General features: G+C 67.9%; 55 protein-coding genes, 1 tRNA gene and 1 CRISPR repeat array (1 of these 57 running past the window's edge). Of the genes, 30 read left to right on the forward strand and 26 right to left on the reverse strand.

The annotated features are described in order from the left end of the window. Positions 1 to 77: 77 nt before the first annotated feature. Positions 78 to 881, reverse strand: a complete 804-nt coding sequence (locus DS843_RS25395; RefSeq protein WP_149471619.1) for a site-specific integrase — start codon at positions 879 to 881, stop codon at positions 78 to 80. Between the two features lie 205 nt (positions 882 to 1,086). Next, the gene (locus DS843_RS25400; RefSeq protein WP_149471620.1) at positions 1,087 to 1,581 is read right to left on the reverse strand and encodes a single-stranded DNA-binding protein; all 495 of its coding nucleotides are present in this window, start codon (positions 1,579 to 1,581) and stop codon (positions 1,087 to 1,089) included. A 465-nt stretch (positions 1,582 to 2,046) separates the two neighbouring features. Between DS843_RS25400 and uvrA the strand changes: the two genes are divergently transcribed. From uvrA to DS843_RS25420, 4 genes are all read left to right on the forward strand, one after another. Beyond that, positions 2,047 to 4,899, forward strand: coding sequence for an excinuclease ABC subunit UvrA (uvrA, locus tag DS843_RS25405; RefSeq protein WP_149471621.1), 2,853 nt, complete (start codon positions 2,047 to 2,049; stop codon positions 4,897 to 4,899). A gap of 115 nt (positions 4,900 to 5,014) precedes the next feature. Next, positions 5,015 to 5,212: a hypothetical protein gene (locus DS843_RS25410; RefSeq protein WP_149471622.1), complete on the forward strand. Its 198-nt coding sequence runs from the start codon at positions 5,015 to 5,017 to the stop codon at positions 5,210 to 5,212. A gap of 216 nt (positions 5,213 to 5,428) precedes the next feature. Then, entirely contained in the window at positions 5,429 to 6,805 is a 1,377-nt protein-coding gene (gene trmFO / locus DS843_RS25415; RefSeq protein ID WP_149471623.1) for a methylenetetrahydrofolate--tRNA-(uracil(54)-C(5))-methyltransferase (FADH(2)-oxidizing) TrmFO, read from the forward strand. Positions 6,806 to 6,942: 137 nt separating this feature from the next. Continuing rightward, on the forward strand, positions 6,943 to 9,003 hold the full coding sequence (locus tag DS843_RS25420) for a methyl-accepting chemotaxis protein (RefSeq protein WP_286192307.1): 2,061 nt from the start codon (positions 6,943 to 6,945) through the stop codon (positions 9,001 to 9,003). Positions 9,004 to 9,007: 4 nt separating this feature from the next. Here the strand turns inward: DS843_RS25420 and DS843_RS25425 are convergent, their stop codons facing one another. Continuing rightward, entirely contained in the window at positions 9,008 to 9,862 is an 855-nt protein-coding gene (locus tag DS843_RS25425) for a phytoene/squalene synthase family protein (protein ID WP_149471624.1), read from the reverse strand. A gap of 120 nt (positions 9,863 to 9,982) precedes the next feature. On the opposite strand from DS843_RS25425, the gene hpnC reads away from it, so the two are divergent. From hpnC to DS843_RS25445, 4 genes are all read left to right on the forward strand, one after another. Beyond that, complete coding sequence (gene hpnC / locus DS843_RS25430) at positions 9,983 to 10,855, forward strand: squalene synthase HpnC (RefSeq protein WP_149471625.1); 873 nt, start codon at positions 9,983 to 9,985, stop codon at positions 10,853 to 10,855. 46 nt (positions 10,856 to 10,901) lie between these two features. Next, a complete protein-coding gene (gene hpnD / locus DS843_RS25435) occupies positions 10,902 to 11,834 on the forward strand; it encodes a presqualene diphosphate synthase HpnD (RefSeq protein ID WP_149471626.1) in 933 nt (310 codons plus the stop codon). Between the two features lie 9 nt (positions 11,835 to 11,843). After that, positions 11,844 to 13,196, forward strand: coding sequence for a hydroxysqualene dehydroxylase HpnE (gene hpnE, locus DS843_RS25440; RefSeq protein ID WP_149471627.1), 1,353 nt, complete (start codon positions 11,844 to 11,846; stop codon positions 13,194 to 13,196). Positions 13,197 to 13,264: 68 nt separating this feature from the next. Next, entirely contained in the window at positions 13,265 to 13,870 is a 606-nt protein-coding gene (locus DS843_RS25445) for a superoxide dismutase (RefSeq protein ID WP_149471628.1), read from the forward strand. 85 nt (positions 13,871 to 13,955) lie between these two features. Here DS843_RS25445 and DS843_RS25450 read toward each other — a convergent pair whose 3' ends face one another. The 5 genes from DS843_RS25450 to DS843_RS25470 form a co-directional block, all read right to left on the reverse strand. Then, positions 13,956 to 14,333 (reverse strand): Mth938-like domain-containing protein, encoded by a 378-nt coding sequence (locus tag DS843_RS25450; protein ID WP_149471629.1) that lies wholly within the window; start codon positions 14,331 to 14,333, stop codon positions 13,956 to 13,958. A 29-nt stretch (positions 14,334 to 14,362) separates the two neighbouring features. Continuing rightward, positions 14,363 to 15,316, reverse strand: coding sequence for a protein translocase subunit SecF (secF, locus tag DS843_RS25455; RefSeq protein ID WP_149471630.1), 954 nt, complete (start codon positions 15,314 to 15,316; stop codon positions 14,363 to 14,365). A gap of 11 nt (positions 15,317 to 15,327) precedes the next feature. After that, positions 15,328 to 16,926, reverse strand: a complete 1,599-nt coding sequence (secD, locus tag DS843_RS25460; protein WP_149471631.1) for a protein translocase subunit SecD — start codon at positions 16,924 to 16,926, stop codon at positions 15,328 to 15,330. A gap of 36 nt (positions 16,927 to 16,962) precedes the next feature. Then, positions 16,963 to 17,337: a preprotein translocase subunit YajC gene (gene yajC / locus DS843_RS25465; protein WP_149471632.1), complete on the reverse strand. Its 375-nt coding sequence runs from the start codon at positions 17,335 to 17,337 to the stop codon at positions 16,963 to 16,965. A gap of 112 nt (positions 17,338 to 17,449) precedes the next feature. Then, positions 17,450 to 18,217 carry a hypothetical protein gene (locus DS843_RS25470; RefSeq protein WP_286192308.1) on the reverse strand — a complete coding sequence of 256 codons (768 nt, stop codon included), beginning with the start codon at positions 18,215 to 18,217 and terminating at the stop codon, positions 17,450 to 17,452. A gap of 327 nt (positions 18,218 to 18,544) precedes the next feature. Continuing rightward, a CRISPR array of direct repeats spans positions 18,545 to 19,099; the repeat unit is 37 nt; unit sequence GTTTTCCCGGGTAGTAATGCCCGGGCCTCATTGAAGC. A 199-nt stretch (positions 19,100 to 19,298) separates the two neighbouring features. Here DS843_RS25470 and DS843_RS25475 point away from each other — a divergent pair. After that, positions 19,299 to 20,156: an ATP-binding protein gene (locus DS843_RS25475; RefSeq protein WP_149471691.1), complete on the forward strand. Its 858-nt coding sequence runs from the start codon at positions 19,299 to 19,301 to the stop codon at positions 20,154 to 20,156. Here the strand turns inward: DS843_RS25475 and DS843_RS25480 are convergent. The 4 genes from DS843_RS25480 to serS are packed head-to-tail and all read right to left on the reverse strand — an operon-like array spanning position 20,113 to position 24,151. Continuing rightward, positions 20,113 to 21,480, reverse strand: a complete 1,368-nt coding sequence (locus DS843_RS25480; RefSeq protein ID WP_286192309.1) for a LysM peptidoglycan-binding domain-containing M23 family metallopeptidase — start codon at positions 21,478 to 21,480, stop codon at positions 20,113 to 20,115. The two genes, DS843_RS25475 and DS843_RS25480, sit on opposite strands and share 44 nt — an antisense overlap. Continuing rightward, positions 21,420 to 22,073: a protein-L-isoaspartate(D-aspartate) O-methyltransferase gene (locus DS843_RS25485; protein ID WP_149471633.1), complete on the reverse strand. Its 654-nt coding sequence runs from the start codon at positions 22,071 to 22,073 to the stop codon at positions 21,420 to 21,422. Before DS843_RS25485 ends, DS843_RS25480 begins: the two co-directional genes overlap by 61 nt. Positions 22,074 to 22,100: 27 nt before the next feature. Next, positions 22,101 to 22,883 (reverse strand): 5'/3'-nucleotidase SurE, encoded by a 783-nt coding sequence (surE, locus tag DS843_RS25490; protein WP_149471634.1) that lies wholly within the window; start codon positions 22,881 to 22,883, stop codon positions 22,101 to 22,103. Beyond that, positions 22,883 to 24,151, reverse strand: a complete 1,269-nt coding sequence (gene serS, locus DS843_RS25495) for a serine--tRNA ligase (protein ID WP_149471635.1) — start codon at positions 24,149 to 24,151, stop codon at positions 22,883 to 22,885. Before serS ends, surE begins: the two co-directional genes overlap by 1 nt. Positions 24,152 to 24,337: 186 nt before the next feature. Between serS and DS843_RS25500 the strand changes: the two genes are divergently transcribed. Then, positions 24,338 to 25,498 (forward strand): GGDEF domain-containing protein, encoded by a 1,161-nt coding sequence (locus DS843_RS25500; protein WP_167525464.1) that lies wholly within the window; start codon positions 24,338 to 24,340, stop codon positions 25,496 to 25,498. 22 nt (positions 25,499 to 25,520) lie between these two features. Here DS843_RS25500 and tatC read toward each other — a convergent pair whose 3' ends face one another. From tatC to DS843_RS25555, 11 genes are all read right to left on the reverse strand, one after another. Continuing rightward, on the reverse strand, positions 25,521 to 26,324 hold the full coding sequence (tatC, locus tag DS843_RS25505) for a twin-arginine translocase subunit TatC (protein WP_149471637.1): 804 nt from the start codon (positions 26,322 to 26,324) through the stop codon (positions 25,521 to 25,523). Positions 26,325 to 26,347: 23 nt separating this feature from the next. Then, positions 26,348 to 26,917: a Sec-independent protein translocase protein TatB gene (gene tatB / locus DS843_RS25510; RefSeq protein ID WP_149471638.1), complete on the reverse strand. Its 570-nt coding sequence runs from the start codon at positions 26,915 to 26,917 to the stop codon at positions 26,348 to 26,350. A gap of 48 nt (positions 26,918 to 26,965) precedes the next feature. Next, complete coding sequence (locus DS843_RS25515) at positions 26,966 to 27,244, reverse strand: twin-arginine translocase TatA/TatE family subunit (RefSeq protein ID WP_149471639.1); 279 nt, start codon at positions 27,242 to 27,244, stop codon at positions 26,966 to 26,968. Positions 27,245 to 27,344: 100 nt separating this feature from the next. Beyond that, positions 27,345 to 28,655 carry an ABC transporter ATP-binding protein gene (locus tag DS843_RS25520; RefSeq protein ID WP_149471640.1) on the reverse strand — a complete coding sequence of 437 codons (1,311 nt, stop codon included), beginning with the start codon at positions 28,653 to 28,655 and terminating at the stop codon, positions 27,345 to 27,347. Between the two features lie 122 nt (positions 28,656 to 28,777). Further along, positions 28,778 to 29,446, reverse strand: coding sequence for an SMC-Scp complex subunit ScpB (gene scpB / locus DS843_RS25525; protein WP_149471641.1), 669 nt, complete (start codon positions 29,444 to 29,446; stop codon positions 28,778 to 28,780). Further along, a complete protein-coding gene (locus tag DS843_RS25530) occupies positions 29,443 to 30,246 on the reverse strand; it encodes a segregation and condensation protein A (protein ID WP_149471642.1) in 804 nt (267 codons plus the stop codon). The genes scpB and DS843_RS25530 overlap by 4 nt, the downstream gene beginning before the upstream one ends. A gap of 4 nt (positions 30,247 to 30,250) precedes the next feature. Next, complete coding sequence (locus DS843_RS25535) at positions 30,251 to 30,937, reverse strand: site-2 protease family protein (protein ID WP_149471643.1); 687 nt, start codon at positions 30,935 to 30,937, stop codon at positions 30,251 to 30,253. Positions 30,938 to 31,007: 70 nt separating this feature from the next. Beyond that, on the reverse strand, positions 31,008 to 32,099 hold the full coding sequence (gene nagZ, locus DS843_RS25540) for a beta-N-acetylhexosaminidase (protein ID WP_286192310.1): 1,092 nt from the start codon (positions 32,097 to 32,099) through the stop codon (positions 31,008 to 31,010). Then, a complete protein-coding gene (locus DS843_RS25545; protein ID WP_149471645.1) occupies positions 32,086 to 33,051 on the reverse strand; it encodes an SPOR domain-containing protein in 966 nt (321 codons plus the stop codon). The genes nagZ and DS843_RS25545 overlap by 14 nt, the downstream gene beginning before the upstream one ends. Next, positions 33,048 to 34,808, reverse strand: a complete 1,761-nt coding sequence (gene argS / locus DS843_RS25550; protein WP_149471646.1) for an arginine--tRNA ligase — start codon at positions 34,806 to 34,808, stop codon at positions 33,048 to 33,050. Before argS ends, DS843_RS25545 begins: the two co-directional genes overlap by 4 nt. A 56-nt stretch (positions 34,809 to 34,864) precedes the next feature. Continuing rightward, positions 34,865 to 36,076 carry a deoxyguanosinetriphosphate triphosphohydrolase gene (locus DS843_RS25555; protein ID WP_149471647.1) on the reverse strand — a complete coding sequence of 404 codons (1,212 nt, stop codon included), beginning with the start codon at positions 36,074 to 36,076 and terminating at the stop codon, positions 34,865 to 34,867. Positions 36,077 to 36,268: 192 nt separating this feature from the next. Here DS843_RS25555 and erpA point away from each other — a divergent pair, with 192 nt between their 5' ends. The 16 genes from erpA to DS843_RS25635 all read left to right on the forward strand — a co-directional run bounded on the left by erpA (position 36,269) and on the right by DS843_RS25635 (position 48,901). Beyond that, a complete protein-coding gene (gene erpA / locus DS843_RS25560) occupies positions 36,269 to 36,637 on the forward strand; it encodes an iron-sulfur cluster insertion protein ErpA (protein ID WP_149471648.1) in 369 nt (122 codons plus the stop codon). Between the two features lie 54 nt (positions 36,638 to 36,691). Further along, positions 36,692 to 37,477, forward strand: a complete 786-nt coding sequence (locus DS843_RS25565; protein WP_149471649.1) for an exodeoxyribonuclease III — start codon at positions 36,692 to 36,694, stop codon at positions 37,475 to 37,477. Between the two features lie 76 nt (positions 37,478 to 37,553). Then, on the forward strand, positions 37,554 to 38,126 hold the full coding sequence (locus tag DS843_RS25570) for a hypothetical protein (protein WP_149471650.1): 573 nt from the start codon (positions 37,554 to 37,556) through the stop codon (positions 38,124 to 38,126). Positions 38,127 to 38,185: 59 nt separating this feature from the next. Next, positions 38,186 to 38,275: transfer RNA gene (locus tag DS843_RS25575), tRNA-Ser, on the forward strand. Positions 38,276 to 38,435: 160 nt separating this feature from the next. Continuing rightward, positions 38,436 to 38,969: a transposase gene (locus tag DS843_RS32135; protein ID WP_149471651.1), complete on the forward strand. Its 534-nt coding sequence runs from the start codon at positions 38,436 to 38,438 to the stop codon at positions 38,967 to 38,969. 368 nt (positions 38,970 to 39,337) lie between these two features. After that, positions 39,338 to 39,643 (forward strand): ArsR/SmtB family transcription factor, encoded by a 306-nt coding sequence (locus DS843_RS25585; RefSeq protein ID WP_149471652.1) that lies wholly within the window; start codon positions 39,338 to 39,340, stop codon positions 39,641 to 39,643. A gap of 302 nt (positions 39,644 to 39,945) precedes the next feature. Beyond that, entirely contained in the window at positions 39,946 to 40,338 is a 393-nt protein-coding gene (locus tag DS843_RS25590; protein ID WP_149471653.1) for an ArsR/SmtB family transcription factor, read from the forward strand. A gap of 50 nt (positions 40,339 to 40,388) precedes the next feature. Next, positions 40,389 to 40,616 (forward strand): low molecular weight phosphatase family protein, encoded by a 228-nt coding sequence (locus DS843_RS25595; RefSeq protein WP_286192312.1) that lies wholly within the window; start codon positions 40,389 to 40,391, stop codon positions 40,614 to 40,616. Next, on the forward strand, positions 40,613 to 41,098 hold the full coding sequence (gene arsN2 / locus DS843_RS25600; RefSeq protein ID WP_149471654.1) for an arsenic resistance N-acetyltransferase ArsN2: 486 nt from the start codon (positions 40,613 to 40,615) through the stop codon (positions 41,096 to 41,098). The genes DS843_RS25595 and arsN2 overlap by 4 nt, the downstream gene beginning before the upstream one ends. Beyond that, positions 41,095 to 41,520 (forward strand): arsenate reductase (glutaredoxin), encoded by a 426-nt coding sequence (gene arsC, locus DS843_RS25605; RefSeq protein ID WP_149471655.1) that lies wholly within the window; start codon positions 41,095 to 41,097, stop codon positions 41,518 to 41,520. The genes arsN2 and arsC overlap by 4 nt, the downstream gene beginning before the upstream one ends. 12 nt (positions 41,521 to 41,532) lie before the next feature. Next, positions 41,533 to 42,597, forward strand: a complete 1,065-nt coding sequence (gene arsB / locus DS843_RS25610) for an ACR3 family arsenite efflux transporter (RefSeq protein ID WP_149471656.1) — start codon at positions 41,533 to 41,535, stop codon at positions 42,595 to 42,597. 157 nt (positions 42,598 to 42,754) lie between these two features. Further along, a complete protein-coding gene (locus tag DS843_RS25615) occupies positions 42,755 to 44,215 on the forward strand; it encodes a permease (protein WP_149471657.1) in 1,461 nt (486 codons plus the stop codon). Between the two features lie 52 nt (positions 44,216 to 44,267). Then, the gene (locus tag DS843_RS25620) at positions 44,268 to 44,510 is read left to right on the forward strand and encodes a thioredoxin family protein (protein WP_149471658.1); all 243 of its coding nucleotides are present in this window, start codon (positions 44,268 to 44,270) and stop codon (positions 44,508 to 44,510) included. Between the two features lie 355 nt (positions 44,511 to 44,865). Then, the gene (gene arsH / locus DS843_RS25625) at positions 44,866 to 45,639 is read left to right on the forward strand and encodes an arsenical resistance protein ArsH (RefSeq protein WP_149471659.1); all 774 of its coding nucleotides are present in this window, start codon (positions 44,866 to 44,868) and stop codon (positions 45,637 to 45,639) included. A 306-nt stretch (positions 45,640 to 45,945) separates the two neighbouring features. After that, the gene (locus DS843_RS25630) at positions 45,946 to 47,394 is read left to right on the forward strand and encodes an NAD(P)-binding domain-containing protein (RefSeq protein ID WP_149471660.1); all 1,449 of its coding nucleotides are present in this window, start codon (positions 45,946 to 45,948) and stop codon (positions 47,392 to 47,394) included. A gap of 610 nt (positions 47,395 to 48,004) precedes the next feature. After that, a complete protein-coding gene (locus DS843_RS25635) occupies positions 48,005 to 48,901 on the forward strand; it encodes a diguanylate cyclase (protein ID WP_149471661.1) in 897 nt (298 codons plus the stop codon). Between the two features lie 99 nt (positions 48,902 to 49,000). On the opposite strand, the gene DS843_RS25640 is transcribed toward DS843_RS25635, so the two are convergent. After that, a complete protein-coding gene (locus DS843_RS25640; protein ID WP_286192314.1) occupies positions 49,001 to 49,219 on the reverse strand; it encodes a hypothetical protein in 219 nt (72 codons plus the stop codon). Positions 49,220 to 49,717: 498 nt separating this feature from the next. Between DS843_RS25640 and folP the strand changes: the two genes are divergently transcribed. Continuing rightward, positions 49,718 to 50,683: a dihydropteroate synthase gene (gene folP / locus DS843_RS25645; RefSeq protein ID WP_149471662.1), complete on the forward strand. Its 966-nt coding sequence runs from the start codon at positions 49,718 to 49,720 to the stop codon at positions 50,681 to 50,683. Between the two features lie 61 nt (positions 50,684 to 50,744). Here folP and DS843_RS31940 read toward each other — a convergent pair whose 3' ends face one another. After that, positions 50,745 to 51,089 carry a hypothetical protein gene (locus DS843_RS31940; protein WP_286192315.1) on the reverse strand — a complete coding sequence of 115 codons (345 nt, stop codon included), beginning with the start codon at positions 51,087 to 51,089 and terminating at the stop codon, positions 50,745 to 50,747. A gap of 353 nt (positions 51,090 to 51,442) precedes the next feature. On the opposite strand from DS843_RS31940, the gene DS843_RS25655 reads away from it, so the two are divergent. From DS843_RS25655 to DS843_RS25665, 3 genes are all read left to right on the forward strand, one after another. Next, positions 51,443 to 53,326 (forward strand): methanol/ethanol family PQQ-dependent dehydrogenase, encoded by a 1,884-nt coding sequence (locus DS843_RS25655; RefSeq protein ID WP_149471663.1) that lies wholly within the window; start codon positions 51,443 to 51,445, stop codon positions 53,324 to 53,326. Between the two features lie 123 nt (positions 53,327 to 53,449). After that, complete coding sequence (locus tag DS843_RS25660; RefSeq protein ID WP_149471664.1) at positions 53,450 to 53,887, forward strand: c-type cytochrome; 438 nt, start codon at positions 53,450 to 53,452, stop codon at positions 53,885 to 53,887. A 23-nt stretch (positions 53,888 to 53,910) separates the two neighbouring features. Next, complete coding sequence (locus DS843_RS25665; protein ID WP_286192316.1) at positions 53,911 to 55,230, forward strand: quinoprotein dehydrogenase-associated putative ABC transporter substrate-binding protein; 1,320 nt, start codon at positions 53,911 to 53,913, stop codon at positions 55,228 to 55,230. Positions 55,231 to 55,259: 29 nt separating this feature from the next. Here the strand turns inward: DS843_RS25665 and DS843_RS25670 are convergent, their stop codons facing one another. Beyond that, positions 55,260 to 55,775, reverse strand: partial view of a hypothetical protein gene (locus DS843_RS25670; RefSeq protein ID WP_149471665.1) — the 3' portion only. It continues 105 nt past the right edge of the window; 516 of the gene's 621 nt are visible here — the last part of the coding sequence; its start codon lies off the right edge, out of view; its stop codon occupies positions 55,260 to 55,262.

Below are 55,775 nucleotides of genomic sequence, written 5' to 3' on the forward strand. Positions count from 1 at the left end.
CTGCCGCCGCTTGGTGCGCCATTACGAACTATACCTCCGCACCTCCGTCGCCTTCATCCGCCTCGCCATGATCCGTCTCATGCTCCGCCGCCTCGCTCGGAAATAATCTTTCTGGACAGACTCTTAGCAACTGGCTGACGCTTTCGGGGATCTGTTGGATCGTCCGCGTTGCGGGCGATGAGGATCCTGTTCTGGTGCCACTGGACATGATCGGTGATCTTGATGCCGAGGGCTTCCCCGCGACGGATGCCGAGGCCATAGAGGAGGTGGACCACGAGGCGGTTGCGGAGCCGCAGCCCGAGGTCGGTCCAAGGGTTATCGGGAGAGTCTGGTTCCAGCACCGCCAGCAGGCGGTCCATGACCTCGACCGGCGGCGCCTCCCGCTGCCCCACGACGTTCCGCCCTTTGGTCCGCGGCGCCTTCTCGTTCAGCGTGGCGGCCATCGCATCAAGCTGCACCTTGCGCTTGGATGCCGTCTCCAGGTCGAGGTCATTGCTGCCTTCCTGGCCCAGCCACGTGAGGTATTGCACAACGGTCCGCAGCCGATTCGCGGCGGTGTGCTTCAAAACCGTTCTGGGGACTTCGGGCGCCCCCATCCGGACCTGTTCGAGCGACACCACTTTGCGGGCCTTCAGAGGCTTGGAACGGACGTCGTCGCCCACGCCGTCCAAATGCCGCGAAGCCGCCCCGGCTAAGCTGGTGATCTCGTGACTCTTGAGGAACTGGCCGGAGAGCATCCGGCCTTCTATGTCGTTGCCGGACTCGGCCGCCCAAACGTACAGGAACTTGAGGGCGTAGCAGTTCGCCTGGAGGGTGTTGCTGGCCCGATGGGACGGGCGCCTCATCGTCAGCAACCAGGCGTTCGGCCAGAAGAGAGGCACGCCGTCACCGTCGATCAGAAGGGGGAGGCGCTCCCCCCTCCATCACGATCATGCGGACCTGAAACCGTGCCATTCTTTACACGCCTTCTCGGTAGCATTGTCACCGGCAAGATGGTGCCTAGGCCGACAAGAGCATGCAACCTTGAAAACGAGCTATCATGGTCACTTCAGGACTAAAACCTTACACGACGATCCACGGTGCGTTCTAGAACGGGATTTCGTCATCCAGGTCGTCGTGCTTGGGCGGAGCACCGCCGCCGCTGCGGCCACCACCACCGCCGCCATAGCCACCACCGCCGCCACCGCCGCCACGCGACTCGTAACCGCCGCCGCCGCCGCCGCCGTAGCCACCGCCGCCATAACCACCGCCGCCGCCGCCGCCTTCGCCCTCACGACCGCCGCCGGTGAAGTCGATCTCGTTGACGCGCACCGACAAGCCGGCGCCGCGGGTGCCGTCACGCTTCTCATACTCGCGGATCGTCACCTCGCCGGAGACCACGACGGCCTTGCCCTTGGTCAGGTGCGGGGCCAGCGCTTCCGCACGGCGGCCCCAGATGGAGCAGTCCACCCACTGGGTGGTCTTGCGGTCGCCGAATCCAACGTCGTTGGCGACGCGGAAGCCCAGAACCTTTTCGCCGCTCTGCGTGGTGCGAAGCTCGCCATCCGCGCCGAGGCGCCCCGTAAACGTCCATACATTCATCGCACGTGTCTCCTAGCGCGGGTTCCCGGTACCCCATCCGACCCGTTCGGGCGCCCGGCGGAAGGGCGTCCGGATACCGGGGGTGTCTGTTCGCAGGGCCGGTTTGGTCCGTGGTCCGGTCCATGCCCCGCCCCGCCTTGCGCTTCACAAAGCACGCGGGAAGGGCATGGGTCAACCGCCGCCGCCGGAGCGCTTCGCCCCTTCCGCCCGGATCAACCCGCCCAGCCCGCGCGAAAGAGAACACTCCATGAACAAACATAGCAGAGAGCGTCCGTGTTGCAAACGGTTTCCTTTGCGGTTCCCCGGCGTTCCCGCATTCCGCCCCTGCGCCCAGCGGGACGGGAAACAGGCGCGCGCTGGTGGCAATACGCCTGCGCGTGGCACATATCTGTCCGGGCTTCAATGGCCTCTCCCGGCCTTCTCTGGCGGCTTCCCTTCTCCACCCGTTTCGGCTAAGAACACTCCATGAACAAGCACATCAGTGTCCGCGGCGCGCGGGAACACAACCTCAAGAGCGTCGATGTCGATCTGCCTCGGGACGAGCTGATCGTCATCACCGGCCTGTCGGGATCGGGCAAGTCGTCGCTGGCGTTCGACACGATCTACGCGGAAGGCCAGCGGCGCTATGTCGAGAGCCTGTCGGCCTACGCGCGCCAGTTCCTGGAGCTGATGCAGAAGCCGGACGTCGATTCGATCGAGGGGCTGTCGCCGGCCATCTCCATCGAGCAGAAGACGACTTCCAAGAATCCGCGCTCCACCGTCGGCACGGTGACGGAGATCTACGACTACATGCGCCTTCTCTGGGCGCGGGTCGGCATCCCCTACTCGCCGGCAACCGGGCTGCCCATCGAAAGCCAGACGGTCAGCCAGATGGTCGACCGCATCCTGGCGATGCCGGAGGGCACGCGCCTGCTGCTGCTGGCGCCGATCATCCGGGGCCGCAAGGGCGAGTACAAGAAGGAGATCCAGGACCTCCGCAAGCGCGGTTTCCAGCGCGTGCGCGTCGACGGCACGATGCACGAGATCGACGAGGTTCCGGCGCTCAACAAGAAGCTGAAGCACGACATCGACGTCGTGGTGGACCGCATCGTCGTGCGCGAGGGGCTGGGCAACCGTCTGGCCGATTCGCTGGAGACGGCGCTCGGCCTCGCGGACGGGATCATCTTCGTCGAGAACGCCGAGTCGCACGAGCAGACCGTCTTCTCGCAGAAATTCGCCTGCCCGGTGTCCGGCTTCACGATTCCGGAGATCGAGCCGCGGCTGTTCTCCTTCAACAACCCCTTCGGCGCCTGCCCGGCCTGCGACGGTCTGGGCAGCAAGATCTACTTCGACCCCATGCTGGTCGTTCCGGACGAGCGGCTGTCGCTGAAGAAGGGCGCCATCGCCCCCTGGGCCGGCTCCTCTTCCCAGTACTACGTGCAGACGCTGGAGAGCATCGCCCAGCATTTCGGCGTCGCCATGGACACGCCGTGGGAGACGCTGCCGGAGAAGGTCCGCCAGACGATTCTCTACGGCTCCGACGGCGCACCGATCACGATGACCTACGACGACGGCCTGCGCAGCTACCAGACGCACAAAGCCTTCGAAGGCATCGTCAACAATCTGGAACGCCGCTATCGCGAGACGGAAAGCGCCTACATGCGGGAGGAGTTGTCCAAGTACCAGTCCTCCCAGCCCTGCGAGACCTGCAAGGGCGCCCGCCTGAAGCCGGAGGCGCTGGCCGTCAAGGTGCACGGCCTGCACATCTCCCAGGCGTCGGAAATGTCCATCGCCGACGCGGCGCAGTGGTTCAGCACGCTGAACGATCATCTGCGCCCGAAGGACAAGGAGATCGCCTATCGCATCCTGAAGGAGATCAACGAGCGGCTCGGCTTCCTCAACGCGGTGGGGCTGGAGTATCTGACACTCAGCCGCGGCTCCGGGTCGCTGTCCGGCGGCGAGAGCCAGCGAATCCGGCTGGCCTCGCAGATCGGGTCCGGCCTGACCGGCGTGCTCTATGTGCTGGACGAGCCGTCCATCGGCCTGCACCAGCGCGACAACGACCGGCTGCTGGCGACGCTGAAGCGCCTGCGCGACCTCGGCAACACCGTGATCGTGGTGGAGCATGACGAGGACGCCATCCGCACCGCCGACTATCTGGTGGACATGGGTCCCGGCGCCGGCCAGCACGGCGGCACCGTGGTCGCCCAGGGCACCCCGGCGGAGGTGCAGGCCAACCCCGACAGCGTCACCGCCCAGTTCCTGAACGGCACCCGCTTCGTCCCGGTGCCGGACCAGCGGCGCCCCGGCCACAAGGGCCAGTTCCTGGAGGTGAAGGGCGCGCGCGCCAACAACCTTCAGAACGTGTCGGCGCGCATCCCGCTGGGCACCTTCACCTGCGTGACCGGCGTGTCGGGCGGCGGCAAGTCCACCCTCATCATCGAGACGCTCTACAAGGCCGTGGCGCGCAAGTTGATGGGCGCCCGCGAGCATCCGGCGGAGCATGACGAGCTGACCGGGCTGGAGCATCTGGACAAGGTCATCGACATCGACCAGTCGCCGATCGGGCGCACCCCGCGCTCCAACCCCGCCACCTACACCGGCGCCTTCACCCCGATCCGCGACTGGTTCGCCGGTCTGCCGGAGGCGAAGGCCCGCGGTTACGGCCCCGGACGCTTCTCCTTCAACGTGAAGGGCGGACGCTGCGAGGCGTGCCAGGGCGACGGCGTCATCAAGATCGAGATGCACTTCCTGCCCGACGTCTACGTCACCTGCGACGTCTGCCACGGCAAGCGCTACAACCGCGAGACGCTGGAAGTCACCTACCGCGACAAGACCATCGCGGACGTGCTCGACATGACGGTCGAGGAGGGCAAGGAGTTCTTCAAGGCCGTGCCCGGCATCCGCGACAAGCTGGAGACGCTGGAGCGGGTGGGCCTCGGCTACATCCACATCGGCCAGCCCGCAACGACACTCTCCGGCGGCGAGGCGCAGCGTGTGAAGCTGTCCAAGGAGCTGAGCCGCCGCGCCACGGGCCGCACGCTCTACATCCTCGACGAGCCGACCACCGGCCTGCATTTCGCCGACGTGGAGAAGCTGATGGAGGTGCTCCACGCGCTGGTCGACCAAGGCAACACGGTTCTGGTGATCGAACACAATCTGGAGGTCATCAAGACCGCCGACTGGATCATCGACCTTGGCCCCGAGGGCGGCACCGGCGGCGGCGAGATCGTCGCAGAGGGCACCCCGGAAGACGTGGCGAAGGTCGCGCGGAGTTACACCGGACAGTATCTGGCCCCCTATCTGAAAGCGAAGCCGAAAAGCCGGAAGAGGGCGTGAAGACGGGCCGGTGTCGTCGCCGGCCTTTCTTTATGGTCCAATTTTTGCCTCGGAAACAAAGCGCGCGGACGCGCGTTCCTTCACCATCTTTTGCCAATCAGGATGGAGACGGAGCATGTCCAAGACCATGATGTCCGGTGTGGCGCTGGCCTTCGGCGCGGCCTTGCTGGTCAGCGCCTGCGGAACCGACGAATCCAGCAGCACCACGACCACCACGACCACCACCTCGCCGAACTACGGCTCGACCCTGACCACCCCGCCGGTCAGCGGCTCCACCACCACCGAGCGCACGACGACGACCAAGAGCGAGTAAGGCAACGCTTCGCCTTTCCGAAGGGCCGGCCCCGCCATCCGCGCGGCCGGCCCTTTCGATTCATGGACGGACGCGCCGCGCGGACAGCGTCATCCCACCGAAACCTTGCGGTTGGCCGCTCCAAGGGTTACGTCAATCTTCCTTGGCAGTATCCCTCGGGTTTCACGGCGGTTCCTCCCGATTCGGGATGGAACACCCATCGCAAGCAAAGAGTCCATGACCGACACCTCCCGTACCTCCACCACCGCCCCGGTTCACGTCATCGGCGGCGGCCTCGCCGGTTCCGAGGCCGCATGGCAGCTCGCCGCGCGCGGGGTGCCCGTGGTGCTGCACGAGATGCGGCCCGTCCGCCCGACCGAGGCGCACAGCACCGACCAGCTCGCCGAACTCGTCTGCTCCAACTCCTTCCGGTCGGACGATGCGGAATACAACGCGGTCGGGCTGTTGCACGAGGAGATGCGGCGCTGCGGCTCGCTGATCCTGCGCTGCGCCGACGCGCACAAGGTGCCGGCGGGCGGCGCGCTCGCCATGGACCGCGATGGCTTCGCGGGCGCCGTGACCGAGGCGATCACCGGCCATCCCCTCATCACCGTGGAGCGCGGCGAGGTGACCGGTCTGCCGCCGGAGGAGTGGGACAGCGTCGTCATCGCCACCGGCCCCCTGACCTCCCCGCCCCTGGCCGAGGCGATCCGCTCCTTCACGGGCGAGGAGTCGCTGGCTTTCTTCGACGCCATCGCTCCCATCGTCTATCTGGAGAGCGTGGACCTGTCCAAGGCGTGGTTCCAGTCGCGCTACGACAAGCCCGGCCCCGGCGGCACCGGCAAGGACTACATCAACTGCGCCTTCGAGAAGGACGAGTACCGCGCCTTCATCGACGCCCTGCTGACCGCCGAGAAGGTGGACTTCAAGGAGTGGGAGAAGAGCACGCCCTATTTCGAAGGCTGCCTGCCCATCGAGGTGATGGCGGAGCGCGGGGTGGACACGCTGCGCTACGGCCCGATGAAGCCGGTCGGCCTGACCAACCCGCACAAGCCGGAACGCCGGCCCTACGCCGTGGTGCAGCTCCGCCAGGACAACGCGCTGGGCACGCTCTACAACCTCGTCGGCTTCCAGACCAAGCTGCGCCACGCCGAGCAGGCACGGGTCTTCCGCATGATCCCCGGCCTGGAGAAGGCGGAGTTCGCGCGGCTGGGCGGCCTGCACCGCAACACCTTCCTGAACAGCCCCCGCCTGCTCGACCGCGCGCTGCGGCTGAAAGCGCAGCCGCGCATCCGCTTCGCCGGGCAGGTGACGGGCTGCGAGGGCTATGTGGAAAGCGCCGCCGTCGGCTTGCTGGCCGGGCGCTTCGCCGCCGCCGAACGGATGGGCGGCGAACCCTCCGCCCCGCCGGCCACCACCGCGCTCGGTGCGATCCTGAGCCACATCACCGGCGGGGCGAACGCGGACACCTACCAGCCGATGAACGTCAATTTCGGTCTGTTTCCCCCGGTGGACGAGCGCATCCGCGGGCGCGACCGCAAGCTGGCCTACACCCGCCGCGCGCTGGAGGATCTGGAGGAGTGGCTAAAGGCCGCACCCGGCGTCCCCGCCTGACGGCGGGGGATTCCGGGAGGACATCATAAAACTATAATAAAGGTCATAGGTGACAGTTAACCAACGCCGTGAAACACTTTCCTCCCAAAAATGAGAAAGTGATAGGGCGGACCTGGTTTATGATTCGAACGAAATCATTGGTCGTCAAACAAGTGATCGTCATCGTGACGGTCACGGTCTTTTCCCTGGCGGTGGGAATTACGGCGCTCACCACCAAGAGCGGGGCGGACATCGAAGCCCTGGCGTTCAAGAGCGGCGAGCAGCTCGGCCACCGCTACGGTGAGATGGTGCAGACCCGGTTGAACGGCGCAATGGAGGTCGGCCGCTTCGTCGCCACCTCCATCGTCAGCCTCAAGGCGGCGGGCCGCGCCGACCGGGAGCAGCTTTCCGCGTGGCTGAAGGGCGTGATCGAGGCCAATCCGGACTTTCTCGGCGTGTGGGTGGGGATCGAACCCAACGCCCTGGACGGGCGCGACGCGGCGTTCGCCGGCACGCCGGGCTCCGACGCCTCCGGGCGCTTCCTCCCGTACTGGAACCGCGCGTCGGGCACGGTCGCGCTGGAGGCCCTCGTCGGCTACGACGATCCGGGTCCGGACGGCACCTATTACCAAGTTCCCAAACGCACCGGGCGGGCCATGGTGGTGGAGCCCTACAGCTACATGGTCGCGGGCCGGAAGGTTCTGATGGTGTCCATGGCGGTTCCGATCGTCGAGAACGGCCGGGTCATCGGCGTCGCCGGGGTGGACCTGTCCACCGACGGCATCTGGTCCATGCTGAAGACGGTGAAGCCCTTCGACAGCGGCTCGGTCCACCTGATCTCCAACGATGGCGTCTGGGCCGGCTATCCCGACGCCGAGCAGATGGGGCAACCGATCGGGAAGACCGATTCGGCACTGGACGCCGCAAAGGCCGCCGTCCGCGCCGGCCGGGGTTTCGAACAGGTCGCGGTCGCCGATGGGCAGCCCGTGAAGCAACTGTTCATCCCGGTGACGGTCGCGGGAACGGACACGCCCTGGTCCCTGCTGGTCAACCTGCCGCTCGACAAGATCGGCGCACCGGTCCGGGAGCTGCGCAACGCCACCATCGCCGGCGGTCTGGTCCTGCTGGCCGCCCTGGTGGCCGCGCTGCTGATCGCCAGCCGCAGCATCGTCGGGGTGCCGCTGCGCCGGACCATCGCCACGCTGGACGCCGTGGTCGCCGGTGACCGCGGCGTGGTCATCGCCGACACCGACCGCGCGGATGAGATCGGCGCCATCAACAAGGCGTTGAAGCTTTTCCAGGAAAACTCGAACCGCATGGCCGGCCTGGAGGAGGAGCGCCGCCGCGAGGAGCAGCGCGCCGAGGAGCGCCGCAAGCGCGATCTGGCGGAGGTCGCCAGCCGGTTCGAGACGTCCGTGGGCAGCGTCGTGCACAACGTGTCGGAACAGGCGGACGAAATGCGCTCCACCGCGCAGAACCTGTCCGCCATCGCCGCGCAGACCGACCGTCAGGCCGCCGCCGTGTCCACCGCCGCGGAGGAGGCGAGCCAGAACGTGCAGACGGTGGCCGCCGCCGCGGAGGAGCTGAGCTGCTCCATCCGCGAAATCAACGAGCGCATCGCCCGCTCCTCCCAGATGGCTTCGGACGCCGTCGCCGAGGTGGAGCGCACCAACAGCACGCTGGAAGGGCTGGCCTCCGCCGCGCAGAAGATCGGCGACGTGGTGAACCTGATCCAGGGCATCGCCGGGCAGACCAACCTGCTGGCGCTGAACGCCACCATCGAGGCGGCGCGCGCAGGCGAGGCCGGAAAGGGCTTCGCCGTGGTGGCAAGCGAGGTGAAGAACCTCGCCAACCAGACCGCCAAGGCGACGGAGGACATTTCCCGGCAGATCGCCGACATGCAGACCGTCAGCAGCACGGTGGTCAGCGTGATCCAGGCGGTGGGGCGGAGCATCATCGGCATCAACGAGACGATCACCGCCATCGCCGCCGCCGCGGAACAGCAGGGCGCCGCCACCCAGGAGATCAGCCGCAACGTCCAGCAGGCGTCGATGGGCACCGCCGCGGTGTCCACCAACATCGGCGGGGTCACGCGGGCGGCGGGATCGACCGGCTCGATGGCCGATCAGGCGCTCAACGCCGCGGGCGACCTGTCGCGGGAGGCCGACCAGCTCCGGCAGGAGGTGGAGCGCTTCGTGGCGATGATCCGCGCCGCCTGACGGGTCAGTACCGCCCGCGCAGCGCCGCCCAGGCCAGTTTGGCGTGGCGCAGCGGGTGGGCCATCAGGACGCGCGCGGCGAAGGGATCGTTGCCCTCCCGCGCCAGCGCATCCAGATGCAGCCCGGCCAGGACCGCCGGCAGCAGGGCCGGCAGCGCGGCGCGCGGCACGGCGCGGCGGAGCGCGCGGGCCTTCGCCAGATGGTCGCGCGCGGCCTCCGCCACCTCCCTCACCACGGGACGCAGTTCGGGGGTGGAGCGCAGCTCGAACAGGTCGCCCTGTTTGGCGCCGTGCGCCTCCATCCGGTCGGCGGGGAGGAGTTGGCGGTGCTGGCGCGCGTGGAAGGGCACCGCGCGGACGATGCCGGCCAGGGCGTAGCCGATTCCGGCCTGGCGCCCGGCCTCCGCCGCGTCGGCGTCCTTCACGCCCAGGATCTCCAGCGCCAGTTGAACGAGCGGCGCGCCCGTGACCTCCGCATAATTGACGAGGCACGTCATATTGGCCGACGGCGTGTCGTCCAGGTCGGCCTCCCGCGCGTCGATCAGCCTTTCGAACAGGCCGCGGCTCAGCCCGCCCGCACGCACGGCGGCAGCCAGCGGCTCCATCACCGCGTGTTTCGGCACGGCGCCGCCCTCATAGACCTTGTCCATCCCGTCGCGCCAGAATTGCAGGCGCATCTGGCCCAGCACCGGTTCGGTCACCACCTCGCGGGTCTTGGCGATCTCCAGGTTGAAGGCGTAGAGGGCGAACAGCGATTCGCGGCGCTCTTCCGGAGCAAAAAGGCAGGTCAGGAAACGGTCGTTGTCATATTTCCGCACCTCCCGTCCGCAATAGGACAGGTCGGGGGTCGCCTTCGCCATGTGATGCCTGTTCTGGAAAAATGGAGGTGGCACGGTTTGGAAGCGGGGCAAAGCCCGCTCGCGCCTTATATTAGGCAGACAGGCTCCCCACACCAGCCCCGACGCGCAGCAGGCGGAACAATGGCCGATTTCAACATCGCCCCCACCAAGCCCCGCAAACCCAGCCCGGTCGCCCGCAAGGACGCGGACTCGGAGAATTTTCCGGTCGCTTCGCGCCTGCTCCCCAAACATCTCAGGCCGCATGTCATGGCCTTCTACCGGTTCGTCCGGCTCGGCGACGACATCGCCGACGATCCCGATCTCGAACCGGAGACCAAGCTCGCCTATCTTGAGGCGCTGGAACGCTCCCTGACCACCGGGCAGGCCAAGCACGCCTACCTGAAGCCGGCGCTGGATCTCCGCGCCAGCCTTCAGGCCACCGGGGTCAGCGACCGCCACGCCCGGCAGGTGCTGCGGGCCTTCCGGCGCGACGCCGTGGGCGCGCGCTGCCACAGTTGGAGCGACCTGCTGCTCTATTGCCGCTTCTCCGCCAACCCGGTCGGGCGCTACCTGCTGGACCTGCATGGCGAGGGCGTGGCCGCCGGGCCGGCGTCGGACGCGCTGTGCACCGCCCTGCAGGTGCTGAACCACCTTCAGGATTGCCGGGACGACTGGGCCCAGCTCGGGCGCTGCTACATCCCGCTGGTCTGGTTCGACGATTCGGCCATCAGCGTGGAGCGGCTGGTGGAGACGGAGAGCGACGCCAAGCTGCGCGCCATCTTCGACCGCACGCTGGAGCACACCGAACGGCTGCTGGAGCGCGCCGCCCCCCTGCCCGGCCTGATCCAGCACCGCGGCCTGCGGCTGGAGGCGTCGGTGATCCTCAGCCTCGCCGAATCGCTGGCGCAGCGGCTGCGCAGCCGCGATCCGCTGAAGAAGCGTGTGGTGCTGGGCACGCATCACAAACTGTTCGCCACCGCGCGCGGGCTGGCGCGCGCCATCGGGAGCAAATAGTCTCCGTCCCACGAACCTCAGGACCGCCCCCACACAGGACCGACGCATGCCGCAGCCTTCGCTGGACTCGACGCAGAGCGACACCGCCGGCAGTCCGGCTGCCGCCGCGGCGGCGGTGACCGGGCGGTCGGGCAGCACCTTCTACTGGCCGATGCTGCTGCTGCCGCGGTCCAAGCGGGCGGCGATGTTCGCCATCTACGCATTCTGCCGGCGAATCGACGACATCGCGGACGAGCCCGGCGAGCCGGCGGAGAAGCGGGCAGCGCTCGACGCCTGGAGAACGGAGATCCGCGGCCTCTATGCCGGCGGTGCGCCGTCCAGTTCCCTGGGCGCCGCGCTGAAGGGCGCCATCGAGCGCTACGGCCTGCCGCGCGGCGAGTTGGAAGCGTTGATTGATGGCATGGCGATGGACATTCCCGCCGATGGGCACGGCAGCGGGACCAGCGGCGGTCTGACCGGCCCGGCACTGCCGACCCTGCGGCTCTACTGCCGCCGCGTCGCCGGAGCGGTGGGCATGCTGGCCATCCGCGTGTTCGACCGGGCCGACGCCTCCACCGAAGCCTTCGCGCTGGCGCTGGGCGAGGCGCTGCAACTGACCAACATCCTGCGCGACCTGACGGAGGATGCCGGGATCGGGCGCCTCTACCTGCCGCGCGAGCTGCTGGACGAGGCCGGCATCGGCAGTTCCGACCCGGCCACGGTGCTGGCCCACCCCAACCTGCCCCAGGTGTGTGAGGCGCTGGCCGAACTGGCCGAGCAGCGCTTCGCCGAGGCGCGGCGGGCGCTGGCTGAAGGGCAGGCCGCCGGACGGCGCGGCTCGCTGTGGGCGGCGGTCGCCATGATGGTGCTGTACCACCGGCTGCTGGTGCGGCTGCGCGCGCGGGGCTGGCGCGACCTCGACCGGCGGGTGCGGGTCGGCAAGCGCGAATGCGCCCTGGTGGCCGCGCGCTGCGCGCTCGGCTATCCGCCCGCCGCCTGACGGGCCGTCTTGGGCACCGCCCACATCGTCGGCGCCGGCCTGTCCGGCCTGTCCGCCGCCGTCCGCCTGACCGAGGCCGGGCGGCGCGTCGTTCTGCATGAGAGCGCTCCGCAGGCTGGGGGGCGGTGCCGCTCCTTCCATGACGCCACGCTGGACCGGCTGGTGGACAACGGCAACCATCTGGCGCTCAGCGGCAACCGGTCGCTTCTCGGCTATCTGGAGCGGGTCGGCGCCCGCGGTGCCCTGACCGAGTTGCGCCCCGCCGCCTTCCCCTTCCTCGACCTGCGCAGCGGCGAGCGCTGGTGCCTGCGGCCCGGCGGGCTGTGGCTGTTCGACGAGGCGCGGCGCGTGCCGGGCAGCCGCCCCGCCGATTACCTTGCCGCCCTGCGGACGCTGACCGCCGGTCCCACAGCGGCGGTGGCCGATGCCCTGCCCCCCGGCGGGCCGTTGTACGAGCGGCTGTGGCGCCCGCTGGCCGTGTCGGTGATGAACGGGGCGCCGGAGCGGGTGTCCGCCCGGCTGTTCGGCGCCGTGCTGCGGGAAACGCTGCTGCGCGGCGAGGGCGCCTGCCGTCCGCTGTTTGCGGAGAAGGGCCTGTCAGCCGCTCTGGTGGACCCCGCCGTGGCGTGGCTTGAGCGGAGGGGGGCCGAACTCCGCCTGGGCGCCCGGCTGGACGGGTTGGAGCGCGATGGCGACCGCGTCGCCGCCCTGTCGGTGGACGGCACCCGCATTCCGCTGGCGGACGGCGACGCGGTGATTCTGGCGGTCCCGGCCTGGATCGCCGGGCGCCTGCTGCCCGACCTGCTGCCCGATTTGCCGGTGCCCGCCGCCGGGCGCGCCATCGTCAACGCCCATTTCCGCATCCCCGATCCGGTGGGGGCCAATCCGGTGGGGGCCGATCCGGCGCCGGAGCTTCCCGGCAGCCTGCCCTTCCTGGGGCTGGTGGGCGGAACGGCGGACTGGCTGTTCCGGCGGGGCGATGTGGTGTCCGTAACGGTCAGCGACGCCGACGCGCTGGCCGCGCAGCCCGCCGAGTCGGTTGCCGCCGCGCTGTGGAGCGACGTGGCGGAGGCGCTGGGCATCCCCGGCACCGCCCTGCCCCCACACCGAATCATCAAGGAGCGCCGGGCGACCCCGGACCAGTCCCCTGTCCATGCGGCGAATCGTCCCGATGCCCGAACAGCCCTCAAGAACCTCGTTTTGGCCGGCGATTGGACGAACATGGGGCTTCCCGCCACACTCGAAGCGGCGGTCCGCTCCGGCGAGATCGCCGCGCAGGCGGTGCTGAACGCTGGGATTACCACCTTTTCGCGCCTCGGCCTTTTTCCAGCCTTCACTTTGCCGCGCCGGGGGCCTATTTGAGCGGACGGAGGCGCCGCGTCGCAAGGCTCGGGCCGAGATGGGACAATTCAAGAAGAGAGGGTAACTCAATGGCGTTCGAACTGCCGCCGCTCCCGTACGCGTACGACGCTCTGGAGCCGTTCATGTCGTCGCAGACTCTCCACCTGCACCATGACAAGCACCACCAGACCTACGTCACCAACCTGAACAACCTGACGAAGGACAGCCCGCTGGCCGACGCCAGCCTGGAAGACGTCATCAAGCAGAGCTATGGCGACGCCTCCAAGCAGGGCCTGTTCAACAACGCCGGTCAGGTGTGGAACCACACCTTCTACTGGCAGAGCATGAAGAAGAACGGTGGCGGCGCCATCCCGGGCGAGCTTGAGAAGCGCCTGATCGCCGACTTCGGCAGCGTCGACAAGTTCAAGGAGGAGTTCTCCAACGCCGCCATCACCCAGTTCGGCTCGGGCTGGGCGTGGCTCTACATCGACGGCGGCAAGCTGAAGATCTCCAAGACCTCCAACGCCGACACCCCGCTGGCCCAGGGTCACTTCCCGCTGCTCACCGCCGACGTGTGGGAGCACGCCTACTACGTCGACTACCAGAACCGCCGCGCGGACTTCGTGAAGGCGTTCCTGGAGAGCCTGGTGAACTGGGAGTTCGTGGCCGAGCGTCTGTCGAAGGCCCCGGCCTGATCCCCTGCCGGATCGCCGAAACGGAAAAGGCCCCCGATCAGGGGGCCTTTTCTTTTGGAATATCGCCGCTTCACTCCGTGCCGCTTCACACCGGCAGAAGCGCCGCTCCCACCCGCCGGCCCTCGGCCAGCAGCACGTTGTAGGTGCGGCAGGCCGCTCCGGTGTCCATCACCTCCACCACAAGCCCGGCCTCGCGCAGGCTCTGGCGCAGGGCCTTGGGCAGAAGCTCCATCCGCGCGCCGGAGCCCAGCAGAAGGAACTCCACGCGCGGCTCCGCCCGGATGACCGGGGCGAAGTCGTCGGGCGTCAGATCGGCGAAACCCGTGGGGCGCCAAGCCTCGGTCCGGTCGGGAAAGACCACCACCGCGCCCGTGCGCCACTGCCCGGACACGCAGAACTGCCCTTCCCCGTAACCGTCGATGACCTGCCGGTCCGACGGAATGATCGGCGTGATGTCCGCCATCGCCTCCCCGCTTGTTCCTGTTGCTTCGGTCAGGGCATCGGATTGGCGGCCGGGGCCGCGTTTTCCGCCGGTGCGTTGCGGCGCAGCCGGTTCTCGCCCAGGAACAACAAGATGGGGGCGGCGATGAAGATGGACGAGGAGGTCGCCAGGAAAATGCCGAAGATCAGCACGATGCCGAAGTCCTGCAACGCCTCGCCGCCGAAGAAGGCCAGCGGCAGGATCGACAGCAGGGAGGACAGGGAGGTGCCCAGCGTGCGGTTCAGCGTCTCGTTGATCGAGCGGTCGATCAGTTCGCGCAGAGGCATCTTCTTGTAGATGCGAAGGTTCTCGCGCATGCGGTCATAGACCACGACCTTGTCGTTGACCGAATAGCCCATGATCGTCAGGATCGCCGCCACCGCCGTCAGATTGAACTGCAAGCCGGTGACGGCGTAGAAGCCGACGATCTTCGTCACGTCGAGCAGCAGCGTGGCGACCGCGCCCGCGCCGAACTGCCATTCGAAACGGAACCAGATGTAGACCAGCATCGCCACCATGGCGAGGCCGAGCGCCAGCATGCCGTTGAAGAACAGCTCGCCGCTGACCGACGCGCCCACCGCCTCCACGCGGCGGACGACGGTGCCGGGAAGCTCCTGCGCCAGGGTCGCGCGGACCTTGTCCGCCGCCACCTGCTGGGCCGCGTCGTCCCCGGGCTGGCGCTCCAGCCGGATCAGCACGTCCTGGGGAGAGCCGAACTCCTGCAACGCCACCTGCCCCATGTTCAGGGCGCCCAGCGTATGGCGGAGCTGGGTGAAATCGGCGGCCTGCGGGGTGCGCGCCTCGATGACGATGCCGCCGCGGAAATCGATGCCGTAGTTGAGGCCGGGATAGAAGAACAGCGCCAGGGACGCCAGCGACAACAGCGCCGACACGATCAGGCCGGCGTACCGGCCGCGCATGAAGGGGATGTTGGTGTTGTCTGGAACCAGACGAAGCCGGAACATGGATGGTCCTCTCAAACCGGCAGCGCGGCGGGCCGCGTCCGACGCAGCCAGCTCACCATCATGAGACGCACGAGCACGGTCGCGGTGAACAGCGAAATCAGGATGCCGAAGGTGATGGTGACGGAGAAGCCCTTGATGGCGCCGGTGCCCAGGACGAAGAGCAGCGCCATCTTGATGGCCGTCGTCAAATTGGCGTCGACGATGGTGGAATAGGCCCGGCTGAAGCCGGCCTCCAGCGCACCGAACACGCCGCGGCCCTTCTTCGTCTCCTCGCGGATGCGCTCGTTGATGAGGATGTTGGCGTCCACCGCCATGCCCAGCATCAGCAGAACGCCGGCGATGCCCGGCAGAGTCAGCGTGGCGTTCAGCACCGAAAGCGCCGCCATCGTCAGCACGAGGTTGATCAGGAGCGCGAAGCAGGCGAAGGCGCCGAACAGTCCGTAGGCGGCGATCATGTAGACGCAGACCAGCACGAAGCCGATGCCCACCGACATCAGGCCGGCGCGGATCGAATCGGCGCCCAGGTCGGGGCCGACCGTGCGTTCCTCGATCACCTTCAGCGGGGCCGGCAGGGCGCCGGCGCGCAGCAGGACGGCGAGGTCGTTGGCGTCGGCGGCGGTGAAGTTGCCGCTGATCTGGCCGCGCCCGCCGGTGATCGGCTCGCGGATGACCGGAGCGCTGATGACCTTGTTGTCCAGCACGATGGCGAAGGGCCGCCCGACGTTGGCGCGGGTCACGTCGGCGAAGCGGCGGGCGCCGATGCTGTCGAATTCGAAATTCACCACCCATTCGCCGGTCTGCGGGTTGTTGCCCGCGGTGGCGTTGGTCAGGTTGGCGCCGTCCACCTCGACCTTCTTGCGGATGACGTAGGCGCTCTGCGTCCGCCCCCCTTCCGCGGAGGGCAGGATGTCGGTGCCCGGAGGGGCGCGGCCCGCCGTCGGGTCGGCGTTCATGTCCACCAGACGGAAGGTCATCTTCGCGGTGGTGCCGAGAAGCCGCTTCACGCGGTCGGGATCTTCCACGCCGGGAAGCTGGACCAGGATGCGGTCGCTGCCCTGGCGGGCGATGGTCGGCTCGTTGACGCCGGTCTCGTCGATGCGGCGCCGCACGATCTCGATGGACTGCTCCACCGCCTGGGTGGCGCGCTCGCGCAGCGCGACCTCGCTGAGCGTGGCGGTGACGCTGCCGCCGCTGGACGCGACCTCCAGATCCGGCTGCCCGCCGCCCAGCGGACCGCCACCGATGGTGTTGGCAAGCTGGCGCAGCGCGCGCACCGCCGTGTCGGCCTGCGCCGGATCGCGAAGCTGCACGGTGATGCCGCGGTCGCCCGCGTTGATCGCCGTGTAGCCGACATTGTCGTTGCGGAGCTGGGTGCGCGCCGAATCGACCAGGCTCTCGACGCGGTCACGGATGACCGCGCCCATGTCCACCTCCAGCAGCAGGTGCGACCCGCCGCGCAGGTCGAGGCCGAGGTTGACACGGTTGTTCGCGTACCATTTCGGCAAAGACGCCAGCGTCTCGCGGCTGAGGAAGTTCGGCAGCGTGAGGATGGTACCGAGCACGCAGATCGCGACGATCAGAAAAATCTTCCAGCGCGGAAAATACAGCATTCGTAAACCAGTCCCGTTCGCTACCGGAGGTCCGCGTTACTTGCGGTCCACGACCTTTTCGTCGGCCTTCTCGTCGGCCGCGCTCTTGGCCGGCTCGGACTTCGACAGCACGATGTTCACGGTGGCGCGCATGACGCGCACGCGGACGTTCTCGGCGATCTCGACCTGAAGCTCGTCCTCGGGGCCGACCTTGGTGACGGTGCCGATGATGCCGCCGCCGGTCACCACGCGGTCGCCGCGGCGGATGGCCTCCAGCATGCTCTTGTGTTCCTTCATCTTCTTCTGCTGCGGACGGATCAGCAGGAAATAGAAGACGACGAAAATCAGAATCAGCGGCAGGAACTGCACGATCATGTCGGCCCCGCCGGCGGCAGGCGCGGCGGTCTGTGCATAGGCCGTCGAAACGAACATCTGGAGGCTCCCTGTGGTTTTGGTTCCGAAGGCGCAGCGGGCGCTCGCGGACGCGGCGACTATAACGGTCCGGGCCGTCGATGCAATGGAATAGGGGTACGCCCGCCGGGCTTCAAGGGCCGCGGCTGTCCATCAGGGCAAAGAGAAGCAGGAAGCGCCGCATGCAGGGTGCCTCCACCGGCTCCACCCCGTGGAACGACCGGTCGGACGGCGCGTAGGCCAGCAGATGGTTGGGCAGGAAGGGCGCCGTGCCCGCCAGTTCGAAATCCTCGCGCGGGAACCGCTCGGTCGACCGGTCGAGGGGTGCGGTGAAGGAGGGGTCGCGGGGCCGGTACAGCGCCGTGCCCAGATGCGGGCGGCTGCCGTCCTCCGGCATGTAGAGCAGCATGGACAGGAAGGTGCCGAACACGTCGGTGTGGGGCAGCATGGAGTGTCCCGCATGGTCTTCGACCAGCCGCGCATAGACCACGGGCGGACGCGCCGCGAAGCCGCCGTCGAGCTTTGCGGCCAGCGAGGGGAAGCGCGGCGCCAGCCGGACCAGAGTCTCCGGCCCGAACAGGGAATCGCGCACCTCCCGCCAGACCGCCCCGGCATCCGGTTCCATCGCGTCCAGGACCCGGTCGGTCAGGAAGGTTTGATAGCGCTGGGGAAGGGTGTCCATCTGCAGTTGGGCCAGCGCCTCGAACTTCGGCCAGTGGGCGATGGCGCGGGCGTAGAGGTCCGCCGGCAGAGCGTCCGGCACCACCAGATGCGGGAAGGGGTCCTCCCGCAGCGGGGTTTCCTCCAACCGCCGCAGGACATGCCCGGTGCTCTCCAGCGCCACGGAGGGACCGGCGGGCAAGGCGGCAGGCGAGGAAGTGTCGGACCGTAAAGCGTGCATGATCGCCTCGTGTTTCGCGTTCAAATCACCATAACGGCGCCACTCCCCGCTCCGCAAGCGCACCACGCGCCCGGGGTACCAAGTGCGGGGATGACCGGCCCAGTTCCGGCTGCTATGATCGCGCGCGTTGCCGCTGCCGTGCGAGCGGTCCGGTACCCGTCGAAACCCCGGACCCGCTCGCAAAATGGAAATCGTTGATTTCCTGGGGTTCTTGGACATGGTGAAGAACAAATCCGGCACAACGCCGCCACGCGTTCGCCGAGAATCGAGGACCGATCGAATCCAGTCCGATTCTCCAAGCCCGTTCAACGGGGTGCAATCCACCCTGTTTTCCCGGGTAGTAATGCCCGGGCCTCATTGAAGCGTGGAGATCGCCGACATGCTGCGGGGGTTCGCAAAGTTTTCCCGGGTAGTAATGCCCGGGCCTCATTGAAGCATTACCAGTGTTGTTTCGATCACTTCGGGCAGCTGTGTTTTCCCGGGTAGTAATGCCCGGGCCTCATTGAAGCAAAATCCGGCAACGAGGATTGGGCGAACAAGGAAGTCGTTTTCCCGGGTAGTAATGCCCGGGCCTCATTGAAGCACGCGCAGCCGCAACCGGCGCAACAGCCGGCCCCGGAGTTTTCCCGGGTAGTAATGCCCGGGCCTCATTGAAGCAGCCCGGTCTCGACTTCCGACCACTGCGCGTTTGCCCGTTTTCCCGGGTAGTAATGCCCGGGCCTCATTGAAGCCGCCGCAACACCGTGATGCAACAGGTGCAACAGGCCGGTTTTCCCGGGTAGTAATGCCCGGGCCTCATTGAAGCGCGGCGTACCGGTGCATGGCGGCGGCGAAGATGGAGCGGCGTTTTCCCGGGTAGTAATGCCCGGGCCTCATTGAAACACCATACCGTTCACCGAGGAGCCGACCGAGGTCGTCATCCCGCACAGCAACGTCCGAGCCTCCGTCATAAGGACACGACGCCCCCGCCATTCCACCGGAACACCCCACAGCGGTGCGCCCGGTCGTCTTGCCGGTGGCGGGGGTGGCGGGTTAGGGTCGGCGCAACGAAACCGGAAGAAACGCCTGCATAGGGATCATGATGTCGGACGCCCACCTTCTGCCCCTGCTCACCCGCATCGCCGAGGCTCTGGAACGGCTCGCGCCGCCGCCGCCGGGCCGATTGGACCTCACCGCCGCCGATGCCTTCGTCTGGCACGCCGATCCCGACCGGCTGGAGCCGGTGCCCGCCGTCAACCGGGTGGAGATCGGCCTGCTGCGCGGCGTGGAGCGGCAGCGCGACATCCTGCTGGACAACACCACCCGCTTCGCCACCGGCCTGCCGGCCAACAACGCCCTGCTCTGGGGCTCGCGCGGCATGGGGAAAAGCTCGCTGGTGAAGTCGGTGCACGCCGCGGTCGCCCAGGACCATCCCGGCACTTTGGCGCTGGTGGAAATCCACCGCGAGGACATCCCCACCCTGCCCCGCCTGCTCGCCCGGCTGAAGGACGAGCCGCGCCGCTTCATTCTGTTCTGCGACGACCTGTCCTTCGACCATGACGACGCGCATTACAAGTCGTTGAAGGCCGTGCTGGAGGGCGGGATCGAGGGGCGTCCGGAGAATGTGGTGTTCTACGCCACCTCCAACCGCCGCCACCTGATGCCGCGCGACATGATCGAGAACGAGCGGTCCACCGCCATCAATCCGGCGGAAGCGGTGGAGGAGAAGGTGTCCCTGTCCGACCGCTTCGGCCTGTGGCTGGGTTTCCACAACTGCGACCAGCCGACCTACTTCGCGATGATCGAGGGCTACGCCGCCCGCTTCGGTCTGGACGTCCCGGCGGAGCAGTTGCGGGCCGAGGCCGTGGAATGGTCGGTGACCCGCGGCAGCCGCTCCGGCCGGGTGGCGTGGCAGTTCATCCAGGACCTGGCAGGCCGTCTGGGGAAGCCCCTTCGCTGACCCGCGGCTCCATGCGGTCGCGCGGGTCGACCGCCTGGCTGCCCTTGCGCAGTTCGAAATGAAGCTGCGGGCTCGTCACCGATCCGGTCTGGCCGACCGTGCCGATGGCCTGCCCGCGCTTCACCGCCATGCCCCGCTCCACGTCGATGCGGTCCAGGTGGGCGTAGGCGGTGATGAAGCCGTCCGAGTGCTTCACCAGCAGCAGATTACCGAAGCCGCGCAGCTCGTTCCCGGCATAGGCGACCACTCCGTTGTCGGCGGCCACCACCGTGGTCCCCTTCGCCGCGGCGATGTTGAGGCCGTCGTTGTGCAGGCCGTCCGGCTTCGGCCCGAAGGTCGAGATCACCTTGCCCTTCACCGGCCACAGCAGACGCCCGGTGGCGCGCTGCGGCGTCGCCTCCTCCACCGCCTTCGGCGGCGGCGAAGGAGGAGGAGCGGCAGCGACCTCCCGGGCCGGAGCGGGCTGCGGAGCCGGGACCGGAGCGGCCTCGACGGCACGCGGCGCAGGCGCCGGTTCCGGAACGGTGGGCTTCTGGCCGGGCGGACGCAGCGAGGTCGGCGCCTGCCCCGGCTGATAGACGGACGCCGAGGCGGCCGTTTCCGGCCCGCTGGCCGGCTTGGCACCGGGCACCGGGGCGAGGACGGTCGCAGTCTGCGATGGGGTTTGCGATGGGGTTTCCACCGGGGCCGGGGCCGAGGCACCCGGAGGCGGCAGCTCCGCCGCCTGGATGGAACCGCGCGACACCTGCTTGACCGGCGCCGTCGCCACCACCACGCCCCCGACCGCGGCCCCCGCGCTGGAGGACGGCGCCTGCGCCACCGCGGTGCCGCCCGGCGCGTCACCGCCCGGCAGGCGGAGCGGCTGCCCGGCCTGCACCGCGTAGGGCGCGGACAGGCCGTTCAGGCGCGTCAGCTCGCTCATGTCCGCGCTGAACATGCGGGAGATGCCGTAGAGCGTGTCGCCCCGCTGCACGATGTACTGGCGCGACACCGGAAGGACCAGCCGCTGCCCGACCTCCAGCCGGTAGGGCGGAGACAGGTGGTTGACCTCCAGCAGGTCGCGCAGCGGCACGTTGTAGCGCCGCGACAGCGAATAGGCGGAATCGCCGCGCTGCACGATGATGGCGCCGCCGATCGAATCCGGTGCGCTGGACACGGTGGTGACCGGCGCCAGATCGCCGGTGCGCTGCTGGCAGGCGGCGAGCAGCGGCAGCAGCGCCAGCGCCGCGGCAAGGGCGCGCCTCGCCCCGCCGAACGGGCCGGCTATTCCGTTCCGGGTGGGGACGGCGGGTCGGACAGCAACGGTACGAAGCGGACGGGCCACAAGTCCTCCCGTGTGAGACCGGTTTCGGTCCGCCGGATGCGGACGACCCGCTGGCCGCGGTAGTCGCCCCCCAGCGGGATGACCATGACACCACCAACGGAAAGCTGATCCGTCAAGTCCTTTGGCGCCTCGGGACCTCCGGCGGCCGTGACCAGTATGCGCTCGAACGGCGCCTGCTCGGGCCAGCCCCTCGTCCCGTCGCCGTGGCGGGTCGTGATGTTGTGCAGGCCCAGCGCCTGGAATCTCCTCTCCGCCTCGGCCAGCAGCGGGCGCAACCGTTCTACGCTATAAACCCACCGGCAGAGCCGCGACAAAACCGCCGCCTGATAGCCGGAGCCGGTGCCGATCTCCAGCACCGTCTGCCGGTCCTCCAGCTCCAGCGCCTGGGTCATCAGGGCGACGATCAGAGGCTGGCTGATGGTCTGGCCGAGGTCGATGGGAAGCGCCGTGTCCTCCCACGCCTGATCCTGGAAGGGGCCGGGGACGAACAGCTCGCGCGGGATGCGCTCGATCGCGGCCAGAACCCGGGTGTCGGTCACGCCGTTGCGGCGCAACGCCATCAGAAGCCGGATCTTGCGTGCCTCGACCGTCACATCCCGTCCATCACGCCAAGGGAAGCCTCATTCGAACGCATGCCGCAGGGTCTGGAGCGTCGGCGTGTGCGTCAGATCCAGATAGATCGGCGTCACCGAAATGCCGCCGGAGAAGACCACATGGATGTCCGTGTCGGGCGCCACGTCGGCCTCCCCGCGCAGGGTTCCAATCCAGATATAGGGCTTGCCGCGCGGATCGACACGCTCCACCAGCTCGTCGCCGATCTTGCGCTTGCCGTGGCGCACCACCTGGATGCCGGTGACCTTCTCCGCCGGGCAGGCCGGGAAGTTCACGTTCAGCAGCACGTTCTTCGGCCAGGCGACGGTCACCGCCTTGCGGACCACCTCCGCGCCCCAACGCTCCGCCGCCGTCCAGTCGATCTGCACACGGTTCTCGTAATGCTGGCTGAGCGCAATGGCCGGAACGCCCAGCAGGGTCGCCTCCATGGCCGCCGCGATGGTGCCGGAATAGGTCACGTCCTCGCCGATGTTGGAGCCCTGGTTGACGCCGGACAGGACCAGAGTCGGGCGGGCATCCTTCATGATGTGGTTGACGGCCAGCAGCACGCAGTCGGTGGGCGTACCGTCCACCGTGAAGCGCCGCTCCCCCAGCTCGCGCAGGCGCAGCGGGCGGTTGATGGTCAGCGAATGGCTGGCCGCCGACTGCTCCATCTCCGGCGCCACCACCCACACGTCGTCGGTGATGGAATGGGCGATGGCCTCCAGGACCTTCAGTCCCTGGGCGTGGATGCCGTCGTCGTTGGTGACGAGGATGCGAGCCTTCGACAGGTCGAGAGGGAGATCGAACATCAGGCCGTGATCCTCTCCAGCCCGCGCATGTAGGGCCGGAGCGCTTCGGGAACCAGGATGGAGCCGTCGGGCTGCTGGTAGTTCTCCAGCACCGCGATCAGGCAGCGCCCGACCGCCACGCCCGAGCCGTTCAGGGTGTGGACGAACTGCGTCTGCTTCTCGCCCTTCGGACGGCAGCGGGCTTTCATGCGGCGGGCCTGGAAGTCGCCGCAGTTCGAGCAGCTCGAAATCTCGCGGTACATGTTCTGGCCGGGCAGCCAGACCTCGATGTCGTAGGTCTTGCGCGCGGAAAAGCCCATATCGCCCGTGCACAGCGTCACCACGCGGTACGGCAGGCCCAGCCGCTGGAGGATGGTTTCCGCGCACTGGGTCATGCGCTGGTGCTCCGCCTCCGACTGGTCCGGGGCGGTGATGCTGACCATCTCCACCTTCCAGAACTGGTGCTGGCGGATCATGCCGCGGGTGTCGCGCCCCGCCGATCCGGCCTCGGCGCGGAAGCAGGGAGTCAGCGCGGTGTAGCGGTAGGGCAGTTCCTCCGTCGCCACGATCTGGTCGTTGACGAGGTTGGTCAGCGGCACTTCCGAGGTCGGGATCAGGTAATGGTCGGTGCCCGTGCGGAACAGGTCCTCCTCGAACTTCGGAAGCTGGCCGGTGCCGAACAGGGCGTTGTCGCGCACCATCAGCGGCGGCGCGATCTCGGTGTAGCCGTGCTCGCCGGTGTGGATGTCCAGCATGAAGTCGGCGAGCGCGCGTTCCAGCCGGGCCAGACCGCCCTTCAGGACGGTGAAGCGGGCGCCGGACATGCGCGACGCCGCCTCGAAATCCATCAGCCCCAGCGCCTCGCCCAACTCGAAATGCTGCTTGGCGTTCTCGATGGCCTTCGGCTCGCCCCAGCGGCGGATCTCGACGTTGGCGGTCTCGTCCGGACCCTCCGGCGCGTCGTCGGCGGGCAGGTTCGGGATGGTGGCGAGCAGCCGGTCGAGTTCGGCGCCCAGGGCCTTCTCCTCCTCCTCGACCTGGGGCAGCCGCTCCTTGAGCTGCGCCATCTCGTCCATCAGCGGCTGGGCGTCGCGCCCTTCCCGCTTGGCGAGGCCGATTTCCTTCGCCGCCTCGTTGCGGCGCGCCTGCATCTCCTGAAGCTGGGTCTGCGCGGCGCGGCGGCGCGAATCGAGGTCCAGCACCGTCGGCGACATCGGCTCCAGGCCCCGGCGGGCGAGGCCGCGGTCGAAGGATTCGGGGTTCTCACGGATGGCGCGAAGATCGTGCATGGCTCACGGCGATACGGAATGGGTGGGAGGCTGGTTATAGTCCGCCATCGGGTGAAGGTCCAGTGGCGGCGCCGCGCCGGCCGGTGCGACCTTGAAACGATTCGTATGCCATGCTTTTCGGTGGCGCCGCGGTGAGGAATGGGTGCAAAAACCCCAATCCGATTGCCGTCACCCCCTCCGGACATGATGCTCGACACCCGCACCCTTGTCGTCGCCCTGGTGGGCATCTGCCTTTTGCTGACCGCCGCGGCCTTCCTGGCCTGGAGGGTGCATCGCCACATCACCGCGCTGACTTACTGGGCCGCGGGCGCCCTGAGCGGAGCTTGTGGGTTGGCGCTGATCGCGCTCTACGGCGTTTGGCCCGCCGCCCTGGTCGTGCCGCTGGCCAACGCGCTGGTGGCATCGACCTATGTGCTGAACTGGGCCGGCGTGCGCAGCTTCGCCGGGCGGCCCATTCCCTGGCGACGCGGGCTGGCGGTGCTCGCGGCGATGACCGCGGGCAATATATGGTTCGTGGCGATCGACAACGACGTGACGGCGCGAATCCTGATCGCGTCCACCGGGTTCTGCGGCCTGTCGCTGCTCACGGCGCAGGAACTTTGGCGGATGGAGCCGGCGGACCGGTTCCGGCGGGCGCGGCGCGTGACCGCCATGGTCTTCATCCTCCACGCCCTGTTCGTTGCCGGGCGGGCCGTCCTGACCGTCTGGAGCGAGCCGGTCGACAGCGTCCTGGACTCCGATCCGGTGCAAAGCGCCAGCTTCCTGGAGACCATCCTGGCCGTTACGGCCTGGGGCTACGGCTTCCTCTCCATGACCAGCGAACGGCTTCAGGCGGATTTGGACCGGATCGCCACCATCGACCCGCTGACCGGCGCCTACAACCGCCGGGCCTTCATGACGTACGCCGAGCGGGAGTTGGCGCGGTCGCAGCGCCATGGGACGCCGCTTACCCTGCTGCTGCTCGATCTCGACCGGTTCAAGAGGGTCAACGACACCTTCGGCCATCTGGCCGGGGACGCGCTTCTCCGCCGCTTTTCCGAGATCGTCGTGGCAAGGCTGCGACGCACCGACCTGTTCGGGCGCTATGGCGGCGAGGAATTCTGCGTGCTGCTTCCCGACACCGACCACCGCGGGGCGGCGGCGTTGGCGGAGGCGCTGCGGCGCGACGTGGCGGCGCGGCTGCTGCCCTTCCAGGGCCACGAGATCGCCGCCAGCGTCAGCATCGGCATCGCCGCCTGCCGCAGCGGCGAGGTTCTCGACGCGGCTTTGGCCGCCGCCGATCAGGCCCTCTACCGGGCCAAGCGAAACGGCCGCAATCAGGTCATGATCGCCGAGGCGGCGGACTGAAACTGTGTGGTGGCGAAGCGGCCTACGCCTGCTCCGCCGCCTTCTCGTTGGCGTCGCGCTTCTTCTCGATGCTGCGGCCGATCCAGATCGACACCTCGTAGAGCGCCAGCAGCGGGATGGCGAGGCCAACCTGGCTGATGACGTCCGGCGGGGTCAGGACCGCCGCGACGACGAACACGAACACGATGGCGTAGCGACGCTTGGTGGCCAGGGTTTCCGTGGTCAGCAGCCCGGCGCGGATCAGCAGGGTCAGCAGCACCGGAAGCTGGAAGGCCAGACCGAAGGCGAAGATCAGGTGCATCACGAGGCCGAGATACTCGCTGACGCGGGCCTCGAACTCGATGGGAAGCACGTCGGCCCCCGCGCCGGGGTGGAACTCGAACCCCAGGAAGAAGCGCCAGGCCATCGGAAAGATGAAGTAATAGACCATCGCCCCGCCCAGGAAGAACAGGACCGGGGTGGCCGCCAGGAACGGCAGGAAGGCCTTGCGCTCGTGCTTGTAGAGGCCGGGCGCGACGAACATCCAGATCTGGCTGGCGACGATGGGGAAGGACAGGAAGCAGCCGGCCCAGAAGGCCACCTTCACATAGGTGAAGAAGGCTTCCGTCAGGCCGGTGAAGATCATCCGCCGCCCCCCTTCCTTGGCCAGGATGTCGGCCAGAGGCTGGACGAGGAACAGGTAGATCCGGTCGGAGAAGGCGTAGCAGACGAAGAAGGCGATGATGATCGCCAGCGTCGCGTACATCAGACGGTTCCGCAGTTCGACCAGATGGTCGATCAGCGGCATCTTGCTTTCTTCGAGCTCGTCGTCGGATTCGCCGGTCATGCGCGTTTCGCCTGACACAAGGGTCACGCCTGCTTGTTCGTGGTTGCCGCCGCAGCGGAGTCAGCGGCGGCCGGGGCCGTCGCCGGTTGCGCCGCGACGGGTTGGGGCGCCACGGGTTGAGCCGCCACGGGTTGAGCCGGAGACGGCGTGAACTCCGCGGGCGGAAGCGGCGGCAGCGGGGCCGTGACCGGCGGTTCGGTCGCCGGCTGCGGCTGGGCCGCCGTCACCTGCGGAGAACCGACGGGGGCGACCGGGGCCGGTCCGTCTTCCGGCGGGCTGCCGGGATAGCCGTTGGCCCCCAGATTGGCCCCGACGTCGAAGGCGCCCTTCAGTTCCCCCTTCGGATCGATCGTGTTCTCGACCATCCGCTGGAGGTTCGTGTCGCGCACCTTCAGGGCCTCCTTGCGAAGCTCGTCGAGTTCCGCCTCGCGCATCATGTCGTCGAGGTGGCCCTGGAAGTCGCGCGCGACCAGACGCGCCTTCTTCACCCATTTTCCCAGGGTGTAGATGGCCTTGGGCAGGTCTTTCGGGCCGATCACCACAAGGGCGATGACCGCGATGACCATCAGTTCCGACCATGCGATGTCGAACATGGCTCCTCAGCCTTTCGAAACGGCGCGGGGACGGGCGGCGCCGCCCGTTCAGGTGCGGGCCGTCTCGTCCTTCTTCACGCCGGGATCGGCGGCGGGGGGAACCGGATGAACCGAAGACACCGGCTGGGCAGGCGGGGCCGGCTGATTCGGCAGGACCTTGGCGTCGGCGCCGGGAGCGGCGCCCTCCTCCTCGTCCTTCAGGCCGGCCTTGAAGTTCTTGATGCCCTTGGCGAGGTCGCCCATGACCTTCGGCAGCTTACCGGCGCCGAACAGGAGCAGGACGATCAGAAGGACGATAACCCAATGCCAGACGCTGGAGAATCCCATGACACACGTTTCCTGAACAGGCGGCCCAATGGCGGGGCGGCACTATGGCAGAAAGGTTCCCCTCCCGCAACGATCGGTCGGGCGAAACCGCTCAGACGACTTAAGTGGGTGCACCGGCAGGAAAAACGAAGGCCTGGCACAGATCCATGCACACCGAAACATGACCTTGTTCGGGCGGCAGGAACTGGCCGGGCATGCGGGAGTGCAGATGCACCGCCCCGCCCTTCCCGTCCGGCACGTCGAGATGGATCAGGCTGGTGCGCCCGAGAAGGCGCGCCGCCATCACCCGCGCCAGCACCGGCAGCGCACCGGCAGGCGCCGTGGCGGTGGGCTGGGCGGACAGCTTCAGCGCTTCCGGGCGGATCAGCACGTCGACGGCGGTGCCGTCCGCGATGTCGGTGGGGATCGCGCCGGCGGGCGTTTCCACCGCTCCGTCCCGCACCACGCCCGTCAGCCGGTTGACCTCGCCGAAGAACTCCGCGGCGAAGGCGTTGACCGGGCGGGTGTAGAGATCCACCGGGTTGCCGACCTGCACGACCTCGCCGGCGCGCATCAGCGCGATCCGGTCCGCCAGGAACATGGCCTCCTCCGGATCGTGGGTGACCAACATGGTGGCCGCCCCGTTCTGCTTCAGCACATGCAGCGTCTCGTCGCGCACCTGCTCGCGCAGCCGGGCGTCCAGCCCCGAGAACGGTTCGTCCAACAGCAACACCGCCGGGTTCGGGGCGAGCGCGCGGGCCAGCGCCACGCGCTGCTGCTGCCCGCCGGAGAGGTGGTGCGGAAAGGAATCGGCGTAGCCGGCCATGCCGACCTGCCCCAGCGACTCCAGCGCGCGCTTGCGCTGCGCCTCGCCGGACAAGGAGGTCAGGCCGAAACGCACGTTGTCGAGCACCGACAGGTGCGGGAACAGCGCGTAATCCTGGAAGACGAGGCCGACGCCGCGCCGTTCCGGCGGCACCGCGCCGCGCTCGTCCGCCACCACCCGGCCACCGATCCGCACGGAGCCGGTCTGAACCGCCTCCAGCCCCGCGGCGATGCGAAGGAGCGAGGACTTGCCGCAGCCGGACGGCCCGCACAGGCAGACGATCTCCCCCGCCCCGATGGTCACGCTGACGTCGTTCACCGCGACCACGCGCCCATAGCGATGGGTCACGCCATCCAGCGCCAGAGCCTCCGCCACGATGGCGGCGGCCCCGCCCTGCGGCCCGAAGGCGTCCAGATGCCGCCCGTTCGCGGGGAGGGTCACCGGTGCGGCCTCGCAGGGGGCGCCCTCCCGCGGGTCGGCGCCGCGCGCGAAGAGGGCCGACGCCTTGTCCCGCAGCGAGTCGCGCAGCCGGGCCGGACGGGGCTCCGAAACGGTCTCTCCGGGGGCGGAAAAGGAACGGGCATCGGTGACGGACGGACGATCCATGGCGGTCCCAGTCTGAAGCGGCCCTGAGGACGTGCAACCTTGGTCGTTCGACCTTGGTCGATTGACCTTAGTACCGGTGCGCCGCCCCCGATGCAAATGGTTCTTATTTTCGAGTGTTATGCTCAGGTATCGGAATCGTCAGCGTTTCCCGGCGGTTCGGCGTCCTCCAGACCGGCCCCGCCGATGCCCAGCAGCACGGGCCGCGAATCGAGCAGGCCGGCGGCGCGAAGGTCCTCCACCCCCGGCAGGTCGCGCAGGGTCTCCAGCCCGAAATGGTCCAGGAAATGGTCGGTGGTGATCCAGGTCAGCGGGCGGCCCGGGGTCTCGCGGCGGCGGCCCGGTCTGATCCAGCCATTCTCCATCAGGATGTCCAGCGTGCCCTTGCTGGTCGCCACGCCGCGGATCGCTTCGATCTCCGCTCGGGTCACCGGCTGGTGGTAGGCGATGATCGCCAGCGTCTCGATGGCGGCGCGGGACAGCTTCTTGGAAACCTCCTCCTCCCGCCGCAGCAGCGGGGCGAGGTCCACCGCCGTGCGGAAGGACCAGCCGGCCCCGGTGCGGATCAGATTCACCCCGCGCGCCGCGTAATGGACGCGCAGTTCCTCCAGCAGCGCCCGCACATCGGCGCCGCGCGTCAGCCTCTGGCCAAGCGTCTCCTCGTCCAGCGGATCGGCGGAGGCGAAGAGCAGCGCCTCCAGCAGCCGCAAATCGCGCAGCCGTTGCTCGACCTCCTCCGGGTTGTCGATCTCCTGGATCAAGATGTCGGGGATCATCATGTCGGGGCCGGTCATTCCTCGTCGCCTTGCTCATGCCGGCGCGATGCCCGGCGGACATAGATGGGGGAAAAGGCGCCGTCCTGGCGAAGCTCCACCTGCCCGGCCTTGGCCAGTTCCAGGGTCGCCGCGAAATGGGCCGCCAGCGCCGAGCGGGTCAGCAGCCCGCCCCGCACGCCGTCCGGCAGGAAGCTGGACAGGGTGGCCCAGTCCGGCATGCGGCCCAGCAGCTCGGACAGGCGGCGCACCGCGTCCTCCAGCGAATAGAGACGCACCGGCTCGATGTGCAGGACGCCGCCCTCCTGGCGCTTCTTGTGCTCGCCATAGGCTTTCAGCAGGTCGTAGAGCGTCACCTGGAAGACCGACTTGCGCAGGATGTCCAAATCCTCCGGCGCGCCGCGGGCGAAGCGGTCCACCCCCAACCGTGGACGGGCGAACAGCTTGGCCGCCGCTTCCTTCATGGCCTCCAGCCGTTGAAGCTGGAAGGCCAGCGCCGCCGCCATGTCCTCGCCCGACGGTTCCTCGTCCTCGACCTCCGGGATCAACAGGCGGGACTTCAGATAGGCCAGCCACGCCGCCATGACGAGATAATCCGCCGCCAGCTCCAGCCGCACCTTCCGCGCCTCCGCGATGAAGGCGAGATACTGGTCGGCGAGCTGAAGGATCGAAATCTTCGTCAGGTCCACCTTCTGCTCGCGCCCCAGCGCCAGCAGCATGTCGAGCGGCCCCTCGAACCCGTCGAGCACGAGGACGAGCTGCTCCGCCGGGCTGACCGCCTCGGCGTCCTCGGCGTGATCCGGGCGCTTGTCGGTGGCCATGCCGTCAGTTGCCGCTGAGGATGCGGATCAGCTCGATCATGTAATTCACCGGCGGGCCGAGCACCCAGGAGAAGACGCTGAGGTCCATGCCAAGCTCCCGCCCGATGAAGGGCAGAAGGAAGAAGGCGCCGATCAGGATCAGCATGCCGTACTTCTCCAGCCGGGCCAGCGGGAAGGCCAGCGCGTCGGGCAGGATGCCGACCGCCACGCGCCCGCCGTCCAGCGGCGGCAGCGGGATCATGTTGAAGACCATCAGCACGACATTGACCAGGACCGACACCTCCAGCGCGGCGCGGAACCACATCTCCATCATGCCGCCCTGCGGGCTGGTAAAGCCCCAGAGGATCGCCGACACCAGGGCCAGCACGAAATTCACCCCCGGCCCCGCCAGCGCCACCCACACCATGTCGCGGCGGGGATGGTGGAGCCGTCCGAAATTCACCGGCACGGGCTTGGCCCAGCCGAACACGAAGCCGGTGGTGAAGTACATCACCGCCGGCAGGATCACCGTGCCCAGCGGGTCGATGTGGCGGATCGGGTTGAGCGTCACCCGGCCCAGCCGCCACGCCGTGTCGTCGCCACGCCACATCGCCACGAAGCCGTGCGCCGCCTCGTGCAGCGTGATGGCGAGGATCGCGGGAATGGCGACCGCGAAGATCATCGGTATGCGGTCGATCAGACCTTCCAGCACGCCCATTTCTCCCGTTGCGCCCCCCGAACCCGTCGGGAAAGGCTTGATCCAGGTCTTGAACCTGCCCGGCTTAAACTTGGGGAGTCCCCAGCAAATCCGCCAGACGCGCCCGCAGGGCGGCGGCGTCCGCGGGCTGCGCGGGACCGCACATGGCCTCCGCCTTCGCCCAGCGCCGGACGGCCTCGCCACTCATTGCCGGAACGCCTTCCGCCACCGCCACCATTTCCTCCATCACGCCGTTGCAATGGAGCACGATGTCCAGCCCCGCCGCCAGAACGGCCTCGGCGCGGCTGCGCATGCCGCCGGCCAGAGCGCCCATGGACAGATCGTCGCTGAACAGCAGCCCGTCGAATCCGATGGGCGCGCCGCGCACCACGTCCCGCACCACGATGGGCGAGGTGCTGGCGGGCGCGTCCGGGTCTATGGCCTTCAGCACCACATGGGCGACCATGCCCAGCGGCATGTCGGCCAGGGCGCGGAACGGCGCGAAGTCCGTTTCCTCCAACGCCGCGCGCGGGGCGTCCACCACTGGCAGTTCGGCGTGGCTGTCGGCGAAGGCGCGGCCATGGCCGGGCATGTGCTTGACGACCGGAAGCACCCCGCCGGCCATCAGCCCCTCGCAGGTCGCCCGCGCCAAATCGGCCACGCGGGCCGGATCGCCGCAGAAGGCGCGGTCGCCGATGATGTCGTGGGCGCCCTCCACCGGCACGTCGCAGACCGGCGCGCAGTCCACCGACACGCCGCAGTCCGCCAGCATCAGCGCCAGCAGCCGGGCGTTGATCCGGGCGGCCTCCCGCCCGGCTGCGGCATCGCGTGCGGCGAGGTCGCCGAACGCGCGCATCGGCGGAAAGGCGGGCCAGTGCGGCGGGCGCATGCGGGCCACCCGCCCGCCCTCCTGGTCGATCAGCACCGGAGCGTCGGCGCGGCCCACGGCCTCCCGCAGGGAGTCCACGAGCGCCCGCACTTGGTCCGGTGTGTCGCAATTGCGCCGGAACAGGATGAAGCCCAGCGGATCGGCGTCGCGGAAAAAGGCGCGTTCCTCCGCGGTCAGGGCGGTGCCGGCGGCGCCGAACACCACCGCACGATGGGCCGCTGGATGGGCCGCACGGTGAGAGCCGGGCCGGTGATGGGCGTTCGGCAGAACCGGATCAGGGACGGACAACCACACACCCCACATTCTGGGCCTTGAGCTGGGAGCAGACCGATTTGGCGCGCTCCTCGTCCAGGCCGACTCCCTGGATACGGTAGAAGATGCCCTTCTCGCCCAGATCGGCCTTTGCGACCTGCATGGACAGGCCGCCGAGCGCCGCGCCGTAGCGGCTGGACAGGCGTTTCCATTCCGTCGCGGCCTCCGCCTCGCTGCGCACGGAGGCGAGTTGGACGCGCCAGTTGCCTCCACCCGCAGCCGCCTTGGCCGGTGCCGGAGCAGGCGCCGGCTGAGGAGCCGGGGCGGCGGCCTGAACCGGAGGAGCCGGCTGGGGCTTGGCGGGCGCGGCGGCCTGAACCGGAGGCGGCTGGGTTTGGGCTTGCGGCTGCACCGGCGCCGGCTTCACCGCGGGCGGAGGCGCCTTGGCTGCCGGAGCCGGAGCCGGGGCCACGGGCGGCGGTGCCGGGACCGGAGCCGGCGCGGGATGCGCGGCGGCGGCGGGCGGCGCGTCGCCCCCCTCCCCCGGAAGGCGCGGCACCGTGGTGGTCGAACCCGGCGGAAGCTGGGCCACCGCCGGCGCCTCCGGCAGGGCCAGCGACGGCGGCAACTGGGGGGCCACGATGGGCCGCGGCAGCGGCTCCTCCGGCGGGGGCAGAAGACGCTCGATCTGCGACTTCGATCCGCGTTCGTTCAGCCGCTCGTACACCAGCTTGTCCTGGTGCGGCACTTCCATGCCGCCAGGCTGTTCCGGGCGGGCCTTGGTCGGCGCGGTGTCCGCCATCAGCAGCGGCGGAGCGCCGTCCGGCGTGCCGCGGCTTCCACCGCCATAGACCACGACGATCGCGCCGGCGAAGGCCACGATGCCGACCACGGCCAGACCGAGGCCGAGCAGACCGCGCCGACCTCCCCGTTGCGGCGGTGTGCCGTAGGGATCGCCGGCGTGGTTGACATCGCCCTCATACCTCATGACCGCATTTCCTCCACCGGCTCCACGCCCATCACGGCGAGGCCGGAGGCGATCACCGTGGCGACCGCGCTGACCAGCGCCAGACGGGCCACCGTCACCTCCTCGTCGCCGTCGATCAGGAAGCGCAGGCTGGTGTCGTCGCGGCCCTTGTTCCACAGCGCGTGGAAGTCGCTGGCGAGGTCGTACAGGTAGAAGGCCACGCGGTGCGGCTCGTGCGCCTCGGCGGCGGACTCGACCATGCGCGGCCAGGTCGCCATGCGCTTGGCGAGCGCCATCTCCTCCTCGCTGTCGAGGCGGGCGAGGTTGGCCTTGGCGGCCAGCGCCGCCAACGACAGGTCCGCCCCCGGCATGGCCGTCGCCGCGTGGCGCAGGACCGAGCGGCAGCGGGCGTGGGCGTACTGCACGTAGAAGACGGGGTTGTCCTTCGACTGCTCCACGACCTTGGCGAAGTCGAACTCCAGCGTCTGGTCGTTGCGGCGGGTCAGCATGATGAAGCGGACGACGTCCTTTCCGACCTCCTCGATCACGTCGCGCAGAGTCACGAAGGTGCCGGCGCGCTTGGACATCTTCACCGGCTCGCCGTTCTTCATCAGATGGACGAGCTGGCACAGCTTCACGTCCAGCGCCGCCTTGCCCTCGGTGATGGCCGTGGTCGCCGCCTGCATGCGCTTGACGTAGCCGCCATGGTCGGCGCCCCACACGTCGATCAGCGTGTCGAAGCCGCGGCGGTGCTTGTCGAAGTGGTAGGCGATGTCGTTGGAGAAGTAGGTGAAGGACCCGTCCGACTTCTTCAGGGGACGATCCACGTCGTCGCCGAAGTCCGTGGACTTGAACAGGGTCTGCGGGCGCGGCTCCCAGTCGTCGGGCTTCTTGCCCTTCGGGGGCTCCAGCACGCCGACATAGATCAGGCCGCGGTCCTCCAGCGCCTTCAGCGCGGTGTCCACCGCCCCGGCCTTCACCAGCGCGCGTTCGGAGCTGTAGACGTCCATGCGGACGCCGAGGATGCCGAGATCCTCCTCGATCCACTCCATGATCCGGGCGATGGCGAAGTCGCGGCAGGCGGGCAGCCAGTCGGACTCGTCGGCGCCGACCCATTTGTCGCCGTCGCGTTCGGCCAGGGCCTGCCCGACCTCCTTCAGATACTCGCCGGGATAGAGGCCCGAGGGGATCTCCCCGATGGCCTCGCCCAGCGCCTCGCGGTAGCGCAGGAAGGTGGAGCGGCCCAGCACGTCCACCTGCGCGCCCGCGTCGTTGATGTAGTATTCGCGGGTGACGGCGTAGCCGGCCTTCTCCAGCAGTGCTGCCAGCGCGTCGCCGAACACGGCGCCGCGGCCATGCGCCGCGTGCAGCGGGCCGGTGGGGTTGGCCGACACATATTCGACGTTCACCTGTCGCTTGGCGCCCAGCGTACTGTCGCCATAGGCGGTGCCGGCGGTCAGCACGTCGCGGATGCGGTCGCGCCAGACCTCGGCCGACAGGCGCAGGTTCACGAAGCCCGGACCGGCGATCTCGGCGCTCGCCACGTCGGGGCGGGTCTTCAGCTTCGCCACCAGAAGCTCGGCCAGAGCGCGGGGCGGCTTGCCCGCCGGCTTGGCCAGGATCATCGCCGCGTTGGTCGACAGGTCGCCGTGCGCCGCCTCGCGCGGCGGTTCCACCGTCAGGCGCGCGGTGTCGAGCCCCGCCGGGATCTGGCCCTCGGCGGCCAGCTCGTCCAGCAGCTTGCGGATGTCGTTCTCGAAGACCTTGAAGATGTTCATCGTTTCAATTCTTGCGTTAGGTCTTTGCAGGTCAGGTCAGGTCTGGGCAGGTCAGGTCAGGTCTTGGCGTCCATGTCGAACAGGCGGGCGTATTCGGCCAGCGCGTAGCGGTCGGTCATGCCGGCGATGTAGTCGGCCACCAGCCGCGCCAGCACCGTCCGGTCCTGCTGCCCACCCTGTTTGACGATCTCCTCCTGCCATTGAGTCGGCAGGGTGTTCGGCTCGGCCACGAACAGGTCGAACAGGGCGGTGACCACCCGCTTGCACTTGCTCATTTCCCGATTGACCCGGTAATGGCGGTACATGCGCTGTTTCAGGAAGGCGCGCAAGGGCCGCTGCGCCTCGACCATCGCGGGGGAGAAGCTGACGACCGGCTCCGGCAGGGCGCGAAGCTCCGCCGCGCTGCCGGGACGGTGGCGGTCCAGCCGCAGCCGCGTTTCGGCCAGCAGGTCCGTCACCATGTTGTTGATCATGCGCCGGATCGTCTCGTGGATCAGGCGGGAGCGCTCCAACCCCGGATAGCGGTCGCAGACCTGCCGCACCACCGGACCGACGAGCGGCAGTTCGGCCACCTCGTCCACCGTGAACAGGCCGGCGCGCAGCCCGTCGTCGATGTCGTGGTTGTTGTAGGCGATGTCGTCGGCCAGCGCCGCCACCTGCGCCTCCGCCCCCGGATTGGTGTGAAGCTCCAGGTCCCACTGCTCCCGAAAGGCGGCCAGCGTCGTCGGCAGGCGCTCGCCACCACCACCGACGTTGCCCGGCGGCAGAAGCGGCCCGTTGTGCTTGACGACGCCTTCCAGCGTTTCCCAGGTCAGGTTCAGCCCGTCGAAATCGGCGTAGCGCCGCTCCAGCATCGTCAGGATGCGGAGCGTCTGGTCGTTGTGGGCGAAGCCGCCGTAGGGCTCCATGCAGGCGTTCAGCGCGTCCTCTCCGGCATGGCCGAAGGGGGTGTGGCCCAGATCGTGGGCGAGCGCCACCGCCTCCGCCAAGTCCTCGTTCAGCCCCAGCGCGCGGCTGATGGAGCGGGCGATCTGCGCCACCTCCAGGCTGTGGGTCAGGCGCGTCCGGAAATAGTCGCCTTCGTGATAGACGAAGACCTGCGTCTTGTATTTCAGCTTGCGGAAGGCTCCGGAATGCACGATCCGGTCGCGGTCGCGCTGATAGCACGAGCGCGTCGGGCTTTCCGGCTCCGGGAACAGCCGGCCGCGCGTCTTTGCGGGGTCGCAGCCATGGGGCGCCGGGCGATCCTGGAAGAAGTCCGCCGTCATGGCGCGGACACTACCGGCGCAAACCGCCCTGTGCAACGGCGAAGGCGGAGACATCCGGCAGCGCCTCCCGCCAAGCACCCGCCAAGGCGCGGGTCAGGCATGAGAGGAACGGACATGCCTTTGACGAAAGGCGGAGGCCCCCTTACATTCGATCTCGTGTCGTCCGTTCCGCGAAACCCTGAGGTCCGTCCCATGCCCGACACCGCCCTTCCCGCCGCCACGCAAGAGGGTGCGCGCGTTCTGACCGTGTCCGACAGCGCCGCCCGGCGCGTCGCCTTTCTGATCGAGCATGAGGGCAACCCGGCCCTGATGCTGCGCCTGACCGTGTCGGGCGGCGGCTGCTCCGGCTTCCAGTACGGCTTTTCCTTCGACGCCGCGGTGAACGAGGACGACCATGTGTTCGAGAAGAACGGCGTGAAGGTCGTGACCGACGATTGCTCGCTGGACCTGCTGGCCGGCTCCACGCTCGACTATGTCGAGGATCTGATGGGTGCCGCCTTCCAGATCAAGAATCCGAACGCCACGGCGTCCTGCGGCTGCGGCAACTCCTTCGCCGCCTGACCGGCTCCCCTCCTCCCGGCCCTACCGGCCTTCGCCGAACAAGAAGAATCCGACGTGAAGATCGCCACCTGGAACGTCAATTCGGCGAAGGCCCGCCTTCCGCTGATCACCGACTGGCTGCGCGCGGAGTCTCCGGACGTCGCGCTGCTCCAGGAAATCAAATGCGAGACCGTGGCCTTCCCCCGCGCGGCCTTCGAGGAGCTGGGCTATCACGTCACGCCGGTGGGGCAGAAGTCCTACAACGGCGTGGCGTTCCTTTCCAAGACGCCGCACGAGGACGTGCTGACCCGCCTGCCCGGCGAACCGGAGGACGAGCAGGCCCGCTACGTCGAGGCCACGGTGGCCGGTGTCCGCATCGCCTCGCTCTATCTGCCCAACGGCAACCCCATCGGGACGGAGAAGTTCGCCTACAAGCTCCGCTGGATGGACCGACTGCACGCCCACGCCCGTGGCCTTCTGGCGCAGGAGGTGCCCTTCGCGCTGGGCGGCGACTACAACATCATCCCGGAGCCGCGCGACGTCTTCGATCCGGTGGCCTTCGCGGGCGATGCCCTGTTCCAGCCCGAGTCGCGGGCGAAGTTCCGCGCCCTGCTGAATCTGGGCCTGACCGAAGCCTACCGCGCCATTCACGACGACGACCACGCCTACACCTTCTGGGACTATCAGGCGGGCTGCTGGCCGCGGGACTTGGGTCTGCGCATCGATCATTTCCTGCTCTCCCCGCAGGCCGCGGACCGTCTGCTGGACTGCCGCATCGACCGCCGTCCGCGCGGCGCGGAAAAAGCGTCCGACCACACGCCGGTCATCCTCGAGTTGCGAGACGGGTCAGACATTTCTTAAATTTTTTCACGCATCCTCTTACCCGACTCGGAAGCGGCACGAGCGGGCGCCAGCCCGCAGAGGGAGCGGCAGGGCGATGGGCTGGGGACGGGATTCCGGGCGCAAGGCGATCGAAGAGCTTCTGTCGGCCATCGAGTTGCAGGCCGGAGAGGCCGTCGCCCTGGGTGCGCGGGCGCAGCGCGACATCCAGGAGGACCGCTTTTCGTCCTTTCTGGGCTTCCGCCGGAAGGTGGAGGAGGTGCGCGCCCTGGTGGCCCTGACCGAAGAACGCCTGACGACCGTGAACACCGCCAAGCTGACCGACCTGCGCACGGAGTTCGAAAGGATCGACCTTCTATTGACCGGCCTGCTGGCCCGCGCCACGCGAAACTACTTCGAGCGGATGCGGGACGATCAGGCGCTTCCCATTGGCGCGCGTGAACTGTTCGAACCGGAACTGAAAATCATCGAAGAGATGCGCGCCAAGCTCGACCGTCCGCATTATGCGGGGCGCGTGTCCAGCACGGTGATCGAGGATCTGGAAGCGACCAGCGCCATGATCCGCAAGGTCATCAGCCGCGCCCCAAGCCTTCCCGATTTCTCCGACGCCCCGGCCCCACCGAAGCCCACGAAACGGCTTGGGAACCTGGGCCGTCCGATCCGGACATGACAAGGTTGCTTTGAACTGTTGACCGCTGCGCCACAATCCTTTATCCGCGACATCGACACGGATGGGTGGCCGAGCGGTTTAAGGCTCCAGTCTTGAAAACTGGCGTGGGGGCAACTCCACCGTGGGTTCGAATCCCACCCCATCCGCCACCGCACTTTCCACAAATGTCCATCAATGTGTGAAAAGCTAGGAAGCGCAAGGTGAGCTTCCCCCAGGAGAATGGTTCTCCCGCACTTTGCGTGGAAAGGCTGATAACGCTGGAGCTGGCGCCGCCGAGAGATCCCATGTAATGGAGCATGCAAGAGCTTTTTGTGCTGGCTGAACCAGCGGCGCACCGTTCCGGCCAAGTTCACGCCGCACAAGTGGCTCCCCGGCCTCACCGAAGCCGCGTTACCCTCGGCGACCGGTCCATTCCCCGCCCAGATCTCGCCCCGGCAACTGGCATGGCGGCTGGTGCAAGCGCCGCAGAGCCTTGACACCGCCGCAACTGAGGCCCTCGCCCGGATTTCGCAGGACCCGGAGGTCGCCAAGGGTCGCGACGTGGTCCGACGCTTTGCTGAACTGATCGGACGCTGCGGAGTGCGATCGGATGCGCGTCCCGCCAATCCCTCCGCCGTTTTGAACACTTGGCTCACAGACACGCTGTCCTGCGGCATTCCGGCCATCGAAACCTTCGCCGCCGGCGTGAGACAGGACGAGACAGCCGTCAAAGCGGCGCTCACCATGCCCTGGAGCAACGGGCAGACGGAGGGGCAGGTCAACAAGCTGAAGCTGATCAAGCGTCAGATGTACGGACGCGCCAGCTTCGATCTGCGGCGCCGTCGCGTCCTCCTCTCAGCCTGATCCACGCAAAGTGCGGAAGAACCCGTTTCGGACGAAGCAGCCACAGCCGTTGCCGAAGCCGCCAGCAGCCCGAACGCGCCAAGCGCCCCCAGGAGCGAGCGGCGCCTTCCGTCCACACGGCGTACATCATGCCTTGGCTTGCACCATTCCGGCATGTCTCCCTCCCAGCCCGTCCGGTTGGGAGCACCACAGCGCCTCGCGCGCCGGAATACTGCCCGGGCCGCGATGTTTGCCAACCACGCTATCAGGGGCATGGCCATATCGGCAAGGACGCGGATGACGCATGGACAGGATGCGTCCGCCGCTCATATTTCTGTAGTCTTAGGAATAGCGTTGAACCGCCTGGGGCCGTGCGCTATGTTGGCTTCATGACCCTGGAACGAACCGCAGAACGTCTTGAAGCCCTTGGGCACGCTACCCGGCTGGAGATCTACCGCCTGCTCGTCCGCGCGGGTGAAGACGGCTTGGCCGTTGGCGACCTTCAGAAGCGTGTCGGCATCCCGCTCACCACCCTGTCGCACCACTTGCGCAAGCTCGTGCTGGTCGATCTGGTCACCCAGGAACGCCGCGGGACCACACTGATCTGCCGTGCCAACTACGACACCATGCGCGCGGTGCTCAGCTTCATGACCGAGGAATGCTGCGCCGACGCCAAAGGGTGCAAGGCCGCGTAGGCAGCGCATCCCCGCGATGATCGCCAACTTCTCCGCGCCGCGGTCGCCGGGTTTCCTCACCGGACCCGGCAGCACCAACCTCGGCACCATCGCCTCGGACTCGCTCTGCGGCTTGATCCCGTGACCATCCTGGCCCCGATCCGCTTCCGGGGCGGCGCCGATCTCCTGTCATTTCGACAACCGCTGAAACGTTGTTGACGGGTTCTGAGCGCGCGGTTATTTTGATTTTATTGGAAGCATTGAAAGGATACACCGCGAGTGCGGCACCCGTTCGACGTCCCGGCCACACATAGGACTCTGTCATGGAGAAGAAGGCCGTCCTGTCGGCGCTGTCCGCGCTTTCGCAGGAAACCCGCCTGGACATCTTCCGCCTGCTCGTCCAGACCGGTCCGGAGGGACGTGCGGCGGGCGCCATCGCCGAGGCCCTGGGCGTCAGCCCGGCCACGCTCTCGTTCCATCTGACGCAGCTCACGCACGCCGGGCTGATCGTTCAGCGGCGCGACGGCCGTTCGCTGATCTACTCGGCCGACTTTGACCGGATGAATGGCCTGGTCGGCTTCCTGGCCGAGAACTGCTGCGGCCGTCCGGCCAATCCCACCACCTGCGCCCCCGTCTGCGCGCCGTCACCGGAGGCAGCCAACGGGCCAGATAAGGCGGGGAATGCGACCACACCGATTCCGCGCCGCGGCTGCTGACGCGATACACCGCGGGGACATCGAAGCGGCCCAAGCAATTGGAGAGAACAATGGCCGAGGACCGGGTCTACAACGTCCTGTTCCTGTGCACGCACAACAGCGATCCCTCAAGTGCCCAGGGCACGGATGCCGAGAAGGCGGCGTTCACGGCCGACGTGTTCCGCCAGATCGAGCGCCGCCTCCAGGCGTTCATGGGCCTGCCCATTGCCGCGCTCGACCGGCTCGCCCTCAAACAGAGGCTGGACGAGATGGGCCGCGGAACCGGAGGCCAGGCATGACGCTCACCGTTACGCGCTTGGCCGATGGCGACCTGCCGCCCCTGGCCGAACTTCTGGCGACGAACGGCCTTCCAACCGACGACCTGACCATGCCTGGACGGCGCTTCTGGCGTGTGGAGGACGAGGGCGGACTGCTCGGTTACGGCGGGCTGGAGGCCTGCGGGCCGGACGGCTTGCTGCGTTCCGTCGTCGTGCCCCCGGACCGGCGTGGCGCCGGCGCCGGACGGGCCGTGGTTGCCGCGGTGAGCGCCGAGGCCCGCGGGCTGGGCGTTGAGCGGCTGTGGCTGCTGACGACAACCGCGGCCGATGTCTTCGGGCGCCTGGGATTTCGACGCACGGATCGGGCCTCCGCTCCCCCCGACATCGCGTCGAGCGCCCAGTTCGCGAGCCTGTGCCCAGGCAGCGCCATCTGCATGCGTCTCGACCTGACGCCCAAGGTCGGACCGGGCGCGGTTTCCAAGACGGAGTTCGACGCCCCATGACGGCGATCACCATCTACCACAACCCGGCCTGCGGAACGTCGCGCAACACGCTGGCGCTGATCCGCAACAGCGGCGTCGAACCGACCGTGGTCGAGTACCTGAAGACGCCGCCCAGCCGTGAGCAGTTGGCCGACCTCATCCGCCGCATGGGCGTGCCGGTGCGTGCCGTGCTGCGCGAGAAGGGCACGCCCTACGCCGAGCTTCGTCTGGACGCCCCGTCGTTGACCGACGACCAACTGCTCGACGCCATGATGGCCCACCCCATCCTCATCAACCGGCCCATCGTCACGACGCCGCTCGGCGTCCGCCTGTGCCGCCCGTCCGAGGCGGTGCTGGACATCCTCCCCGACCCGCAGCGCGGCGCCTTCGCCAAGGAGGACGGCGAACGGGTCGTGGACGAGCAGGGCCGCCGACTGGCGTAACGCGAGGACCCCATGACCACGGTAAATCTGGATGCCCGCCCCGCAAAGGCGACGCTGGGCGTGTTCGAACGCTATCTCTCCCTGTGGGTGGCGCTGTGCATCGGTGCCGGGATCGCGTTCGGGACGCTGTTCCCCGACCTGTTCTCGGTGCTGAGCCGCCTGGAGGTGGCCAACGTCAACCTGGTCGTCGCCGTCCTGATCTGGGTGATGATCTACCCGATGATGGTCGCCGTCGATTTCGGCTCGCTGCGCCGGGTCGGTGACAAGCCGAAGGGGCTGGTCATCACACTGGTGGTGAACTGGCTGATCAAGCCCTTCACCATGGCCGGTCTGGGCATCCTGTTCTTCGAGGTTCTGTTCCGCGACCTGGTCGATCCGGCCAGCGCCAAGGAATACATCGCCGGCATGATCCTGCTGGGGGCGGCCCCCTGCACGGCCATGGTCTTCGTGTGGAGCCAACTGACCCGAGGCGACGCCACCTACACGCTGGTGCAGGTCAGCGTGAACGACATCGTCATGATCGTCGCCTTCGCGCCCATCGTGGCGCTGCTGCTGGGCGTGACCGACGTGATCGTTCCGTGGAACACGCTGCTGCTGTCCACGCTGCTCTACGTCGTCATCCCGCTCGCCGCGGGCTACGCGACGCGGCGCCTGCTGGAGGGACGCGGCGTCGCCGGGGCGGTGGAGGCCTTCACCGGCTCGTGCAAGCCCTACACGGTCGTCGGCCTGCTGGCGACGGTCGTTCTGCTGTTCGGCTTCCAGGGGCCGCGCATCCTGGACCAGCCGATGCTGATCCTGCTGATCGCCGTGCCGCTGCTGGTGCAGAGCTACGGTATCTTCCTCATCGCCTACGCCTGGGCGTGGTTGTGGCGGGTGCCCTTCAGCATCGCGGCTCCGGCGGCTCTGATCGGAACCTCCAACTTTTTCGAACTGGCGGTGGCCGTCGCCATCAGCCTGTTCGGGCTGCACAGCGGGGCGGCGCTCGCCACCGTGGTCGGCGTCCTGGTGGAGGTGCCGGTGATGCTCTCGCTGGTCGCCCTTGCCAACCGTACGCGGACCCGGTTCGCACACGCCTAGCCGGCCGAGTTCGGCTCCGGGGTGGTATCGGTGTGATCATGAACCAGCCGAAATCGCCACCCCGGTCCCAGACCGCCATTGACGTGCGTCAGTGCGGTCGCTGCCTGGCGGCGGCATGCTGGTGCCACGCACCCCATCAACAGAGGGGGAAGGCATCATGGACACGTCCGCCCTTCCTGTGCAGGTCGTCCAGAGTGGACTCGGCAGCCTTGCATCCTATCTGGCCGCGCATGTGCTGCTGTGCCTCGTCCCGGCGTTTTTCATCGCGGGTGGGTTGGCCGCGCTGATGCCGAAAACGGCGGTCACCCGCTATCTCGGGCGCGGCGCGCCGAAGGCCATCGCCTACCCGGCGGCCACCGCAGCGGGCAGCCTGCTCGCCGTCTGTTCCTGCACCATCGTCCCGCTGTTCGCGGGCATCTACAAGAAGGGCGCCGGTCTGGGACCGGCAATCACCTTCCTGTTCTTCGCTCCCGCCGCCAACATTCTGGCGCTGACCTACACGGGAGCGGCGCTCGGCGCCGAGTTCGCGGCGGCGCGCTTCGTGCTGTCGCTGGCCTTCGGCATCGGCATCGGGATGATCATGGCGCTGCTCTTCAGGGAGGACGACCGTGCCCACGCCCTCGCGGCGGACGACGGCTTCGCTGGAAGCGACCGCGTGCAACCGGCCGCGCTCGTCCTCATGCTGCTGCTGGTGGGGCTGCTCGTCGCCGGAACGCTGAAGGTGGGCGTCCTGCTCGACAGCTACGCCAGCGTCACCTTGCCGATCCGCGGCATGGACGAGGTCGAGGCGACGCTGCATCGGCTCATCCCCTTCGATCCCAGCAAGGGAGAGGAAGGGATCGGCGCGCAGGGAGCGATCCTGGTCCTGCTTCTCGGTGTCATCGCGGCGGTGGCGCCGCGCGGACTGGCTCGGGTGGACGAGGGCTTCACCCGCTGGACCTGGGCGGCGCTGGGGCTGGTCGTGCTGACCCTGGCGGTCGCGGCCCTCGGCATGCAGCCGCACACCGACGGCGTCACGCTGCATCTGACTGGGAAGCTGGTCGGCGTGCTGGCGGCGATGGCGGCCATCGCCTGGGTCGCCCACCGCCACATCGACCCGTTCGAGGTGCAGCAATGGCTCTGGGAAAGCTGGCGCTTCGTCCGGCAGATCTTCCCGCTGCTGATCGTCGGCGTCTTCACCGTGGGGGTGTTGCGCGTGTTCATCCAGCCGGAGTGGGTGGAGACGATGGCCGGGGCCAACAGCGTGCTCGCCAATCTGGTCGGCGTCGTCTTCGGGGTGTTCATGTACTTCCCCACCCTGGTCGAGGTGCCGGTCGCCCAGATGTTCCTGTCATTGGGCATGCACCCGGGGCCGCTGCTCGCCTACCTGATGGCCGACCCCGAGTTGAGCCTGCAAAGCATCCTGATCACCGCCAGCATCATCGGCCCCAGGAAGGCATGGGCGTATGTCGGGCTGGTCGCTCTGTTCAGCACGGTGGCGGGCCTGACGTTCGGCGCGTGGAAGGATGGGAGCAGCCTGTGGATGCTCGCCGGGGGCTTGGCTGTATTCCTGACGCTGCTCGCCGCTGCCCTGTACGCCATCCATCGCAGGACCGGTCCCATGGCGAGGGCCACCTGATCGAGCAAACCGCTTTCCTATCCAACCAATCACAGGGAAGGAGAATCATCCAATGCGCGTCAAAGTCCTTGGGCCGGGTTGTGCCCGCTGCAAACGCCTGGAAGAACTGACACGGGAGGCGGCGCAGGAGGCTGGCATCCCCGTCGAGATCGAGCACGTCACGGATACGGCCCGGCTCCTCGACTATTCGGTCATGACCACGCCGGGGCTGGTCATCGACGAGACGCTCAAGATGTCCGGCCGGTTGCCGCGCCGCGAGGAAATCGTCGCATGGCTGAAGGAAGGCGCCCGTTAGGCCGGGTCTCGGGAAGCAGTATACGCCTCGGCTGATGACGGCCCCGATCGGTAGCGGTCCTCGGGATGAGGCGACGGCGGCAAAAGCGCCGAGCATCCGTTCCGAGTGAGCGGCGGACGCCGGTGTTCCCGGCTTCTTGCCGGCCAGGGCCACCGGCCAGACGGTGATCGGAGTTCAGCCCTGAGCGGCCATCGCCAACGGCGTGTTCAGCCGTGGCCACGCTGCGGTGTGCACGATCCGTGGCCGCAGCCTCCGATGGAGATGACGGAACGCGATCGCTGGTCGCCCTTGCCATCCACCCTACGCTTGGTCAGTGTGCACACGACCAGCCAAGAGGACGTTCCGCGAGCTCTGAATGACCGACTTCGAAACACCCGGGAGCGATGCCTTTCCCAGCTTGGACGAGCAATTCCTCGACGTCCCGGACCTGGGAAAGCTCGCTCCGGAGCGCCCATCGACGCACCCACCGCGCATCCTGCTGCTGTACGGTTCGCTCCGCGAGCGCTCCTACAGCCGCTTTCTCGCCGAGGAGGCGGCCCGCCTGCTGCGCCGCATGGGCGCGGAGACGCGGATCTTCGATCCGCGCGACCTGCCGCTGCCGGACAGCGTGCCCGCCGACCATCCCAAGGTGGTGGAATTGCGGGCACTGTCGCAGTGGTCGGAGGGACAGGTCTGGGTGAGCCCGGAACGCCACGGCACCATCACCGGCATCCTGAAATGCCAGATCGACTGGCTGCCGCTGGAGAGCGGCGGTGTCCGGCCGACGCAGGGGCGGACGCTGGCGGTGATGCAGGTGTCCGGCGGCTCGCAGTCCTTCAACGCGGTCAACGCCATGCGGGTGCTGGGACGCTGGATGAGGATGGTGACCATCCCGAACCAGAGCAGCGTGCCCAAGGCGTTCCAGGAGTTCGACGAGGCCGGGCGCATGAAGCCGTCGCCCTACTACGACCGCGTCGTGGACGTCATGGAGGAACTCTACAAGTTCACGCTGCTCGTCCGCGACCGCAGCGACTACCTGACCGACCGCTACAGCGAGCGCCGCGAGGCAGCGCGCAAGGCCGCGAGCGAGGCCGCGAGCGAGGCGCAGACCTTGGCGGCCGCCGCGATGAGTGGCGAGACGAACGCGTAGCGCTCCATCCCGGGCGGCGCGGACGCCGTCGCTGGCGGCGCCCTGGACGGTCGCGGGACGCACCCGGTCGCAGGCCCATATGGTGCGGTCTTTCGAGAAGTATCGAAATAAGCCTTGACGGGCGAACCGCTCCTTGTTATTCCGATATTCATCGAAATAACAACGGCGGTCGCGCCGGACGGCCCCGGCGGTGCAGCCAGCACCTTGAGTCGGCGTTCGGAACCCCTCTGCGCCCTATAATTACGGTATTCGCCGTAATACGGTATCAGGGAAAGCGTCTCGCCTCGGCAACCCAAGGGGAGAAGGATGATGACGAGCAGCACGCTTCCCGTTGTTGTGATCGGAGCCGGACCGGTGGGGTTGGCCGCTGCGGCGCACCTGCTGGCCCGCGGGGTTCCCCCGCTGGTGCTCGAGGCGGCGAGCGAGGTCGCGGCGAACATGCGCGACTGGGGCCATGTCCGCCTCTTCTCGCCGTGGCGCTACAACATCGACACGCAGGCCCGGTCGCTTCTGACGGGCTCCGGCTGGACGGCTCCGGACCTCGACACCATCCCGACCGGCCGGGAGGTTGTCGATCGGTATCTCCGGCCGCTGGCGGCGCTGCCCGAGATGGCCTCCCGGCTCCGGTTCGGCCACCGCGTCACGGCCATCAGCCGCCAACACATGGACAAGGTGAAGACCGGCGGCCGCGACGCGTCGCCTTTCCTGCTTCGCGTCGAGACGCCGGATGGGGAAACCGAGATCCTGGCCGCCGCCGTCCTCGACGCCTCCGGCACGTGGTCGACGCCGAACCCCATGGGCGCCAACGGCCTTCCGGCCATCGGGGAGACGGCTCACGCCGCTCGAATCCTCTACGGCATCCCGGACGCGACCGGGGGCCAGCGCAGCCGGTACGCGGGCAAGCGGACGGTCGTGGTCGGCTCCGGTCACTCGGCCGCCAACAGCCTGTTGGACCTGGCGCGCCTGGCCGGGCAGGAGCCGGGGACCGAGGTGGTGTGGGCCGTGCGCGGCACCGACCTGCGCCGGGCCTTCGGCGGCGGCGAGGCCGATGCCCTGGCGGCGCGCGGCGCCCTCGGTGCGGCGCTGCGGACCCTGCACGCCAGCGGCAGACTGGACGTGGTGAGCGGCTTCCGGGTGGCGACGGTCGCGACGGAAAGCGGCAAGCTGGTGCTCGTCGGTGCCGACGGTCGCCGCATCGAGAACCTCGACGAGATCGTCGTCGCGACCGGCCAACGACCCGATCTGGCGCCCCTGCGGGAGCTCCGGCTGAAGCTGGACCCCTGGCTGGAATGCAGCGAGGCGCTCGGGCCGCTCATCGACCCCAACCTGCACAGTTGCGGCACCGTCCGGCCCCACGGCGTGCGTGAACTCTCCCATCCGGAGGCGGGGTTCTACACCGTCGGAATCAAGAGCTATGGCCGCGCCCCGACGTTCCTGATGGCGACCGGGTACGAACAGGTGCGCTCGATCGCCGCCTTCCTGGCCGGGGACATCCAGGCTGCCCACGACGTGCAACTGGACCTGCCGGAGACGGGCGTGTGCAGCAGCGATCTGGGGCCAGAGCCACTGGCGGCGGCAGCGGGGAAGTGCTGCGGCGGCCCCGCCCCCGCGTCGGCCGACGCCTGCTGCATGGAGGATGCCGCCAGGAAGTCCGCGGGCGCGGTGGGCTGCGGCTGCGGGTCGCCTGCGGCCCGGGCCGGGGGCCAGATCGGCAAGCCCGCGATGCCGGGCTGCTGCGGGTCGAGCCTCGCATGACCGCGACGGCAAAGGCCGGGGCGGCGATCGCCCCGGCCCCCGGCCCGCTGCGGACCCGCCTCATCGCCGGTCTCGGGTTGTCGCAGATCGTTTCCTGGGGCACGCTGGTCTACAGCTTCCCGCTGCTGGCGGAGCCGACCATGCGGGCGGCGCGCGCGCCATGGACGGACGCCGGAACCGCGCCGGAACCGACCACAGCAGTCCACGCAAGAAGCGCCACTGACGCCGAGCCCTTTAACGGTTCACGGTATCCCAAACGGACCGTGACGCGGCGCGGCGGCGGCCATTCCCGGTCAAACGCCGTTACCCGACGCCATTTGTCCGTTCCTCAGACCCGCCGCCCGGGGGCCTCCCTGCGCGGCATCCGTCGTCCGTGCCCCTGCCCCTGCCCCGTCCGCGCGATTGAGCCGCTGCCGCGTCGGTGGTACACAAGCCGCAAGGTCACTGGAGGCCTTTCCCCGCCTGCGTTTGGCGGTTGTGATGGGCTGTCCCGCCCCATCCGCCACTGAGCTTCGGGGCCTCGGGCGCGAACAGACCTCGTAAATCCATACGAGCGTAACGCTTCCTTCAAAACACTGTGCTTCTTTGAAGCATCGGGCATGGAGGCGGCATGCGGATTTTGGTGGTGGACGATTCGCGCGTGGCGCGCACGGTGCTGTGCCGGCAACTTGAGGGCTTCGGCCATCAGACGGCTTTCGCCACGAGCGGTGCGGAGGCGTTGGACCGCTGCCGTGCCGAGCCCTTCGATATCGCGTTGGTGGACTTCCGCGTCGGCGATATGGAAGGCGTGGAGGCGTGCTGGCACCTGCGCGCGGCGCAGAGGGAGAGGCACCTTTACCTCATGCTGATGATTCCCGGCAGCATCACCAACCAGTTCTTCGAGGTGGTGGAGAACGGGGCCGACGAGTTCCTTCGCAAGCCGTTGGACTTGACGTGGTTGCGTGCCCGGTTGCTGGCCGCTTCCCGCGTGGTGGATATGCAGCGCCAGTTGGAACGCCTTGCAACCACCGACTCCCTGACCGGTGCGCTGAACCGCGGTCGCTTCATGGTTCGGGCGGGAGAGGAGGTGGCCCGGGCGCAACGTCACGGCCAGCCGCTGTCGGCAATCATGCTGGACATCGACCACTTCAAGAAGGTCAACGACACCTACGGCCACGCCACCGGCGACGAAGCGATCCGTGCCGTCGTCCGCGTCTGCCGCTCGATGGTGCGCGGCGCGGACGTGCTGGGCCGCCTGGGCGGCGAGGAGTTCGCCATCCTGCTGCCCGACACGCCGCCTCAGGGCGCGGCGCAACTGGCCGAGCGACTGCGCCGGCTGCTGGCGGAAGCCGAAGTGCGCATGCCCGGCGGCACGGGCGCGGCTTTGACGATCACCGTCAGCATCGGCGTCAGTGCGCTGCGGCCAGGAGAAGGAGCGGTCAGTGCATTGCTGGCGCGCGCGGACGAGGCGTTGTACCGCGCGAAGAATGGCGGGCGGAATCGGGTGGTGTGCGACGCGGCGGTGTAGGCGGGTTGCGGCCTTCCGTTCCACGGTCAATCAACGATTCGAACCGCGCCGGCTTGTCGGCACGCCCTTGCGCCTGGCGCTCGCGGCGAGAGCGGTCTCTTACGCGCCCTGTTGCTTGAACCGCTTGCCCACCGTGCATTTGATGCGCTGAAGCTCGTACTTGGGATGGTCGTTGATCCACTTGGCGCTCTCGATCTGACCGGCGATCGGGCAGCTTGACATGGTCAGGGGTTCGTCGTCGGGGACCATCGGGCTCACCGTCCGGCACTGGGTCGGATCGGACGCCAAGCAGAAAATCATCGACAAGGTAACAAGCATCGGGCGCTCCAAAGTGCTACGGCACACATCTGCCAAGGTCGAATGGATCGGTTTCAGCAAGCCGCATGCCATGCCCATGACAGGGATAGGATGACGGGAAATCGGCTGCCCAAAAATGAGCCAAGCGACACACTCGCCGTTTTATTAGGCATCAATGGTTAAGCAATGCCTAAACGGCGGCAGCATGAGGGGCCGGAGGTGTAGGCGATCAACCAGAAGAACCGCGCGCGCCGAAGGGTTGCCTGCGCTACCCTGAGAAGCTCCGACCGCAGGCTTCCGGGGCGGCTGCGGTCCGGAAACTCGGCGCCTTCCGCAGCGATCCCGATTTATTTCGGGAACTTCAAGCCTTGCCCACCGGCGCTTGCAGGAGGGATCGGCACCGTGGAACCCATCCAGAGCGATCCAACCGGCGAACCAACCGCCCGGCACCGTCCGCCCGTCCATCTGCGCCCGCTCGGCTTGCTGCCGCACGGATTGTCCCTGCCCCACGCGCGCCCCTTGGCCGGCGGATGGCTCAGTTTCGACCGGTGCGAGGTTGCTCACCGAAACGGCAAGTTCGTGGAACGCCGTATCGTGGGGTTGGACGACCATCGCCATTGGGCCGTCGGGATGCGGACTCTGCTCGACCGGTTGTCGGCACCCCGCCCCGCCGTCGGAGGGCTGTCGCTCAACCGGCCCCGCATCATGGGAATTCTCAATGTCACGCCGGACAGCTTCTTCGATGGCGGGCTTCATGCCGACGAGGAGCGCGCGGTCGAGCATGGCCTTGCCATGATGAACGACGGCGCGGACATCATCGATGTCGGAGCGGAGTCCACCCGCCCCGGCGCGCGGCCCATTCCGGCGGAGGAGCAGATGCGCCGGGCCATCCCCGTGCTCGCGCGTCTGGTCCGTCACGGGGCGATCGTTTCCATCGACACCCGCAGCGCCGCCGTCATGCGTGCCGCGCTGGACGCCGGAGCGACGATTCTCAACGACGTCTCGGCGCTGAGCCACGATCCGGACTCCCTCGGCGTCGCCGCGACCTCCACCGCGACCGTGGTTCTGATGCACATGCGCGGCGTTCCGGAGACCATGAACGCGGCCCCGGCCTACGTGGACACGGCGTTGGACGTCTTCGACGAGATCGAGCATCGCCTGCATGCCTGCGAAGGGGCGGGGATTCCGCGCGGTCGCATTCTCGTCGATCCGGGCATCGGCTTTGCCAAGACGATGACGCAAGGCGCATCGGTCGCCCGTGCGCTGTCCCTTTTCCATGGCACCGGTTGCGGGGTGCTGGTCGGCTTCTCGCGCAAGGGGCTCGTCAAGCGATGGGCCGACGGAACCGGGCCTGACGAGCGGCTTTCCGGCTCGCTCGCGGCGGCTTTGGCCGCATTCTCGCAAGGGGTGCAGATCGTGCGCGTCCATGACGTCGCGGCAACGGCGCAGGCGCGCGATGTCTGGGAAGCGTTCACATCCCGATGAGGCTCATGGGACGGTCATCATACCGGCGGCGGCTGAGCGGCATCTCCGAACGCCGTCCGCATCAGGCCCCGGGCTGTTCGCACCGCCACTGACGAACGTTCCATTTGGGATGTTCCATCAGCCAATTCACGACATGGGCATAGCTGTTGCGCGTGCACGCGATCGATGTCGGAAACCGCTCGATGGACGATGGACGCTCGATTGCGCATTGGTCCGGCTGCATGGCCAGACATATCACCAGAACCAGTTCAAACATGGATCGCTCTTCCTGTACGGGATGCCGGTCGCCAAGGCCGATGGAGACCGGAACAACGCTGTCAACAGGCGGCGCCGTGTTTTTCGTCGGCGAGGCGAAACACAAACCGGTCCTTGTTGCGCCGCCCTGAGCCACGCTGCTTTGCAGCAAATATTGCTGCTTTGCACAACAAAAACTCCGAAACTGAAAATAAATAAGCCAAAAAATTTCATTTCAAAGGATTATCTACTTACCTCCTATTTGCGAGTGCTTGCGACGAAAACTGCGATAAGCAGACTGTTTTGCGTTTTCTATTCGGCAGAGCCTTGACGAGAACATGGTCCCAATATAGCATTAAGTCCCAATTTAGCGCCACGTCTTCTGAATTTTTCAATTCAGAAAGAGTCATTTCGCGCAACAACGCCCGTTTGCATTCGGTACTGCGCCAACAAGCACGAACCCATTGGATTTGGGACCCATTGGTTTTGGGGTTAACAAAAAGCGCCACCACGGGAGGGATCGTCATGAAGGTATTGTCTCGATGGCTTCTGGCGTCGGTCGCAATCGTTGCTGCCGGTTCCGTTTCTGCGAACGACAGCGTTATGAAGAATGAGGCGAACCCGAACAACTGGGCGTCTCAGCTCGGCAACTATGCCGGACAGCGTTACAGCCCGCTCGACCAAATCAACACCGGCAACGTCAAGGACCTTCAAGTCGCCTGGTCTTTCTCGACCGGAGTTCTGCGCGGCCACGAAGGCGGTCCGATCGTCGTCGGCGATGTGATGTACATCCACACGCCTTTCCCCAACAAGGTCTTCGCTCTGGATTTGAACAATCCCGGGCGCGTCATCTGGAAGTATGAATCGGTCCAGGACCCGACCGTCATCCCGGTCATGTGCTGCGACACGGTCAACCGCGGCGTTGCGGTCGCGGACGGCAAGGTCTTCCTGGCGCAGGCCGACAACACGCTGGTCGCTCTCGACGCGAAGACCGGCAAGGAACTTTGGAAGGCCAAGAACGGCGATCACACCAAGGGCGAAACCCTGACGGCGGCCCCGCTGGTGGTCAAGGACAAGGTCTACGTCGGCATCAGCGGCGGCGAGTTCGGCGTGCGCGGGCATCTGACGGCCTATGACACGAACAGCGGCAAGATGGTGTGGCGGGCCTTCTCGACCGGCCCCGACACCGACGTGAAGATCGACCCGCAGAAGACGACGATGATGGGCAAGCCCATCGGGCAGAAGGATCTCGGCGTTTCCACATGGCCGGGCGAGGAATGGAAGCGGGGCGGCGGGACGACCTGGGGCTGGTACACCTACGATCCGGCGCTCAACCTGATCTATTACGGCACCGGCAACCCGGGCACCTGGAACCCGGTCCAGCGGGCCGTCGACAACGACCGGAACAAGAGCGACAACAAATGGTCGATGACCATCTTCGCGCGCGACCCCGAAACCGGTGAGGCAAAGTGGGTCTACCAGAAGACGCCCTTCGACGAATGGGACTTCGATGGCGTCAACGAGAACATCCTGGCCGACATTCCCATCAACGGCCAGACGCGCAAAGTCCTGGTCAACTTCGACCGCAACGGCTTCGCCTACACCCTGGACCGTGAAACCGGCGAGTTGCTCGTCGCGCAGAAGTTCGACCCGACGGTCAACTGGGCGACCGACGTCGACATGAAAACCGGGCGTCCGAACGTCGTCGACAAGTACAGCACCTTCGCCAACGGCGAAGACAAGAACACCGCCGCCGTCTGTCCCGCCGCCCTCGGCACGAAGGACCAGCAGCCGGCGTCCTTCTCGCCGGACACCGGGTTGTTCTATGTCCCGACGAACCACATCTGCATGGATTACGAGCCCTTCTCGGTCTCCTACACCGCCGGTCAGGCCTATGTCGGCTCGACGGTCTCCATGTACCCGACGCCGAACTCGCACGGCGGCATGGGCAACTTCATCGCCTGGGACGCGGCGGCCGGCAAGATCGTCTGGTCGCGGCCGGAGCGCTTCGCGGTGTGGAGCGGCGCCCTGTCCACCAAGGGCGGCGTGGCTTACTACGGGACACTCGAAGGCTATCTCGTCGCCGTCGACATGAAGGACGGCAAGGAGCTGTGGCGGTTCAAGACCCCGTCCGGCATCATCGGCAACGTCAACACCTACACGCACAACGGGAAGCAGTATGTGGCCGTCCTGTCCGGCGTCGGCGGCTGGGCGGGCATCGGTCTCGCCGCCGGCCTGACCCAGGAATCCGGGGCGAACCAGTGGCACCAGGCCGTCCATCCCGGACGGACGGGAGGCACGGGGGTGTCGACCGCCGGTCTGGGCGCGGTCGGCGCCCACCAGTCGCTGGGCGAGTATACCCAGCTCGGCGGGGTCCTGACGGTGTTCCACATCCCGGACCAGAGGTGATCGGCAGACCTGCCCCCGGTGCCGCAACGCACCGGGGGCTTCGCTTTCCGGCCCACACTCTTCCGGCCCACACCCTTCCGGCTCACACTGCGGCCCGGCGTCCGGGCGAGGATTTCGACACACATGAAACGCAGACTTGGCTTGCTGACCGGCATGCTGACCGCGGGCACCGTCGTCTGTTTCGCCGCTCTGGCGGAGGACAAGCCCGTCACCGCGGACGGGGTGCCGACCTACATCGTCAAGGACGGTCAGGTGGACAGGGGAACCTACAACGGCTATCGGCGCTTCCACGCGACCTGCCACACCTGCCACGGCTTCGACGCATCGGGATCGTCCTTCGCTCCCAGCCTGACGGACTCCCTCAAGCGCATCGGCTATGACGAGTTCAAGGAGGTCGTCGTCAACGGCCGCCAGAACCAGGGCGCCACCGGTGACCGGGTGATGCCCTCCTTCGGCCTGGACCCGAACATCATGGAGCATCTGGACGACATCTACCGCTACCTGAAAGCGCGCGCGGACGGCGCGCTGCCCGGAGGGCGTCCGCAACGCCTCGGCGGTTGATCCGGCAGACGGGAGGCACATTCATGGCGGCGATGCGCAGAGGCGTTCTTTCCGTCGCGGCTGCGGCCGCGGTGCTTGCCGGCACCGCGGCCCCGCCGGCCCTGGCCGTCGAGGTGACGGACCGGGAATCCGTGCGGGTCTGCGCCGACGGAAACCTGCTGCCCTACTCCAACGAGAAGCTGGAAGGCTTCGAGAACGAGATCGCCCGGCTGATCGGGGAGGACCTGAAGAAGCCGGTGACCTATTACTGGTGGCCCCAGACCATCGGCTTCGTCCGCAACACGCTGCGCGCGCGGCAGTGCGATCTCGTGATGGGCACGGCGTCCGGCGAAGAGCAGATGCAGAACACCAACCCCTACTACCGGACCGTCTACGCTCTGGTCTACCGTACGAAATCGGGCATCCAGGCGGAGACCGTGGGCGACCCGTCCCTGAAGGACGCCCGCATCGGCGTCGTCGAGAAGACTCCCGCGGTCAACCTCCTGCGGCGTTACGGCATCATCCGGACCGAGCCCTACCAGCTCAACACGGACACGCGCACGAACAACCCGGCCCGCGACGCCATCGCGGACGTGGCCGCCGGGAAGACCGACGCCGCGGTGATCTGGGGACCGATCGCCGGCTATTTCGCCGCCCAGCAGGCGGAACCGCTGACCGTCGTGCCGCTGGTCAAGGAGCCGCCGACGGCCCGGCTGCAATTCAACATCTCCATGGGCATCCGCGCCGACGAACCGGAGTGGAAGCACTGGCTCAACGACTTCATCAAGCGCCGCCAGGACGACATCGATCGCATCCTCCTGCGTTATCACGTCCCGATCATCGGACCGGACGGCGCGCTCAAGACGGCCGCCGCCCTGGAGCCGCCGGACTACCGGATGGACCATTACCGCGCCCCGACCCCCGCCGGCCTGTCCGGCGCGTCCACCGTGACCCTGGCGGAATTGCGCGGGTTGATCGAACGCTTCCCGGACACGCGGCTGATCGACGTGATGCCGGCGGCGCCGCGCCCGGCGGACCGACCCGCTTCGGCGGTGTGGGTTCCTCCGCCCCGCCGCAGCCTGCCGGGGGCGGTCTGGCTGCCCAACGTCGGCTACGGCAGCCTGTCCGGCGACCAGGAACGCTATTTCCGCGCCGGGCTGGAGGCGCTGAGCAAAGGGAACCGGGAGCCCCGGCTGGTCTTCTTCTGCGAGCCGGACTGCTGGATGTCCTGGAACGCCGCGAAGCGCGCCGTGGAGTGGGGCTATGGCAACGTCTACTGGTATTCCGACGGCGCCATGCGGTGGCAGGAGGCGGGCTACGCGCTGGAGACGGTTCAGCCCTTCGCCGGCGGCGCCTCGAACTGAGCGTGTGCCGTCCTGAATCGAGGTGGCCTTCAGTCCAGGCGGGCGGCGATGACGCGCGCGATGCGGCCCGCCTTCCGTTCGATCTGGACCGGCTGGTCGCACAGCGCCGTCTGATGGCGCCGCCGTTCGTCGAGGATGCGCCGACGCCAGGCGATGTCCTCCCGCAGGACCGCCGCCTCGGGGGCATCGGCGGGAAGCCCGTTGAGGCGGGTCAACGCCTTGTCGATGCTGTCGAGCAGGTCGCGCTGCTGGTGGGCATAGCGCCGGATGGCCGCGATGGCTTGGCCGCGCTCCTGGTTGAGCGCGTCGAAGGCACCGGCGAACAGGGCGGTAAGGGCCGCGTTGCGGTCCGCCCCGGTCTTCGTCCCACTGGCTTCCAGTTGATCGGCGAACCGGTCGATCACCGCCTGTTCCTGCTCCGGATCGAGCCGGCGGTTGAGGACCTGCTTCAGAACCGGTTCGACGCCGGGAATGTCGCGCCAGTCCCCCTCCCTCCCCTCGATGGGCTCGCCGGGCCAGATCTGGCCGGACGACAGGGCCGGAAC

Source organism: Roseomonas genomospecies 6, from assembly GCF_008365375.1.
In the GTDB taxonomy this organism is placed as follows: Bacteria; Pseudomonadota; Alphaproteobacteria; order Azospirillales; family Azospirillaceae; genus Azospirillum.

What these genes read in the sequence shown, in the direction of transcription:
- DS843_RS25400 (WP_149471620.1), bottom strand. Translation starts at nt 1,581, where the DNA reads ATGAATGTATGGACGTTTACGGGGCGCCTCGGCGCGGATGGCGAGCTT.
- uvrA (WP_149471621.1), top strand. Translation starts at nt 2,047, where the DNA reads ATGAACAAGCACATCAGTGTCCGCGGCGCGCGGGAACACAACCTCAAG.
- DS843_RS25410 (WP_149471622.1), top strand. Translation starts at nt 5,015, where the DNA reads ATGTCCAAGACCATGATGTCCGGTGTGGCGCTGGCCTTCGGCGCGGCC.
- trmFO (WP_149471623.1), top strand. Translation starts at nt 5,429, where the DNA reads ATGACCGACACCTCCCGTACCTCCACCACCGCCCCGGTTCACGTCATC.
- DS843_RS25425 (WP_149471624.1), bottom strand. Translation starts at nt 9,862, where the DNA reads ATGGCGAAGGCGACCCCCGACCTGTCCTATTGCGGACGGGAGGTGCGG.
- hpnC (WP_149471625.1), top strand. Translation starts at nt 9,983, where the DNA reads ATGGCCGATTTCAACATCGCCCCCACCAAGCCCCGCAAACCCAGCCCG.
- hpnD (WP_149471626.1), top strand. Translation starts at nt 10,902, where the DNA reads ATGCCGCAGCCTTCGCTGGACTCGACGCAGAGCGACACCGCCGGCAGT.
- DS843_RS25445 (WP_149471628.1), top strand. Translation starts at nt 13,265, where the DNA reads ATGGCGTTCGAACTGCCGCCGCTCCCGTACGCGTACGACGCTCTGGAG.
- DS843_RS25450 (WP_149471629.1), bottom strand. Translation starts at nt 14,333, where the DNA reads ATGGCGGACATCACGCCGATCATTCCGTCGGACCGGCAGGTCATCGAC.
- secF (WP_149471630.1), bottom strand. Translation starts at nt 15,316, where the DNA reads ATGTTCCGGCTTCGTCTGGTTCCAGACAACACCAACATCCCCTTCATG.
- secD (WP_149471631.1), bottom strand. Translation starts at nt 16,926, where the DNA reads ATGCTGTATTTTCCGCGCTGGAAGATTTTTCTGATCGTCGCGATCTGC.
- yajC (WP_149471632.1), bottom strand. Translation starts at nt 17,337, where the DNA reads ATGTTCGTTTCGACGGCCTATGCACAGACCGCCGCGCCTGCCGCCGGC.
- DS843_RS25470 (WP_286192308.1), bottom strand. Translation starts at nt 18,217, where the DNA reads ATGCACGCTTTACGGTCCGACACTTCCTCGCCTGCCGCCTTGCCCGCC.
- DS843_RS25475 (WP_149471691.1), top strand. Translation starts at nt 19,299, where the DNA reads ATGTCGGACGCCCACCTTCTGCCCCTGCTCACCCGCATCGCCGAGGCT.
- surE (WP_149471634.1), bottom strand. Translation starts at nt 22,883, where the DNA reads ATGTTCGATCTCCCTCTCGACCTGTCGAAGGCTCGCATCCTCGTCACC.
- serS (WP_149471635.1), bottom strand. Translation starts at nt 24,151, where the DNA reads ATGCACGATCTTCGCGCCATCCGTGAGAACCCCGAATCCTTCGACCGC.
- DS843_RS25500 (WP_167525464.1), top strand. Translation starts at nt 24,338, where the DNA reads ATGCTCGACACCCGCACCCTTGTCGTCGCCCTGGTGGGCATCTGCCTT.
- tatC (WP_149471637.1), bottom strand. Translation starts at nt 26,324, where the DNA reads ATGACCGGCGAATCCGACGACGAGCTCGAAGAAAGCAAGATGCCGCTG.
- tatB (WP_149471638.1), bottom strand. Translation starts at nt 26,917, where the DNA reads ATGTTCGACATCGCATGGTCGGAACTGATGGTCATCGCGGTCATCGCC.
- DS843_RS25515 (WP_149471639.1), bottom strand. Translation starts at nt 27,244, where the DNA reads ATGGGATTCTCCAGCGTCTGGCATTGGGTTATCGTCCTTCTGATCGTC.
- DS843_RS25520 (WP_149471640.1), bottom strand. Translation starts at nt 28,655, where the DNA reads ATGGATCGTCCGTCCGTCACCGATGCCCGTTCCTTTTCCGCCCCCGGA.
- scpB (WP_149471641.1), bottom strand. Translation starts at nt 29,446, where the DNA reads ATGACCGGCCCCGACATGATGATCCCCGACATCTTGATCCAGGAGATC.
- DS843_RS25530 (WP_149471642.1), bottom strand. Translation starts at nt 30,246, where the DNA reads ATGGCCACCGACAAGCGCCCGGATCACGCCGAGGACGCCGAGGCGGTC.
- DS843_RS25545 (WP_149471645.1), bottom strand. Translation starts at nt 33,051, where the DNA reads ATGAGGTATGAGGGCGATGTCAACCACGCCGGCGATCCCTACGGCACA.
- argS (WP_149471646.1), bottom strand. Translation starts at nt 34,808, where the DNA reads ATGAACATCTTCAAGGTCTTCGAGAACGACATCCGCAAGCTGCTGGAC.
- DS843_RS25555 (WP_149471647.1), bottom strand. Translation starts at nt 36,076, where the DNA reads ATGACGGCGGACTTCTTCCAGGATCGCCCGGCGCCCCATGGCTGCGAC.
- erpA (WP_149471648.1), top strand. Translation starts at nt 36,269, where the DNA reads ATGCCCGACACCGCCCTTCCCGCCGCCACGCAAGAGGGTGCGCGCGTT.
- DS843_RS25570 (WP_149471650.1), top strand. Translation starts at nt 37,554, where the DNA reads ATGGGCTGGGGACGGGATTCCGGGCGCAAGGCGATCGAAGAGCTTCTG.
- DS843_RS25585 (WP_149471652.1), top strand. Translation starts at nt 39,338, where the DNA reads ATGACCCTGGAACGAACCGCAGAACGTCTTGAAGCCCTTGGGCACGCT.
- DS843_RS25590 (WP_149471653.1), top strand. Translation starts at nt 39,946, where the DNA reads ATGGAGAAGAAGGCCGTCCTGTCGGCGCTGTCCGCGCTTTCGCAGGAA.
- DS843_RS25595 (WP_286192312.1), top strand. Translation starts at nt 40,389, where the DNA reads ATGGCCGAGGACCGGGTCTACAACGTCCTGTTCCTGTGCACGCACAAC.
- arsN2 (WP_149471654.1), top strand. Translation starts at nt 40,613, where the DNA reads ATGACGCTCACCGTTACGCGCTTGGCCGATGGCGACCTGCCGCCCCTG.
- arsC (WP_149471655.1), top strand. Translation starts at nt 41,095, where the DNA reads ATGACGGCGATCACCATCTACCACAACCCGGCCTGCGGAACGTCGCGC.
- arsB (WP_149471656.1), top strand. Translation starts at nt 41,533, where the DNA reads ATGACCACGGTAAATCTGGATGCCCGCCCCGCAAAGGCGACGCTGGGC.
- DS843_RS25615 (WP_149471657.1), top strand. Translation starts at nt 42,755, where the DNA reads ATGGACACGTCCGCCCTTCCTGTGCAGGTCGTCCAGAGTGGACTCGGC.
- DS843_RS25620 (WP_149471658.1), top strand. Translation starts at nt 44,268, where the DNA reads ATGCGCGTCAAAGTCCTTGGGCCGGGTTGTGCCCGCTGCAAACGCCTG.
- arsH (WP_149471659.1), top strand. Translation starts at nt 44,866, where the DNA reads ATGACCGACTTCGAAACACCCGGGAGCGATGCCTTTCCCAGCTTGGAC.
- DS843_RS25630 (WP_149471660.1), top strand. Translation starts at nt 45,946, where the DNA reads ATGATGACGAGCAGCACGCTTCCCGTTGTTGTGATCGGAGCCGGACCG.
- DS843_RS25635 (WP_149471661.1), top strand. Translation starts at nt 48,005, where the DNA reads ATGCGGATTTTGGTGGTGGACGATTCGCGCGTGGCGCGCACGGTGCTG.
- DS843_RS25640 (WP_286192314.1), bottom strand. Translation starts at nt 49,219, where the DNA reads ATGCTTGTTACCTTGTCGATGATTTTCTGCTTGGCGTCCGATCCGACC.
- DS843_RS25655 (WP_149471663.1), top strand. Translation starts at nt 51,443, where the DNA reads ATGAAGGTATTGTCTCGATGGCTTCTGGCGTCGGTCGCAATCGTTGCT.
- DS843_RS25660 (WP_149471664.1), top strand. Translation starts at nt 53,450, where the DNA reads ATGAAACGCAGACTTGGCTTGCTGACCGGCATGCTGACCGCGGGCACC.
- DS843_RS25665 (WP_286192316.1), top strand. Translation starts at nt 53,911, where the DNA reads ATGGCGGCGATGCGCAGAGGCGTTCTTTCCGTCGCGGCTGCGGCCGCG.